This window comes from Arthrobacter sp. 10N418 (assembly GCF_056394725.1).
In genome coordinates this window covers 56,210-113,880 of sequence record NZ_JBFTIK010000007.1, presented here as the reverse complement: position 1 = coordinate 113,880, position 57,671 = coordinate 56,210, and the positions used below count along the sequence as shown (strand labels likewise).

At 64.2% G+C, this 57,671-nt stretch carries 50 protein-coding genes and 3 tRNA genes (2 of these 53 running past the window's edge); 22 read left to right on the top strand and 31 right to left on the bottom strand.

The window, feature by feature from the left end; all coding sequences use genetic code 11:
- Positions 1-665, bottom strand: partial view of a CCA tRNA nucleotidyltransferase gene (locus tag AC1DCZ_RS07655; protein WP_476974049.1) — the 5' portion only. The gene continues 811 nt to the left of window position 1, outside the view; the window shows 665 of its 1,476 coding nt (coding positions 1-665); the start codon lies at positions 663-665; the stop codon falls past the left edge of the window.
- Positions 666-847: 182 nt separating this feature from the next.
- On the opposite strand from AC1DCZ_RS07655, the gene AC1DCZ_RS07650 reads away from it, so the two are divergent.
- From AC1DCZ_RS07650 to trxA, 5 genes are all read left to right on the top strand, one after another.
- Entirely contained in the window at positions 848-1,396 is a 549-nt protein-coding gene (locus AC1DCZ_RS07650) for an NUDIX hydrolase (protein WP_476896873.1), read from the top strand.
- Between the two features lie 79 nt (positions 1,397-1,475).
- Positions 1,476-3,542 (top strand): murein biosynthesis integral membrane protein MurJ, encoded by a 2,067-nt coding sequence (gene murJ / locus AC1DCZ_RS07645; protein ID WP_476974129.1) that lies wholly within the window; start codon positions 1,476-1,478, stop codon positions 3,540-3,542.
- Between the two features lie 172 nt (positions 3,543-3,714).
- Positions 3,715-5,349, top strand: a complete 1,635-nt coding sequence (locus AC1DCZ_RS07640) for an ABC transporter substrate-binding protein (protein WP_476974048.1) — start codon at positions 3,715-3,717, stop codon at positions 5,347-5,349.
- 176 nt (positions 5,350-5,525) lie between these two features.
- A complete protein-coding gene (gene trxB, locus AC1DCZ_RS07635; protein WP_476974047.1) occupies positions 5,526-6,482 on the top strand; it encodes a thioredoxin-disulfide reductase in 957 nt (318 codons plus the stop codon).
- 37 nt (positions 6,483-6,519) lie between these two features.
- Positions 6,520-6,846, top strand: coding sequence for a thioredoxin (trxA, locus tag AC1DCZ_RS07630; protein ID WP_476974046.1), 327 nt, complete (start codon positions 6,520-6,522; stop codon positions 6,844-6,846).
- Between the two features lie 4,713 nt (positions 6,847-11,559).
- Here the strand turns inward: trxA and AC1DCZ_RS07625 are convergent.
- From AC1DCZ_RS07625 to rpmH, 8 genes are all read right to left on the bottom strand, one after another.
- Positions 11,560-12,804: a ParB/RepB/Spo0J family partition protein gene (locus AC1DCZ_RS07625; RefSeq protein WP_476974045.1), complete on the bottom strand. Its 1,245-nt coding sequence runs from the start codon at positions 12,802-12,804 to the stop codon at positions 11,560-11,562.
- Between the two features lie 68 nt (positions 12,805-12,872).
- The gene (locus tag AC1DCZ_RS07620) at positions 12,873-13,940 is read right to left on the bottom strand and encodes a ParA family protein (protein WP_476974044.1); all 1,068 of its coding nucleotides are present in this window, start codon (positions 13,938-13,940) and stop codon (positions 12,873-12,875) included.
- Between the two features lie 86 nt (positions 13,941-14,026).
- On the bottom strand, positions 14,027-14,677 hold the full coding sequence (rsmG, locus tag AC1DCZ_RS07615; RefSeq protein ID WP_476974043.1) for a 16S rRNA (guanine(527)-N(7))-methyltransferase RsmG: 651 nt from the start codon (positions 14,675-14,677) through the stop codon (positions 14,027-14,029).
- Positions 14,678-14,694: 17 nt separating this feature from the next.
- Positions 14,695-15,273 (bottom strand): Jag family protein, encoded by a 579-nt coding sequence (locus AC1DCZ_RS07610; RefSeq protein ID WP_476974042.1) that lies wholly within the window; start codon positions 15,271-15,273, stop codon positions 14,695-14,697.
- On the bottom strand, positions 15,273-16,250 hold the full coding sequence (gene yidC, locus AC1DCZ_RS07605) for a membrane protein insertase YidC (RefSeq protein WP_476895887.1): 978 nt from the start codon (positions 16,248-16,250) through the stop codon (positions 15,273-15,275). The genes AC1DCZ_RS07610 and yidC overlap by 1 nt, the downstream gene beginning before the upstream one ends.
- A 16-nt stretch (positions 16,251-16,266) precedes the next feature.
- Positions 16,267-16,677 carry a membrane protein insertion efficiency factor YidD gene (gene yidD / locus AC1DCZ_RS07600; RefSeq protein WP_476974041.1) on the bottom strand — a complete coding sequence of 137 codons (411 nt, stop codon included), beginning with the start codon at positions 16,675-16,677 and terminating at the stop codon, positions 16,267-16,269.
- On the bottom strand, positions 16,670-17,080 hold the full coding sequence (gene rnpA / locus AC1DCZ_RS07595; protein WP_476974040.1) for a ribonuclease P protein component: 411 nt from the start codon (positions 17,078-17,080) through the stop codon (positions 16,670-16,672). Before rnpA ends, yidD begins: the two co-directional genes overlap by 8 nt.
- A gap of 41 nt (positions 17,081-17,121) precedes the next feature.
- A complete protein-coding gene (gene rpmH / locus AC1DCZ_RS07590; protein ID WP_003800212.1) occupies positions 17,122-17,259 on the bottom strand; it encodes a 50S ribosomal protein L34 in 138 nt (45 codons plus the stop codon).
- Between the two features lie 464 nt (positions 17,260-17,723).
- On the opposite strand from rpmH, the gene dnaA reads away from it, so the two are divergent.
- From dnaA to AC1DCZ_RS07535, 11 genes are all read left to right on the top strand, one after another.
- Positions 17,724-19,145, top strand: coding sequence for a chromosomal replication initiator protein DnaA (gene dnaA, locus AC1DCZ_RS07585; protein ID WP_476895884.1), 1,422 nt, complete (start codon positions 17,724-17,726; stop codon positions 19,143-19,145).
- Between the two features lie 575 nt (positions 19,146-19,720).
- Positions 19,721-20,845: a DNA polymerase III subunit beta gene (dnaN, locus tag AC1DCZ_RS07580; protein ID WP_476895883.1), complete on the top strand. Its 1,125-nt coding sequence runs from the start codon at positions 19,721-19,723 to the stop codon at positions 20,843-20,845.
- A 115-nt stretch (positions 20,846-20,960) separates the two neighbouring features.
- The gene (gene gnd / locus AC1DCZ_RS07575; RefSeq protein WP_476974039.1) at positions 20,961-21,845 is read left to right on the top strand and encodes a phosphogluconate dehydrogenase (NAD(+)-dependent, decarboxylating); all 885 of its coding nucleotides are present in this window, start codon (positions 20,961-20,963) and stop codon (positions 21,843-21,845) included.
- 26 nt (positions 21,846-21,871) lie between these two features.
- The gene (gene recF / locus AC1DCZ_RS07570) at positions 21,872-23,086 is read left to right on the top strand and encodes a DNA replication/repair protein RecF (RefSeq protein WP_476974038.1); all 1,215 of its coding nucleotides are present in this window, start codon (positions 21,872-21,874) and stop codon (positions 23,084-23,086) included.
- Positions 23,083-23,646 (top strand): DciA family protein, encoded by a 564-nt coding sequence (locus AC1DCZ_RS07565; RefSeq protein ID WP_476895880.1) that lies wholly within the window; start codon positions 23,083-23,085, stop codon positions 23,644-23,646. Before recF ends, AC1DCZ_RS07565 begins: the two co-directional genes overlap by 4 nt.
- A 413-nt stretch (positions 23,647-24,059) precedes the next feature.
- Positions 24,060-26,150: a DNA topoisomerase (ATP-hydrolyzing) subunit B gene (gene gyrB, locus AC1DCZ_RS07560; RefSeq protein ID WP_476974037.1), complete on the top strand. Its 2,091-nt coding sequence runs from the start codon at positions 24,060-24,062 to the stop codon at positions 26,148-26,150.
- Positions 26,151-26,209: 59 nt separating this feature from the next.
- Positions 26,210-28,921 (top strand): DNA gyrase subunit A, encoded by a 2,712-nt coding sequence (gene gyrA / locus AC1DCZ_RS07555; RefSeq protein WP_476974036.1) that lies wholly within the window; start codon positions 26,210-26,212, stop codon positions 28,919-28,921.
- Positions 28,918-29,547, top strand: coding sequence for a DUF3566 domain-containing protein (locus AC1DCZ_RS07550; protein WP_476974035.1), 630 nt, complete (start codon positions 28,918-28,920; stop codon positions 29,545-29,547). Before gyrA ends, AC1DCZ_RS07550 begins: the two co-directional genes overlap by 4 nt.
- A 99-nt stretch (positions 29,548-29,646) precedes the next feature.
- A tRNA-Ile gene (locus AC1DCZ_RS07545) sits at positions 29,647-29,720 on the top strand.
- Positions 29,721-29,753: 33 nt separating this feature from the next.
- The gene (locus tag AC1DCZ_RS07540) at positions 29,754-29,909 is read left to right on the top strand and encodes a DLW-39 family protein (protein WP_476974034.1); all 156 of its coding nucleotides are present in this window, start codon (positions 29,754-29,756) and stop codon (positions 29,907-29,909) included.
- A gap of 72 nt (positions 29,910-29,981) precedes the next feature.
- A tRNA-Ala gene (locus AC1DCZ_RS07535) sits at positions 29,982-30,057 on the top strand.
- Positions 30,058-30,137: 80 nt separating this feature from the next.
- Here the strand turns inward: AC1DCZ_RS07535 and AC1DCZ_RS07530 are convergent.
- Positions 30,138-30,506: a cupin domain-containing protein gene (locus AC1DCZ_RS07530; protein ID WP_476974033.1), complete on the bottom strand. Its 369-nt coding sequence runs from the start codon at positions 30,504-30,506 to the stop codon at positions 30,138-30,140.
- A 116-nt stretch (positions 30,507-30,622) separates the two neighbouring features.
- Here AC1DCZ_RS07530 and AC1DCZ_RS07525 point away from each other — a divergent pair, with 116 nt between their 5' ends.
- Positions 30,623-31,537: a DMT family transporter gene (locus AC1DCZ_RS07525; RefSeq protein ID WP_476974032.1), complete on the top strand. Its 915-nt coding sequence runs from the start codon at positions 30,623-30,625 to the stop codon at positions 31,535-31,537.
- 33 nt (positions 31,538-31,570) lie between these two features.
- Here AC1DCZ_RS07525 and AC1DCZ_RS07520 read toward each other — a convergent pair whose 3' ends face one another.
- Complete coding sequence (locus AC1DCZ_RS07520) at positions 31,571-32,446, bottom strand: glycosyltransferase family 2 protein (protein ID WP_476974031.1); 876 nt, start codon at positions 32,444-32,446, stop codon at positions 31,571-31,573.
- 186 nt (positions 32,447-32,632) lie between these two features.
- Complete coding sequence (locus AC1DCZ_RS07515) at positions 32,633-33,625, bottom strand: hypothetical protein (protein WP_476974030.1); 993 nt, start codon at positions 33,623-33,625, stop codon at positions 32,633-32,635.
- Positions 33,626-33,780: 155 nt separating this feature from the next.
- On the opposite strand from AC1DCZ_RS07515, the gene AC1DCZ_RS07510 reads away from it, so the two are divergent.
- The 3 genes from AC1DCZ_RS07510 (at position 33,781) to AC1DCZ_RS07500 (ending at position 35,634) form a co-directional block, all read left to right on the top strand.
- Positions 33,781-34,326, top strand: coding sequence for a peptidylprolyl isomerase (locus AC1DCZ_RS07510; RefSeq protein ID WP_476895871.1), 546 nt, complete (start codon positions 33,781-33,783; stop codon positions 34,324-34,326).
- A 9-nt stretch (positions 34,327-34,335) separates the two neighbouring features.
- On the top strand, positions 34,336-35,211 hold the full coding sequence (locus AC1DCZ_RS07505; RefSeq protein ID WP_476974029.1) for a rhomboid family intramembrane serine protease: 876 nt from the start codon (positions 34,336-34,338) through the stop codon (positions 35,209-35,211).
- 237 nt (positions 35,212-35,448) lie between these two features.
- Positions 35,449-35,634 (top strand): hypothetical protein, encoded by a 186-nt coding sequence (locus tag AC1DCZ_RS07500; RefSeq protein WP_476974028.1) that lies wholly within the window; start codon positions 35,449-35,451, stop codon positions 35,632-35,634.
- Positions 35,635-36,850: 1,216 nt separating this feature from the next.
- On the opposite strand, the gene AC1DCZ_RS07495 is transcribed toward AC1DCZ_RS07500, so the two are convergent.
- Together AC1DCZ_RS07495 and AC1DCZ_RS07490 are read right to left on the bottom strand one after the other, a co-directional pair.
- A complete protein-coding gene (locus AC1DCZ_RS07495; RefSeq protein ID WP_476974027.1) occupies positions 36,851-37,456 on the bottom strand; it encodes a DNA-3-methyladenine glycosylase I in 606 nt (201 codons plus the stop codon).
- Between the two features lie 124 nt (positions 37,457-37,580).
- Positions 37,581-37,835 (bottom strand): cell division protein CrgA, encoded by a 255-nt coding sequence (locus AC1DCZ_RS07490; RefSeq protein WP_476895867.1) that lies wholly within the window; start codon positions 37,833-37,835, stop codon positions 37,581-37,583.
- A gap of 320 nt (positions 37,836-38,155) precedes the next feature.
- Here AC1DCZ_RS07490 and AC1DCZ_RS07485 point away from each other — a divergent pair, with 320 nt between their 5' ends.
- Positions 38,156-38,797: an anthranilate synthase component II gene (locus AC1DCZ_RS07485; RefSeq protein ID WP_476974026.1), complete on the top strand. Its 642-nt coding sequence runs from the start codon at positions 38,156-38,158 to the stop codon at positions 38,795-38,797.
- A 39-nt stretch (positions 38,798-38,836) separates the two neighbouring features.
- On the opposite strand, the gene pknB is transcribed toward AC1DCZ_RS07485, so the two are convergent.
- From pknB to AC1DCZ_RS07450, 7 genes are read right to left on the bottom strand one after another with little or no spacing between them, the layout of a single operon-like run.
- Positions 38,837-40,807 (bottom strand): Stk1 family PASTA domain-containing Ser/Thr kinase, encoded by a 1,971-nt coding sequence (pknB, locus tag AC1DCZ_RS07480; protein ID WP_476974025.1) that lies wholly within the window; start codon positions 40,805-40,807, stop codon positions 38,837-38,839.
- Between the two features lie 6 nt (positions 40,808-40,813).
- Positions 40,814-42,631, bottom strand: coding sequence for a protein kinase domain-containing protein (locus AC1DCZ_RS07475; RefSeq protein ID WP_476974024.1), 1,818 nt, complete (start codon positions 42,629-42,631; stop codon positions 40,814-40,816).
- Positions 42,628-44,082 (bottom strand): peptidoglycan D,D-transpeptidase FtsI family protein, encoded by a 1,455-nt coding sequence (locus AC1DCZ_RS07470; protein ID WP_476974023.1) that lies wholly within the window; start codon positions 44,080-44,082, stop codon positions 42,628-42,630. The genes AC1DCZ_RS07475 and AC1DCZ_RS07470 overlap by 4 nt, the downstream gene beginning before the upstream one ends.
- Positions 44,079-45,530, bottom strand: a complete 1,452-nt coding sequence (locus tag AC1DCZ_RS07465) for an FtsW/RodA/SpoVE family cell cycle protein (RefSeq protein WP_476974022.1) — start codon at positions 45,528-45,530, stop codon at positions 44,079-44,081. Before AC1DCZ_RS07465 ends, AC1DCZ_RS07470 begins: the two co-directional genes overlap by 4 nt.
- The gene (locus AC1DCZ_RS07460; RefSeq protein WP_476974021.1) at positions 45,527-47,257 is read right to left on the bottom strand and encodes a PP2C family protein-serine/threonine phosphatase; all 1,731 of its coding nucleotides are present in this window, start codon (positions 47,255-47,257) and stop codon (positions 45,527-45,529) included. Before AC1DCZ_RS07460 ends, AC1DCZ_RS07465 begins: the two co-directional genes overlap by 4 nt.
- 2 nt (positions 47,258-47,259) lie before the next feature.
- A complete protein-coding gene (locus AC1DCZ_RS07455) occupies positions 47,260-47,742 on the bottom strand; it encodes an FHA domain-containing protein FhaB/FipA (protein WP_476895860.1) in 483 nt (160 codons plus the stop codon).
- Positions 47,739-48,485, bottom strand: coding sequence for an FhaA domain-containing protein (locus tag AC1DCZ_RS07450; protein WP_476895859.1), 747 nt, complete (start codon positions 48,483-48,485; stop codon positions 47,739-47,741). The genes AC1DCZ_RS07455 and AC1DCZ_RS07450 overlap by 4 nt, the downstream gene beginning before the upstream one ends.
- A gap of 384 nt (positions 48,486-48,869) precedes the next feature.
- Here AC1DCZ_RS07450 and AC1DCZ_RS07445 point away from each other — a divergent pair.
- Positions 48,870-48,952: transfer RNA gene (locus AC1DCZ_RS07445), tRNA-Leu, on the top strand.
- Positions 48,953-49,391: 439 nt separating this feature from the next.
- On the opposite strand, the gene AC1DCZ_RS07440 is transcribed toward AC1DCZ_RS07445, so the two are convergent.
- The 10 genes from AC1DCZ_RS07440 to AC1DCZ_RS07395 all read right to left on the bottom strand — a co-directional run.
- A complete protein-coding gene (locus AC1DCZ_RS07440; RefSeq protein ID WP_476974020.1) occupies positions 49,392-50,237 on the bottom strand; it encodes an oxygenase MpaB family protein in 846 nt (281 codons plus the stop codon).
- Positions 50,234-51,193 carry a hypothetical protein gene (locus AC1DCZ_RS07435; protein ID WP_476974019.1) on the bottom strand — a complete coding sequence of 320 codons (960 nt, stop codon included), beginning with the start codon at positions 51,191-51,193 and terminating at the stop codon, positions 50,234-50,236. Before AC1DCZ_RS07435 ends, AC1DCZ_RS07440 begins: the two co-directional genes overlap by 4 nt.
- A complete protein-coding gene (locus AC1DCZ_RS07430; RefSeq protein WP_476974018.1) occupies positions 51,190-51,414 on the bottom strand; it encodes a hypothetical protein in 225 nt (74 codons plus the stop codon). Before AC1DCZ_RS07430 ends, AC1DCZ_RS07435 begins: the two co-directional genes overlap by 4 nt.
- A 354-nt stretch (positions 51,415-51,768) precedes the next feature.
- Positions 51,769-52,770 carry a sugar phosphate isomerase/epimerase family protein gene (locus AC1DCZ_RS07425; RefSeq protein ID WP_476974017.1) on the bottom strand — a complete coding sequence of 334 codons (1,002 nt, stop codon included), beginning with the start codon at positions 52,768-52,770 and terminating at the stop codon, positions 51,769-51,771.
- A 45-nt stretch (positions 52,771-52,815) separates the two neighbouring features.
- On the bottom strand, positions 52,816-53,139 hold the full coding sequence (locus tag AC1DCZ_RS07420; RefSeq protein ID WP_476974016.1) for a putative quinol monooxygenase: 324 nt from the start codon (positions 53,137-53,139) through the stop codon (positions 52,816-52,818).
- Positions 53,140-53,228: 89 nt separating this feature from the next.
- Positions 53,229-54,401, bottom strand: coding sequence for a levoglucosan dehydrogenase (locus AC1DCZ_RS07415; protein WP_476974015.1), 1,173 nt, complete (start codon positions 54,399-54,401; stop codon positions 53,229-53,231).
- Positions 54,402-54,475: 74 nt separating this feature from the next.
- Complete coding sequence (locus AC1DCZ_RS07410; RefSeq protein WP_476974014.1) at positions 54,476-55,294, bottom strand: sugar phosphate isomerase/epimerase family protein; 819 nt, start codon at positions 55,292-55,294, stop codon at positions 54,476-54,478.
- Entirely contained in the window at positions 55,291-56,448 is a 1,158-nt protein-coding gene (locus tag AC1DCZ_RS07405; protein ID WP_476974013.1) for a Gfo/Idh/MocA family protein, read from the bottom strand. Before AC1DCZ_RS07405 ends, AC1DCZ_RS07410 begins: the two co-directional genes overlap by 4 nt.
- Positions 56,449-56,455: 7 nt before the next feature.
- Positions 56,456-57,442, bottom strand: a complete 987-nt coding sequence (locus tag AC1DCZ_RS07400; protein ID WP_476974012.1) for an ABC transporter permease — start codon at positions 57,440-57,442, stop codon at positions 56,456-56,458.
- A gap of 2 nt (positions 57,443-57,444) precedes the next feature.
- A protein-coding gene (locus tag AC1DCZ_RS07395) for a sugar ABC transporter ATP-binding protein (RefSeq protein ID WP_476974011.1) crosses the window boundary here: on the bottom strand, positions 57,445-57,671 show its end. Its footprint extends 1,291 nt past the window's final position; only the last 227 of its 1,518 coding nucleotides appear in the window; its start codon lies off the right edge, out of view; its stop codon occupies positions 57,445-57,447.

Below are 57,671 nucleotides of genomic sequence, written 5' to 3'. Positions count from 1 at the left end.
GCGCAGATGAGCTTGACCAGTTCGTCGCGCACGCGCTCGGCCGAAATGATGGTGATCCGTTCGGCCATCCGGGTCATGGCCTCGCGGACGTCCTCGCGCAGGCTCACGCCCAGCTGGGCCGCGAAACGGGCGGCGCGCATCATGCGCAACGGATCGTCGGAGAAGGACGTTTCCGGCGGTCCCGGAGTGGCGAGGACGGAGGCGTGCAGGTCCCGGACGCCGCCGAAGGGATCTACGAGGTCCAGCATCGGCAGGCGCAGCGCCATGGCGTTGATGGTGAAGTCCCGCCGCAGGAGGTCATCCGTCAGGGAATGCCCGAACGCCACCACGGGTTTGCGGGAGTCGGGATCGTAGGCGTCGGCCCGGTACGTGGTGATCTCGATCTGGAATCCGCCCTTGCGCATCCCAATGGTGCCGAAGGCGCGCCCGATCTCCCAGTAGTTGTCCGCCCACTTCCTGATCAGCGCCACTGTCTGGTCCGGGGTCGCGTCCGTGGTGAAGTCCAGGTCGGGGGACACCCTTCCGAGAAAGAGGTCGCGGACAGGTCCGCCAACGAGGGACAGTTCATGGCCGGCGTCGACGAACCGCTGCCCAAGCTCCAGAACCACCGGGTCCACCTGGAATTCAACGGTGTGGGTGTCAATCTTGTGATGTGCGTGCGCCATAGTTTCTTAAGCTTGTCAGAAAACCGCGCGAGCACCACACCGGATCCGTCGCATAATCCCGGCGTTGGCCCCGGACGGGACCGGGCAAGGACCGCGGCGCCGGCAAACCACTTTCCCGGCCGTCCACTTTGGAGCCATGTTTAGGTCATCATCAGCGGACAAGAGTAGTTAGAGTGGACTTCATGGCCCACCCCGTACCGAGCGCTCCCGGCAGGAGGACAAACGCACCGTTGCCATCGGCAATCGGTGCCAATGTCGCGCCCGTCCAGCACACGGGACAGGCCTCCCTGCCCACCGTGGAGGAAATCTCTGCCGGCGGCGTCGTGGTGGACACGTCCGACGCCGAACTGAGGGTTGCGATTATCGCCCGGCTCAACCGCGGAGGACGCCTCGAATGGTGCCTGCCGAAGGGACATCCGGAAGGCAAGGAAAGCAACGAGGAAGCCGCCGTGCGCGAAATCGCGGAGGAAACGGGCATCGAAGGCAAGATCCTTGCGCCGCTCGGAAGCATTGACTACTGGTTCACTGTCAGCGGACACCGGGTCCACAAGACCGTCCATCACTACCTGTTGCAGGCTACTGGCGGGGAACTCACCATCGAGAACGATCCCGACAAAGAAGCTGTCGACGTTGCCTGGGTCCCCATCCACGAACTGGCCCGCAAGCTCTCCTTCCCGAACGAGCGCCGGATTGCCGATCTCGCCAAGGAAGTCCTCCCGGAAGACCGCTGAGGGAATCCGGGGCACGCGGGCCGCCGCTTCCGGCCACGGGTGGCGCGCAAAGGCACGCCCGGGTGAGACGATGAAGACAATGTCATCCGCCAAACCCACCCCCTCACGCCCCGGTCCCGCCGATTCCCAGGCCGCCCACCCCGGCGAAGCACGCTCCAGCGCCATCATGGCCGCCGGAACCCTGGTTTCGCGTTTCCTGGGGTTCGGCAAAACCTGGATGCTGGGAGCCGCGCTCGGCCTCGGCTCCACCGTCAACGACACGTTCATCAACGCCAACAACCTGCCGAACCTGATCTTCTTGCTGGTCGCGGGCGGTGTCTTCAACGCGGTTTTGGTCCCGCAGATCATCAAGGCCAGCCGGGCGCCTGACAGGGGAGCGGACTACATCAGCAGGCTCCTGACGCTCGCCGTCGTGGTGCTGCTGACGTTGACCCTGCTGGTGACGCTGCTGGCACCGTCCGTCATCGAGCTGACAACGCAGGGCTATTCGCCCCAGCAGAAATCGCTGGCCGTGTCTTTCGCATTCTGGTGCCTTCCGCAGATTTTCTTCTACGGCCTGTATGCCCTGCTGACGCAGGTACTGAACGCCAATGGCGCATTCGGGCCGGCAATGTGGGCTCCGATCCTGAACAACATCGTGGCGATCGCCGGACTCGGCATGTTCATCGGGATCATGGGCGCCAACGTCGCCAACCCGCACACCCTGGACAACTGGGGATCCTTCCAGACGATTTTGGTGGCCGGGTTCTCCACGATCGGCGTGATCGCCCAGACGGCCATCCTGCTGGTCCCGGTGTTCCGGCTCAGGCTCGGCCTCCGGCCCCGCTTCGGATGGCGGGGCGTCGGGCTGGGCCAGGCCGCAAGACTGAGCGCCTGGACCCTGGCTACCGCCGCCGTCGGGCAGCTCGCATTCCTGTATGTCATGCGCATTGCCACCATCCCCGGTGCCGAGCGGCTGCGCCTGGAACACGCCGGTGACCCGGCCGCGGCCACCCTGCCAGGAAACGCCGTGCTGGAAGTGGCCAGCCAGCTCTATCTGCTGCCGCATTCCATCATTGCGCTGTCCCTGGCCACCGTGCTCTTCAACCGGATGACCCGCGCCTCGCAGGATGGAAACCGGGCCGAGCTGCGGAACGCACTCTCCCACGGACTGCGGACCATGGCCGTCGCCACGGTATTCGGGGCGCTGGCGCTGTTTGCCCTAGCCGGCCCGCTGGGCATGTTCTTCTCCGGCGGGAAGCCGCAGGACGGCGTCATGCTGGCCCAGACGCTGACCATCCTGGCACTCAGCACGCCCTTCATGAGCGCCAACTTCATGATGTCCCGGGTGTTCTACGCCAACGAAGACGCACGCACGCCGTTCTTCATCCAGCTGGTCCTCGCCCTGGTCAACGTCGTGTCCGCTTTCTCCATCCAGTTCCTGCCGTTTGACCAGATCATCTTCGCCATCGCCATCCTCTACACCGGCGGCAACATCCTCTCCGTCATCGTCAGCGCGTTATTCCTGCGCCGGCTCCTCGGACACCTGGACGGGCCGCGGATCGCCAACTCCTATATCCGCATGGGCTATGCGGCACTCGGCTCCGCCATCGCCGGCGCGCTGGGCCTGTGGCTGCTGGGCAGCTACAGCCCGGACGGGTTCGCCTGGAGCAGCCGCATTGCAGCGCTGGTGACGATCGCCGTCGTCGGACCGGTGATGCTGGCCGTCTACCTCGTCCTGCTCAAGGCCTTCCAGGTCACCGAACTCCGGGATCTGCTGCAGCCGCTGCTGGGCCGGCTCCGGCGGGGGCCGTCCCCGGAACCCGGCGGCCAGGCCCGCACCGAACCCGGCACGGACGGCGCCACTCCTGCACGGACGGCCCCCGAACGGGCCACCGTCTCCGTCGATACGGGCCTGATTCCGAGGATCTCCGGTGAATTCGATGCGGCATCCTTCCGCGCCGGGCCTGACATCAGGGACGAAGACGCAGCTTCCTTCGGCCGGCCCGCGGGACCGGAGGGCGGCTATCTCCCCGCGGAAGACCTTCCCAGCACCGCGCAAGGGGGCTTGGGCCGGGGCGACGTTCCGCTCCCGGGGCGCAGGACCTATCAGGGCCCGGTGGGTCACAATCCGTATTTTCCGTTTGGACGGAAGAAGAAAAAATGATCTTCGACCGCTTTCGAACAGCCGGGCCTCCACGGCGCGGACAGCGCATCGGCTAGGATCGAAGACTAACAAGGTGAGTTGCAGGCCAGCGGCCAACCGGCTTAACGGGGGGCTGATCGTCACTCATAAAGTGACCAGCGTCGGTAATTGCCGGACAGCTTAGGAGGAGCCCGTGTCCCACCCGATCGATGTCGGATCAGTACTCGGTGGCCGTTACAAGGTCACTGCTACAGTGCTGACCTCGCATGACCAGGATCTGGTGCTGGACGGGATGGACCAGGTCTTGAACCGTCCCGTGAGCATCCTTGTCGCGGGACCGGGTAACGCTGATCAAGTGGCGCAAAGTGCGCGCGAGGTGGCCACAGGCGAGCGGCCCGGCAGCGTCCAGATCCTGGATCTTGGCGTCAGCGAATCCACGACATACCTGATCACCAACCACACTTCAGCGGCTGACCTACTGGATCTGGTGGTGTCGTCCAACCCTCCTTACGTTGAGCCCTTCTTCACTGACACGCTCGGCAGCGAAATCTTCGGGCAGGCCCGGTCCAACGAACCCGAAACCTACGACGGGCTATACGACGACGAGGAAGTCGACGCCGGGTACATCGACTACGGTCAGGGCCAGCCGGCCGCAGCCCAGCAGCCGGGTTCCCCTGCTGCATCTCCGGTAAGCCGCCCGGCAAATGCGCCGTCGCGGCCGACGGCGTCGCCCTCTCCCGGTGCGGGCGCAGCTGCGGCTGCAGCAGGACTTGCCGGCGGCGCCGCGGCGGCCAGCGCAGCAAAGTCCCCCCAGACCGCGCCGCAGGAGGCGACACCGCACACGACGGCGCCCCAACCCGTCCAGAACGCTGCTGCCCGCAGGCCGGCCGAGCCGACCGCCGCCCAGCCGACCGCCGCCCAGCCGGTGGCCGCCGCCGAGTCACCCAAAGTGTCTCTGTGGTCCGACGACGACTACACTGGCGGCGACCAGCGGACGGCCGGTCAGCCCACGCGGGATAAGCCCGGCGCCGGGCAGGGCCGCGCAAGTGCCTCCGCCGGCATGGCCGCAGGAGGCCTGGGGGCGGCAGACCGTGCTCCCGGCAACTTCCCGGCGTCTGCCAGGGACACTGCCGAGGACGACGAATATTACGGCGACGATGACGACGAGCCCCGTCGCGAACCGCGGTCCATGCGCTGGCTAGTCGGCGGGCTTCTCGCCGCTGTCCTCGTTGTGGGGCTGATCTTTGCTGTAACCAACCTCGGAAGCCTCTTCAAAAGCAGCCCGCAGCCCAATGCTGTGGCAACATCCCCGTCCAGCGCACCCGAGCCGTCGGCGGCGTCCGGTGCGCCTTCAGCAAGCGCCAGCAACGCACCCGTAGCGGGCCCTCCTGCCATCGAGGGAGTAACCCGGCTTGGCAACTTCGATTTTGCCGCCACCTACGACGGTGATCTGGTCAAGACCTTCGACGGAAACGGTGCCAGCTTCTGGTCGGACATGGAGTTCGCCACGGACAACTGGGGCGGTCTCGCCACGGAAGTGCCTTTGGTGGTCAAGCTGAAGGGTCCCTCCAAGATCTCCTCCGTCACGCTGAGCCAGCTTGGGGCGTCCGGCGGCAGCATCAGCGTCTTCACCAACGACAGCCCGTCCCTGGATGGGGCCAAGCAGGTCGGCAGCAACAGCTTCACCTCCCCGGACCTGACGATGCCACTGCAGGAGCCTGTTACGGCGCAGTACGTAATTGTGTCCATCAAGTCACTTCCGAAGCTGGCCGCCCCGAAGACCCGCTACGGTTATGGGCTCCGCCTGGCCGAGATCAAGGTGCAGTAGGGCTGCGCATCTGAGACACGGCAGCCACCTGTCTTCGCGGGTTAGCCGGTAACCTAGGTGATGGTGTCCTTCTGTGATGCCCGGCTGGGCCGGAATATTCAGCACCATGTAGTAGTTGTGCCATGTGGCCGGCCACCCAGGCGGGCGCAGCGACAAAGGAAGAGGTTCACCGTTCAGTGAGCAACGCAGAAAACACCGCGTCCGAAGTACGTGATGTCATCATCGTCGGCTCCGGCCCTGCGGGTTACACCGCCGCGGTGTACACGGCGCGAGCCAACCTCAAGCCCCTGATGCTCGCAGGATCGGTTACGGCCGGCGGCGAACTGATGAACACGACAGACGTCGAGAACTACCCGGGATTTCCGGAAGGCATCATGGGCCCGGACCTGATGGAGAACTTCGAGAAGCAGGCTGCCCGTTTCGGCACTGAAATCCAGTTCGAGGACGTTACCGAACTGGACCTCGACGGTGACATCAAAACCGTGACCATAGGAACAGGGGAGACCTTCCAGGCCCGCGCCATCATCCTGTCCACGGGTTCGGCGTACCGTGAGCTTGGCCTGCCGAACGAAAAGCGGCTCTCGGGCCACGGTGTGAGCTGGTGTGCAACCTGCGATGGTTTCTTTTTCAAGGGCCAGGACATCGCCGTGATTGGCGGCGGAGACTCGGCCATGGAAGAGGCCCTGTTCCTCACAAAGTTCGCCAAGTCCGTCACCGTAGTGCACCGCCGCGACACGCTCCGGGCCTCCAAAATCATGGCCGACCGCGCACTGGCGCACGAGAAGATCAGCTTCGTGTGGAACACCGGCGTCGAGGACGTCCTTGGCGGGGACAAAGTTACGGGCCTTCGCCTGAAGCACCTCGTGGACGGTACGGAAACAGAACTGGCTGTCTCCGGCGTGTTCGTAGCGATCGGCAACGATCCCCGCACCGATCTCGTCAAGGACAAGCTGGAGCTGACCCCGGAGGGAACTATCGCCGTCGACGGCCGAACCTCGAAGACCAGCGTCAGGGGCGTGTTCGCCGCGGGTGACGTCATGGACCCGACCTACCGACAGGCAATCACAGCCTCGGGTTCCGGTTGTGTAGCCGCCCTCGACGTCGAGCACTACCTCGCAGACTTCCACGCCTAAACGGCGCGCAGCAACCAACCGGAGAGAGAGCAAGGTTATGAGCAACGCAAAAGACGTAACAGACGCAAGCTTCAGCACCGACGTACTGGCCGCCGACAAGCCGGTCATCGTGGACTTCTGGGCCGAATGGTGTGGTCCCTGCCGCAAGCTTGGCCCCATCCTCGACGAGATTTCTGTCGAGTACAGTGACAAGGTCAACGTGGTCAAGGTCAACGTGGACGACAACCCGGGCATTGCCGCGGAATACGGCATCACGTCCATCCCTGCCGTCTATCTGTTCCAGGGCGGCGAAGTGAAGAGCACTGTAATCGGCGCCCGCCCAAAGCAGTTCTTCGAAAAGGAATTCGCGGACGTTTTGTCCTAGTCTCCACTGGCCGTACATGCCGCACGGCCTGAGTGTGTCGGTGGCCCCCGCTTCTTGGATGCGGGGGCCACTTCCATTTGGCGACTTTGTCAGCCTCGGCTCGGCTCGGGGCGGCGGCAGTCTGCCCGACAGAGCATGGAGCCGGAGTCGAAGTCGCCGTATTCCCGCGATAACGGTTTAGTTACTATTGCCTTGTGTGGCAGAAGTCCGGACCCGAGATGGGCCCTTTCGCTGTACCTGGCCCATTGACGGGGAACAACCCCGACATGCCTGGCCGGTAGTGGACCGGCGCTGCGGCTGAGTGCCGAACCAGATCCTTCAGTGTTTCACGTGAAACATTGGCCGTCACGGGCTCCGGCCACTGGATATAGGGGACCGCGCCCCTTATCCGGTCATCATGCAAGCGGAACACAACTGCGGGGATCCGCATCCCGGCGGATCCGTTTCTTCTGTGTGCAAGATGGAAACGCGGCTTTGGGCGCTGCTGACGCCTACGGGGATTTCGTCCGGGACGCAGCGCATTTCCGGCGAAAGGTACCGGGCGGTTCCGGATGCCCCTGTCAGAAGTCGGGAGACGAGGCGACGGGATATCTCAACGGCCCGTCCGAGCACCTTCCAACCGGCCTATGTGGGCGCATATGTCGCGGGAAGGCCCAGGCTTACTAGACTAAGCAACCGCGGGCGGCGCCGGGGGACCGATACCCACTGCTGATTGTTAGGGCTCGTGAATGTTTCACGTGAAACGCGATGCTCCGAGTCCGTCAGGACATTTGTCGGTCCGGTGCCATCTGCCGCCCGTACGCTATCACCTCTGGCGGGACGATGCGGGCAAGCTGCCCGAACCTCAGCAGACTGTGCTTTGGAAGCAGATGGCCAATGCTAATGACCATGTCTACTGAAAGTTTCACGTGAAACACTATGCTCGAGGACGGTCTCTGCGGTCCGCCGACTCGGCACACGAGAGAGCTTGACCGGGATGTTCTCTGGACCCGCACCGCGAGCCGTTCGCCACTGCAGGCTCCCCGACGTTTCACGTGGCACATTGCGGCCGAGTATCTGATCGGCTTCTCGCGCCCACCCGATTCCTGTTCGTTTGGGGTACCCCGGAACGAACCGCTAACCCTTTGGACTGCTTATGGGCGAGCAATTGATACTCAACTCTTAGATAATGACCCCTGCGCCACTAGCTGCCCCGTCGCCGGCCCCCCGGGAACGCCCTCAGTGGGCCGCTTCCTGCCAAGCGGTAGAGCGGCCGAGAGGTACGGCACGCGCGTCGGCCTCCTCCGAAGTAGGCGACGCTGAGCCCACCCACGCCCGCCCCCACACCTGCGACGTGACGAGCATTGGTGCTGAAGCCAAGCGCCTCCGGTGGTTCGCCGCTGCACGAGCCGTGCATCGCCCGCTGCAGCGGCCGGCTCCGGCCCCCGCTGCGTCCGGACCCACGCTTCCTGCGTGACTCGAGAGCGTAAATTGCCCTCCGGTGCTCAACTGCCCTGGAACAGGCAGTTCCCTTGCTGCAGCTTTCACATCAGGGACGAAAACTCTAGGACATGGAAATTGGCTCGACGTGGCCGCACAGCCCAGTCGATCTCCGACACACCCAATGATGGCTCCAGGTTAGGGATCGAACCCCCGACACCATGCTTTCCGACTCACGGCCCTCGGGCCTCCACGCGGAATGCTTTGGCAAAGTGCCGACCGCAAGACCGCTATGCGTGCAGTCCGCGCCTCAGCAACCAACCCTACGGATCTCAGATGACCCGGTACCAGGGCGTTACTTGCTCCTGAATCCCTTCTAGGCGCCGCACCCGCCGGCGGCGGTAGGTCCGCGCCTTGCTTTCCCGCGCCGGAACCGATGTGCCCTCCAGCTCCGTAGGGGCGTCGTGCAGCGTGTTCGCAGCTCCAGCATGCCCTGTCCAAAGCACACAACACATCCCTGTCTACGCGGGGGCCGCTGCGTTTTCCACAGAACTTATTCACATCGTTATCCACAGGGTTAGAGACATTGTTCGCAGCCCTGGTCCCCGGGCAAACTCCGCCCATTCCTCCGCTCAGAGCTCACCTCAGCCGAGCTGCCGAAGTCCGGATGATTAGAGGCTCCCGCGGACAGCTGATAGGGAACCGGTACTCGCAACGGAATGCACGCAAAATATCTCCCTGCCAGCACGGAAATTAACCGGACTACGTGGATTTTCGTGGCACGTAAGAAAGCGGAAGAAGCGGCTCCAAACCGTCCACGCACATGTTTCACGTGAAACGTCCCGGGCCTGCCTGTGACCTGCCTGCTGTGAGGCCGAAGGCGAAATGAACCCGACAGTCAGTCTCCGTCAAATATACAAAGGACCGCGCCTGGTAATCCACAAAGTTATCCACAGCGATATCCACCGTCGTATCCACCGCGTGATCGGGGTGTGGACTTGAGAGACGACCGTGCGAGGAACTGGCCGTGTCAGTCCGTCCCGTCTCCGATAATGCCTGCGGCGATGGACCGTCCCCTCAGACAGGGACCGGGCGTGGAACGGTCGCGTCGTGCACCTGTCATCCGCGATTTGTCGACCTCCACCGGCCGCCGACATGGCATCGCAGGAGGCTGCATAGCTGCAATCTGGCTTTCCGCTGGCTGGCTTCGGGGGAGCGTCGCGCGGAAGAGTGGTCTAAATCCGATGCGTCGCCTGAACAAGCAGGTCCGCCGACCCGGCAATTGACGGCAACGGCGCGCCCGGACCAGGCCATGCGGGCGGGCGGGGGCGGGCGGGCGGGCGGGCGAACCTGGTCCCCTAATCCATACGGACTCACACGGGACGCACAGTTATCCCCGGGCGCTCTCCACAACCAACGCTTGCCGGGATTTCCCCACAGGGCTGCACATACGCCAGCAGTCAGGGAGGCGGAGCAACTCCGCCCAGCCACTACCAGATGGTTGGCGCGGGCTGAGGATCGCTTCCCTCCGACGAATGAAGCGTCCATTTCTGCGGCTGGGTGTTAGCGGCCAGTAGGGATTGCCCACAGCCGGCCAGTTCGGTGCCCGGTGGTGGCCAGAAGGTTTGCGCAGTCGTGGCAATCGAAGATGCCCCCAGACGGCCGGCCGAAACACAGTCGAATGAGCGTCGGAAACGCCCGAAGCCACTCGGCGCCGCCACCATCGTCCGACGACCCCGGGCGAATTCGTAAGGTCTGGAGAGCGCCACGGCCTTGGCCCATCCCGTCCACTACGCGGCTCCACGGGCCCGTTGTCATCTCGGTCGGTACGCCACGGCCCCGCAGGGACGCTTGAAGACCTGCGGTAACCCCACAAGTCCCTCTATGGCCGAGCGGCAGATAGTGGCGCCCGGCTCAAGGGTGTTTTGCCCACAGGCGGCCAACACGACGGTCTATTGGTGGCCACCGGCGGACAATCGAGACGGCCAGCAACGGGCAGGCCCCTGGCTACCTGTCAGCATTTCCTAATGTCCGCGGACAGTTGGGGGCGCGCGCCGTAAACCTTCGCGAAGATCAGCCCTTCAAGCGAACCCGGTCGCTGGGCAGTCTCACCGGCTGGGCATGACGTGGTTCAACGTCCACGGGGCATCGCTGCAGACAACCCCGACAGGCCAACGCGCGCGGTCTCACGAGCATCTCCGAACCAGGAGAGGGGCTTGGCGGTGGGCGCCCTATGCGCCCTCTGGGGGCGACGCAAAAGCCGGGTGCAGCGCTTGGGGCCCTGAGGCGGGAGATGGCCCCTTCACGCTCCGAGTGTGCCCCTGGGGCCGCCTGTGGGCGCATCAACATCCTGCCCCAGCTTGCGTTAGAGCATCCAAAGCCCATCGTGAGTAGGTCGGAGATTTTCACCATGAAAAATCAGACACTCGAGCGGCCGGATGTGCCCGCATGTCCGCAAGCGGCGTCCGAACCAATGCTGGTTCTGATTCGCTGTTTCACGTGAAACAGCGGACACGTTTCGATGGGGAGCTGTCTTCCTCTGGGCGGCCCGGCAACCAACCGACGTTACCGCTACCCAAAACGATCATGGAATCTTGCAACCAGCCCCTGTTGCCGACCCCACCGGGTATTGGCGCTGGCCAACCCGCGGGTTTAGATCAGGAAACGACCAACCCGGCCCTGAGCAGGCGTTTGCCGCTGGCGCTCCAGCGGCATGGACGTCAGTGGGAGCACCAACGCCGGTCCTGACGCCACGCACCAGGGGGCGCTGCTACGGCGGCCGGAAGCCACCCTCTGCGGCATCGAAGCACGTCATCAAACGGCGGGGAGACGACATGCAACGAATGCACGAGCCTCCTATCAGTCGCGGCGCGGCTCCCGCAGCAACGGCGCGGCAGTATCTTCAGCTCCGATAGGGACGGTTCCATTCATGAGGGGCGGTCAAGGTGACATTCCCGGCTCTTGCGGCTCCGTTCGGAACACCGCCAAATGACGAACGCCAGGAGCCGGAGCCTCTCCAGTAGGACTTCCCGGACACTTCGAGCGGTACTCCAGTCCCATGCACGGAACATCACCGAAGTACACTGGCCAGTCCGGGATCCGTGCACCATTGACGGCCTCTCACTCCCTCGACGCTGCCTGGAACGAGCGGATGGCCGCCCAGGACGCATCAGCAGTTCTTTCGCCGCTCGGAAAGGGTCCGGGGTGCCCTTCCGGTGAAGTGGCCCCACATACGCCAGCAGGGCCTGTTTCACGTGAAACAGGCCCTGCTGGAGAGTCGGTGGGAACGGCGGATTACCCCGCCGTGCCGGGAGTCAGGACGTCCATGATCCGGTTGAGGTCCTCCACGCTGGCGAATTCAATGCTGACCCGTCCCTTTCGGGCACCGAGCGAAATTTTCACGTTGGTGTCCAGTCGGTCGGACAGCGATGAAGCCAGGTAATCGAGGCGCTCATGGCGTGCCCCGGGTCGAGGGATATTGTTCTTCGCCGGCGATGCGGGATTCTGGTAGAGCGTCACCGCTTCCTCCGTCGCGCGTACTGACATGCCTTCGGCGACGATCTTCTGGGCCAGCCGCTCCATGGCGGCGGCATCGGGAAGTGCCAGAAGCGCACGCGCGTGACCGGCGGAAATCACGCTGGCTGCCACACGTCGCTGGACCAGCGGCGGAAGCTTGAGCAGCCGCAGCGTGTTCGATACCTGGGGACGGGAGCGGCCGATGCGGTCAGCCAGCTGTTCGTGCGTCGTGCCGAAATCCTCAAGCAGCTGCTGATATGCCGCCGCCTCTTCGAGCGGGTTGAGCTGGCTGCGGTGCAGGTTCTCCAGCAGGGCATCGCGCAGGAGGTCGTCATCCGTGGTGTCGCGCACGATTGCAGGGATGGTTTCCAGCCCCGCGGCCTGCACTGCACGCCATCGGCGTTCACCCATAACGAGCTCATAGGGTTCGACACCTTTTTCGGTGGATGTCCTCACCACAATTGGCTGCAGGACCCCGATTTCACGCACGGAGTGAACCAGCTCCGCCATGTCGTCCTCATCGAACACGGAGCGTGGCTGCTTGCGGTTGGGGTGAATGTCCGTGACGGGTATTTCGGCGAAGCGGACACCAGGGACTTCAACGAGCTCTACGTCGGGGCGGCCGCCGGACTCACGGACAGGATCCGCCGTCGCAGTGTTGCCGGATACCGCTGCCGCACCCGGATTGGCCGGTACTGGCTCCGCAGAGGGGGACTTCCGGCCAGGCGCCTTCTTCTTGACAGCCGAAGCTGCCGACGGAACAGCAACCTCAGCGCGAGGGCCGGCAGCTGCAGGCAAGCCCGCTTCTACGGCTTCTGCGGCAGTCATCTTGGCTGCCGTCGGCTGCGGCGCTGCAGCATCGTGCCCGGGGGCGTCGGCGTCGGAAGTCCTCTTCCGGGCTTCGGGAAAAAAGAGATCCACGGGCCGGGACGGCGCGGAGCCGCTTCCAGAGGCGTTAGCCGAGGCGGAACTTGGAATGAGTGCGCCAAGTCCACGGCCGAGGCCGCGTCGCTTATCGCTCATGGATAAATCCCTCCAGTGGAAGAGCCCGGAGTCACCTGGCTCTGTCTAGTGCAACTTTTGAAAAGATTCTACCGTTCAGCGATTTCCGCTGCGGCTTCCAGATAGGACAGGGCACCACTGGAGGAAGGATCGTACGTCATCACGGTCTGCTGGTAGCTGGGGGCCTCGGAAATGCGCACCGAGCGCGGGACTACAGCACCCAGAACCTGCTCCGGGAAGTGTTCGCGGACCTCCGCCGCCACCTGGGCGGCAAGGTTCGTGCGTCCGTCGTACATGGTAAGAAGTATCGTCGAAACAACCAGATCCGCATTCAAGTGCTTCTGGATCATCTCGATGTTCTTCAGGAGTTGGCTCAGGCCCTCCAGCGCATAGTACTCGCACTGGATGGGGATAAGCACCTCATTGGCCGCGCAGAAGGCATTGACCGTCAGGAGGCCCAAGCTCGGTGGGCAGTCGATGAAGATGTAGTCGAGCCGTTCCTCGCCGTTTTTGGCTCGTTCCTTGCAGTAGACATCGATAGCCCGCCGCAGCCGCTGCTCGCGTGCAACCAGGCTGACCAGCTCAATTTCCGCACCAGCGAGGTGGATGGTGGCCGGGGCGCAGATCAACTTGGCGATGTCGGGGCAAGGGGCCACAACATCCTGCAGGGGGACGTCATTGATCAGGACGTCGTAGATGCTGTCAACATCGGCATGGTGCTCGATGCCGAGCGCCGTGGAAGCATTTCCCTGTGGGTCGATGTCGATGACCAGTACGTTGAGTCCCGCAGCGGCCAGGGCGGCGGCTATGTTGACCGTAGTGGTGGTCTTGCCAACGCCGCCCTTCTGGTTTGAAACGGTGAAGATCCGTGTCTTCTCCGGTTTGGGCAGTTCCCGGCCAAAGAGGCGTTCGCGGCGCTTGTTTTCGTGAGCCAGCTCCCGCGCAATGGGGCTGGAGTCATCAATGGAGTCCAGCACGTTCCCGCTGCGGGAAACCGATGTTTCACGTGAAACACCCGCCATTCCACTGGTCTTCGCAACCGAAGCCGTGCGATTTCCGGAGTAGTCATGAGCGACTGCGGGCGCGCTGAACGCCCGTGCGGACCCCAGGGACACAAACGGGGGAATCCGTTGTGTGGAGGCTTCGCTACTGGTCACTGTGACACACTCACTCTCATTCGGCTTTGCTGCCGGTTACTAGCCTAACCTCTTCCCCTTGGACTCCGAGGGCACCGGGCCCGGTGCTAGGCAATCTTTTGAGGCTTATTCACTACGATTCGGACAACAGTCGTGGGTTCTTCGAGCAGGTCAGCACCCACCAGGACCACGGAGGTTTCAACGCCGCCCAGCTTCCGGATGACCTTTGCTGCCTTCTCTATTTCTTCGCCGGCACTGCGCCCCTTGATGGCCACCACTTCACCCTTGCCGGCAAGCAGCGGAATGGTCAGGCCGGCAAGGTTGGACAGGGCAGAGACGGCACGGGCGGTAACGACGTCCGCGTCCACCATGCCCACGGCAAGTTCGGCGCGGGTGCGCATGATCGTAACGTTGTCCAGGCCGAGGTCGTCCACGACCTCCTGCAACCAGATAACCCGGCGTTCCAGCGGCTCAATCAGCGTCAGTTCCAGATCCGGCCGGGCAATGGCGAGGCAAAGCCCGGGCAGGCCGGCACCACTTCCGACGTCGGCAACGTGGCTCCCCGGGGCAATCTGGCTCTCGATGACAGCGCAATTCAGCACGTGCCGGCTCCACAGCCGCGGGATCTCGCGCGGACCGATCAGTCCCCGTTCAGTACCGGAAGTGGCCAGATGCTCGACATAGCGTTTCGCCAGCTCCAAGCGGTCGCCGAAGATCGACTGTGCTGCCTGCAGCTCGGCTGCCGTAATTTCAACCATCACACTCATCAACGGATTCAGTCCGCAGAAACAACGATGTGCCGGTCGGCACCTACACCCTCGGACTCACTCACGAGCCCCAGGTCGGCGACGGCATCGTGCACAATCTTCCGTTCGTAGGCGCTCATCGGGGCCAGCGCCACAGCGTTGCCGGACTCCTTGACGGACGCGACGGCGTCTTCCGCGATCTTCTGCAGGTCGCCGGACCGTTCGGCACGGTAGCCGTTGATGTCCAGCACCAGGCGGGAACGGCTTTCCGTCGCTGACAGGACTGCCAGCCGCGTCAGCTCCTGAAGGGCTTCCAGAACCTCTCCATCGCGGCCCACCAGGTTCTCCAGGCCGGTCGATTCTTCTTCAGAAACGATGGAAATGTAGGTCCGCCCGTTGCGTACCTCAATGTCGATGTCCCCGTCGATGTCCGCAATGTCCAGCAGTTCTTCGAGGTAATCCGCGGCGACGTCGCCTTCTTCTTCGAGGCGGCTTGCGGAAACGCCCTTGGCGGGGCGGCCTTCCGAGTCCTGGACCGCATCTTGAGCGTCGTCCTGGTCCTCGGCCAACTCGGCAGAAATAGCGTGTTCAGTGCTCTCGGCGGACATTACTTCCTCTTCCTGTTTTTACGTTGCGGCTGGACGCGCTGGCTCTTGGCCTCCGCGGCGGCGACGGCAGCAGCTTCGGCTGCCTCTGCGTCCGCTTTCCTCGCGCCGACGAGGGGCAGCGCCGGCAGGCCGCGGGCGGCCCTGCGCTCGGCCAAGGCCTTGGCTGCGGGCGAACCCGGCGTCGGCATACGGCGGATCACAAAGAACTGCTGTCCCATGGTCCACAGGTTGGTGGTGGTCCAGTAGATCAGGACACCGATGGGGAAGTTGATGCCGCCCACGCCGAAGACGATCGGCAGGATGTAAAGCATCATTTTCTGCTGGCGCATGAACGGGCTCGCCATGGCCTCTTCGGACATGTTCTTGGCCATGATCTGCTTCTGCGTAATGAACTGTGACGCCGTCATGGCCAGGATCATTGCGATCGAAAGGATCCACACCGCAACCTCGCCGCCTGCGGTGCTGCCGTGCAGCAGCGATGCGGAGAGCGGGGCGCCAAAAATGCTCGACTCGTCGAACTGCTTGACCTGGTCGATGTTCATCGCACCGATGCCCGTGCCGCCAGCCTTGGCGGAGCTGATACCGGAGAGCACCTGGAACAGGGCGAAGAAGAACGGCATCTGGATCAGCATCGGAAGGCACGCCGAGAACGGGTTGGTGCCGTGCTTCTTGTACAGGGCCATCTGCTCCTGCGCCATGGCCTGGCGTGAGAGCTGATCGGTCTTGCCCTTGTATTTGTCCTGCATCTTCTTCAGGTCAGGCTGCAGCAGCTGCATGCCGCGCTGGGCCTTGATCTGCTTGACGAAGACGGGAATGAGGGCGGCGCGGATGACCAGCACCAGCCCGATGATGGAAAGCGTCCAGGTCCAGCCGTTGGCTGCCGGCAGGCCCATGAAGCTCAGCCCATCATGGAAGCCGATCATGATGGCGGAAACAAGCCACTTGAACGGGGCCAGAATTGTTCCAAAGATGTCCATACGTTATCCCTATTCGTCAGGCCGCAGAGCGGCCTTCTCCATCAGTCTGAGCAGCCAGATACTTGTCCGGATTGTTCAGCACAACAATTGTGGGGGTGCGGCCTTCCGGCCACTCGCAGTGGCCAGCGGGGACGTGGTCCACACCGCCGGCGTTCCAGGGATGGCAGCGCAACAGGCGCCTGAGAGCGAACCAGGTTCCTTTGACGGCACCATGAACGGTGATCGCCTCGAGGGCGTAAGCCGAGCAGCTCGGGAAGAAACGGCATACCTGGCCGTACAGCGGCGAGACCACCTTGCGGTAGGCCATCAGCAACAGGATGAGGATATTACGGGGCAGATTCCAGACTGCATCACCAAGCCAACGAAGGGCCGGCACCAAGGCGGCTGTCTTCAGAGGAGGGACGACGGCGGCAGTTAGGTTACGCACGCGGGGTCCCTTCCTGTGTTGTCCCGTAAGAACCTGATGAAGCAGCCTCTGGAAGGCGGTTGCCCAGCCGTTTCATGGTGGTGTCCAACGCGGCGTCATAGTCGGCGAGCAGTTGGCCCCAGCTGGCCCCCGCCGCGGCGGGCAGTGCCCGGACCACGATGGCGAACCCGCTGCCGTATTGCTGCAACGACAAAGCGCCGGCTTCTCTCAGTCTCCTCTTAACGAGGTTCCTGACAACAGCGTTCCCGACACTCTTGGAAACGATGAATCCGATCCGGCTTGGTTCATCGGCAGCCAGGGCTGCCGCATATAACACTACGTTCCGGCGTCCATTGCGGACACCGGAACGTACAGTTGTTGAAAAATCGGTTGATGTCCGCAGACGGTTCCTGGTGGCTAGCACCGTTAAACTCGCACAGGGATGTGGACCGACGAGCCAGTTATTTAGGCCGACAGTTCGGTGCGGCCCTTGCCACGACGGGCTGCCAGGATGGCACGGCCGGCACGGGTACGCATACGAAGGCGGAAGCCATGCTTCTTGGCTCGACGGCGGTTATTCGGCTGAAAAGTCCGCTTGCTCACGTTAGTTACTCCAGTGGATCAAAGGTGCGCCCACCCGATCAAGGGGAAGAACTGGCCGACGCTAAGTTTTGTATGTGCCGCTTCCCTCGTAACTCGCTCGGCGCGGGGCGTCGGGAAAGCATCAGATGAGGCGAAAAGCGTACACATGGGACTTCACAACGTTAGGGCTTGCCGGGCTCCCGAGTCAAACCGGGGGTCGGTGCGCAACCTTTCCCCAGCTGTGGCTAACTGCCGCCGCAGCCTGTGGATGAAGCCCGTCACAGGCATCGTTTGAGAACCACAACGGTGTAATTATCCACAGGACTCAACCCAGCTATCTTCTGGCGTTTTCATCCCCTACAGTGGCTCAGTAGCCCATTATCCACGGACTGTGCATAACCCTGTGGATTAAGCCGGGGCCAGCGCACTGGCCCGGACTCTGTGGCTGCACGTAATGCAAGCAAGCAAGTTTGAGGAACTGATTGATGACAGTAGACGAAGCCAACCAAGCCAACACTGTCGGAAGTTCCTGGCGGCGGGTCGTGAGCCTGCTGGAGAACGACCACCGTGTCTCACCCCGGCAGCGCGGCTTCGTCATCCTCGCCCAGGCACAGGGCCTCATCGGCTCCACCCTCCTGGTTGCCGTGCCGAACGAGCTCACCCGTGAAGTCCTGCAGACCCAGGTCAAAGAGGCCCTCGACGACGCCCTCCGGAATGTCTTCTCCGACGAAATCCGCTGTGCCATCGACGTGGACACCGACCTGGTGCCCCTGCACACGGAGCCGGAACCCGCCGTCGAATTGGCCCTGGCTGCCGACCCGACTGTCGAGCTGAAGCCGCAGCCGATGCTGCCGAGCACTTCACACGAGTTCGGCCGCCTCAACCCGAAGTACGTCTTCGACACTTTCGTGATCGGATCCTCCAACCGGTTCGCCCACGCGGCAGCTGTGGCCGTGGCCGAGGCACCGGCGAAGGCCTACAACCCGCTGTTCATCTACGGTGATTCAGGGCTGGGAAAAACACACCTGCTGCACGCGATCGGACATTATGCCCGCAGGCTCTACAGCGGAATCCGGGTCCGGTACGTCAACTCCGAGGAATTCACCAACGACTTCATCAACTCCATCCGCGACGATGAAGGCACGAGCTTCAAGACCACGTACCGCAACGTCGACGTCCTGCTGATCGATGACATCCAGTTCCTCGCCGGCAAGGACCGGACGCTGGAGGAGTTCTTCCACACGTTCAACGCCCTGCATAACAACAACAAACAGGTTGTCATCACCTCCGACCAGCCGCCCAAGCTGCTCGCAGGATTCGAGGACCGCATGAAGTCCCGCTTCGAGTGGGGCCTGCTGACCGATATCCAGCCACCCGAGCTTGAGACCCGGATCGCGATCCTCCGGAAGAAGGCCCTCAGCGAAGGCCTCTCCGCACCGGACGATGCCCTGGAGTACATCGCGTCCAAGATCTCAAGCAACATCCGCGAACTTGAGGGTGCCCTCATCCGCGTCACCGCGTTCGCCAGCCTGAACCGCCAACCGGTGGACGTGGCACTGGCCGAAATGGTGCTCAAGGACCTCATCACCGACGACGGGGCCCAGGAAATCACGTCCGGGCAGATCCTGACCCAGACCGCCGACTACTTCAAGCTCAGCATGGAAGAGCTCTGCAGCAAGTCCCGCACAAGGACGCTCGTCACCGCACGGCAGATCGCGATGTACCTGTGCCGCGAACTCACGGACATGTCCCTGCCGAAGATCGGGCAGGAGCTGGGCGGCCGCGACCACACCACCGTCATCCACGCCGACCGCAAGATCCGCGAACTGATGGCCGAACGACGGGTCATCTACAACCAGGTGACCGAGCTGACCAACCGGATCAAGCAGCAGCAGCGCAATTCCTGAGCCGCTTCGCCGGGTACTCCCTACCTTATTAACAGGCGCCTGTGGACAACCCTGTGGATAGTTAAGGGGACAACCGCGGTTAATGGGCTTAAAACCCTTAAGGCATCTGTGGATCGGCGCATCGGCCAAAAATGTTATCCCCATCCACAGCCTGTTTAAAACCTGCGCCGCCCACAGTCCATGAACAGGGCTTAACCCCGGAATCACACCGCGAAACAGAGTTATCCACAGTTTCCACAGCAGTTATTAACACTACTAATCCCAAGAAAATGAAATTCCCTCAAACAACAGTTTCCTGTCCGACCCCCGCACACCGCCCAGGCCCGTTCCGGACCGGCGGCGGGGACCTGGGCCTGAACAACACAGATGTAACCCGGGGATGGGAGAAACGCTCGGCTTGGGGCTAAGCTGTCTGCAGTGCGTCCGTCCCGGACAACTTTTGTGGTTCCCAGCAGGGCCGCGAAGCCCGGGAAGACAGCACTTCCCCTGTGACGGAGCTCGGCAACGCTACCCAGGTCCGCAGGAGTTCAGCGATTTTTGGCAATGACAGCAGCAATGAAAGGCGGCACCCTTCCGTGAAGTTCAGAGTCGAACGGGACGTCCTGGCAGAAGCCGTGACTTGGACCGCCCGGTCGTTGTCTCCGCGGCCGCCAGTTCCCGTACTCTCAGGTCTGCTCCTCAAGGCCGAAGCCGGTACCGTGAGCCTCTCGAGCTTCGACTACGAGACCTCGGCACGCCTCGAAATCGCCGCGGACATCACCACCGAAGGCACCATCCTGGTTTCCGGCCGGCTGCTCGCTGACATCTGCCGCAGCCTGCCATCCGCCCCTGTCGAGGTCGAGACCGATGGCAACAAGGTCACGCTGACCTGCCGTAGGAGCAGCTTCCACCTGGCCACCATGCCGGAAGCCGAATACCCGCCCTTGCCGGCTCTTCCACCGATCAGCGGCACCGTCGCGGGCGATTCCTTTGCCCAGGCCGTGTCCCAGGTGATCATCGCGGCCAGCAAGGACGACACGCTGCCGATCCTTACCGGCGTCCGGATGGAGATCGAGGACGATCTCATCACTCTCCTGGCTACGGACCGTTACCGGCTGGCCATGCGTGAGCTCCCGTGGAAACCGGTCACCCCCGGCATTTCCACGAGCGCCCTCGTCAAGGCGAAAACCCTCAATGAAGTAGCGAAGACGCTCGGCAGCAGCGGCGACATCAACCTCGCCCTCGCCGACGACGACAGCAGGCTCATCGGGTTTGAGAGCGGCGGCCGCACTACGACCTCGCTCCTGGTGGATGGGGACTACCCCAAGATCCGCTCGCTCTTCCCGGATTCGACCCCCATCCACGCCACCGTGCAGACCCAGGAGCTGGTCGAAGCGGTGCGCCGTGTCTCGCTCGTTGCCGAACGCAACACTCCCGTCCGCCTCGCCTTCACGCAGGGGCAACTGCACCTGGATGCAGGCACCGGCGAGGACGCGCAGGCCTCGGAGGAACTGGAAGCCCAGCTCACCGGTGATGACATCACGGTCGCCTTCAACCCGCATTACCTTGTCGAAGGTCTCGGCGTCATCGAAACCAAGTTTGTGCGGTTCTCGTTCACAACGGCGCCCAAGCCGGCCATGATCACCGCCCAGCACGATGCCGACGGCGAAGACCAGGGCGATTACCGCTACCTGGTCATGCCGGTCCGTCTGCCCAACTAGTCCTCAGCCGGCGTCGTCCTGATCGGTCAGGACGAGAGCACCCCCGCCCGGTCAGCAGACGACTGCTCCCGAAGATTCCACCCACACCCGCCCAGCGCAGAAAAGAGTTTCTACCGTGCACATCGGACTGATCGGCCTCGGAAAAATGGGCTTCAACATGCGCGAACGCATGCGAAAGGGCGGAATCGAGGTCACGGGCTTCGACCGCAACCCCGACGTCACCGATGTTGCAAGCGTGGATGACCTCATCGCGGCCGTTCCGGCGCCGCGGATCATCTGGGTCATGGTTCCATCCGGGGACATCACCAATGCCGTCATCACCGAACTCGGCAACAAGCTTGACGCCGGCGACCTCGTGATCGACGGCGGCAACTCGCGGTTCACCGAGGACCAGAAGCACGGCGCGGCCTTGGCCGAAAAGGGAATCCGCTTTGCCGACTGCGGCGTGTCCGGCGGCGTCTGGGGTCTGGAGAACGGCTACGGCCTGATGGCAGGCGGTGATGCTGCGGACATCGAACGCGCCCTTCCGGTCTTCGACGCGCTGCGTCCGGAAGGCGACCGCGCGGACAGCTTCGTCCACGTGGGCGGAGTCGGCGCGGGTCACTACGCCAAGATGGTCCACAACGGGATTGAATACGGGCTGATGCAGGCCTACGCGGAAGGCTATGAACTCCTGGCGGCGAAGGACATCGTCACCGATCTTCCGGGGACATTCCGGGCGTGGCAGAAAGGCACTGTCGTCCGCTCCTGGCTGCTGGACCTCATGGTCAAGGCTCTCGACGAAGACCCAGGGCTGGAGTCCATCGACGATTACGTCGAGGACTCCGGCGAAGGCCGGTGGACCGTCGAGGAAGCCATCGCCAATGCCGTGCCCGCACCGGCCATCACCGCCGCACTGTTTGCGCGGTTCTCTTCCCGGGAGGACAACTCGCCGGCGATGAAGATGGTTTCCGCCCTGCGCCACCAGTTCGGCGGCCATGCGACCCGGCCGGCCAAATAGTCCTGCCCTGAATTCCTGAACCCGGCGTGTACCTAGAACAACTTTCGCTGACCGATTTCCGCAGTTACGCCCAGGTGGATCTGAGCCTGGAGCCCGGAATCACGGTCCTGGTGGGATCCAACGGCATCGGCAAGACCAACTTGATGGAGGCCATCGGGTACCTGGCGACGCTCAGCTCGCACCGGGTCAGCACGGATGCACCGCTACTGCGCTTCGGTACGGACCGGGCCATGATCCGCGCCAAGCTGGTCCGCGGCGAGCAGTCCACCGTGCTCGAACTGGAAATCAACGCCCGCCGGGCCAACCGGGCGCGGATCAACCGCAGCAATCCGGTCCGGGCCCGCGACATCCTTGGAATCTGCCAGACCGTGCTCTTCGCGCCGGAGGATCTGGCGCTGGTCAAAGGCGACCCATCCAACCGCCGTCGTTTCCTCGACGAACTTTTGGTCAGCCTCATTCCGCGGCACGCCGCCACCCGGAGCGACTATGACCGTGTCCTGAAACAACGCAATGCGCTGCTCAAGTCGGCCCGGGCCGGAAAATTCACCACCGGGCATGAGGCCACACTGGATGTCTGGGACCAACACATGGCCCGGGCCGGCGCGGAACTGCTCTACGCGCGGCTGGAACTCCTTGAACTGCTGCGCCCCCACCTGAAAAGCGCCTATGCGCAACTGACCGACGGGTCCAAAGAAGCCGGCGCCATCTACCGTTCGACGTTGCAGGACGTGATGGACGACGACGGCGCCGCACCACAGCCCGCGTTTGCTGCGGACGACGGGGTTGCGGCAGTGCCGGCGGAGGATCTTCGGCTGCTAACCGTCGACGAGCTCACGGAGCGGTACATCCAGGCGTTTGCCGCGTCGCGGCGCAAGGAACTGGAGCGGGGGATTTCCCTGGTGGGGCCGCACCGTGACGAACTCGAGCTGGTGCTGGGAACGGCACCGGCGAAAGGCTACGCCTCGCACGGCGAAACCTGGTCCATGTGCCTGTCGCTGCGCCTGGCCTCGTACTACGTCATGCTGGACGACGCGCGGACCGGCGGCTCCGCCCCGATCCTGATCCTGGATGATGTTTTTGCCGAGCTGGATGTCCAGCGGCGGCGTAAACTTGCGGCAATAGTATCCGGTGCCGAACAGGTGCTGGTGACCGCCGCCGTCGAGGATGATATCCCCGCGGAACTTGCCGGACGGCGCGTGAAGGTCATCCCGGGAGGAATCGAAGAGCGGGAAAATCGATGAATAAGGATACCGACGGCGGCCTGCAGCCGGGCCGCGACCCCGATGATATCGATGCTGCCCAGGCTGCACTGAACAGGATGCGCGATGCGGCAGCCGCCCGCGGGGAAATCCGGCGGAAGGCACCTCCCCGGCCGGGTGCCGCCGCCCAGAAACCGGGCCGAGGCGTCACCGGCACGCGCGGATTCCGGCAGTTTCATTCCACGGGGCGGGACCCACTGGGGCTGGGCAAGGTGGTGGGGAGGCTCGTCGCGGAACGCGGCTGGAGCTCGCCCGTGGCCGTCGGTTCCGTGATGGCACAGTGGGCCACCCTGGTGGGCCCGGAAATTTCCGCGCACTGCACCCCCGAGAGCTTCGAGAACACCACTCTCCACGTCCGCTGTGATTCCACAGCCTGGGCCACGCAGTTGCGTCTGCTCAGCATCAGCCTCCTGGAGAAGTTCCGCACGGAGCTCGGCGACGGCGTCGTCACCAGCATCCAGGTGCTCGGACCGGCGGCGCCGAGCTGGCGCAAGGGCCTCCGAACTGTCAACGGCCGCGGTCCCAGGGACACCTACGGCTAGATCCCGAAAGGCCTCGAGGCTGCCGGATCTGAAGCACTCCTTGCAAAACTCTTGATAAATCCGCAAACGCCGTGTAGGGCGCTTCAACGCCCCCGAGCCGTATAGGCACCCTAGGGCGGGACCCCTAAAGCCTTGCAGGGGGAGCCAAAGGCCTCTCAGCGGCACTTTCCCGGCCGTTTAGGGCCCCAGAATGCGGGGTTATGCCCTACAGCACGGTAGAATCGTGGTAGATAACTGGGCGCCGGTGAAACGTTGACTGAGTCCGTTTCCGACGCAAAACCAGCGTGCGGTAGACGGCTCCTCGAGTCAGCGGACCAGCCGGTGACTTCAGTGACGTGCCTGTTGGCTTGAGCCCTTCCCTGGGAAGGGGCATCGGCCGGCCTTCAACGAACATAGAGGAGTCGAAAGCGCCTGTGGCTAACGACAATGCAGATATTCCGGCAGTGGAACCAGTAACGGGGGATGCCCTCACGTCTGACGCGCCGCCGGAGGCCGATACGCGACATGGCTACGGCGCCAGCGACATCACCGTGCTTGAGGGGTTGGAAGCTGTCCGGAAACGGCCGGGGATGTACATAGGTTCCACCGGACCCCGCGGCCTGCACCACCTGGTCTATGAGGTGGTGGACAACTCGGTCGATGAGGCGCTGGCCGGCTACTGCACCCACATCGAGATCGTTTTGCAGGCTGACGGCGGCGTCAAGGTGGTCGACAACGGCCGCGGCATCCCCGTCGATATGCACCCGACGGAGCACAAGCCCACCGTGGAGGTCGTCATGACCATCCTGCACGCGGGCGGAAAGTTCGGCGGCGGCGGATACGCCGTTTCCGGCGGCCTGCACGGCGTCGGCATTTCGGTGGTCAACGCGCTCTCCAGCCGGGTCGACACCGAAGTCCGCCGGCAAGGCCACGTCTGGCGGATGTCCTTCGCCGACGGCGGCAAGCCGCAGGGCGGCCTCGTCAAGGGCGGGGAAACCTCCGATACCGGCACCACGCAGACGTTCTACCCCGATGCCAGCATCTTTGAATCCACCGAATTCGACTTCGAGACGCTCCGCGCCCGGTTCCAGCAGATGGCATTCCTGAACAAGGGACTGCGCATCACCTTGACCGATGAGCGCCGCGCCGCTGACGAACCGGCCGAAGACGGCGACCTGGATCTGGACACGGTCCCCACCGAGGGCGAAGTTCCCGCCGAATTCCACACGGTTGTCTACCAGTACGACGACGGTCTGCTGGACTACGTGAAGCACCTGAACTCCGGCAAGAAGGTCGACGTGGTCCACGAGGACGTCATCGCCTTCGAAACCGAGGACAAGGAACGGCACATCGCCCTTGAAATGGCGATGCAGTGGACCAACGCGTACTCCGAGAGCGTCCACACGTACGCGAACACCATCAACACCCACGAGGGCGGAACCCATGAAGAGGGTTTCCGTGCCGCGATGACCTCGCTCATCAACCGCTACGCGCGGGAGAAGAGCATCATCAAGGAAAAAGACGACAACCTCACCGGCGACGACATCCGCGAAGGCCTGACAGCCGTCATCTCCGTCAAGCTTGCCGAGCCGCAGTTTGAGGGCCAGACCAAGACGAAGCTCGGCAACTCCGAGGTCAAGGGCTTCGTGCAGCGCGTGGTCACCGACGGCCTCGGTGACTGGCTTGAACGCAACCCCGGCCCCGCCCGGGACGTGATCCGGAAGGCCATTTCGGCGGCCCAAGCCCGGATGGCCGCACGGAAGGCACGTGACAACGCCCGCCGCAAGAGCCCGCTGGAGTCCTTCGGCATGCCCGGTAAGCTCTCCGACTGCTCCTCCAAGGACCCGGCCAGGTGCGAGGTGTACCTCGTGGAGGGCGACTCCGCAGGTGGTTCGGCCAAGCGCGGCCGGAACCCGGAAACCCAGGCCATTCTGCCGCTGCGCGGCAAGATCCTGAACGTGGAGCGCGCCCGGCTTGACAAGGCTTTGGGGAACGCCGAGGTCCAGTCCATGATCACGGCCTTCGGTACGGGCATCGGCGAGGACTTCGACCTGAGCAAGCTGCGGTACCACAAGATCGTGCTCATGGCCGATGCCGACGTCGACGGCCAGCACATCACGACGCTGCTGATGACACTGCTGTTCCGCTACATGCGGCCGCTGATCGAGAACGGCTACGTGTACCTGGCCCAGCCACCGCTTTACAGGATCAAGTGGTCCAACGCCCCGCACGACTACGTCTACAGCGACCGCGAACGGGACGCCCTCCTCGTTTCCGGGCAGGCCGCCGGCCGCCGCATCCCCAAGGACAACGGCATCCAGCGGTACAAGGGCCTCGGCGAAATGGATTACACCGAACTGTGGGACACCACGATGGACCCGGACCATCGCACACTGCTCCAGGTCACCATGGATGATGCCTTGGCCGCGGACCAGACCTTCTCCACCCTCATGGGTGAGGACGTCGAATCCCGCCGGAACTTCATTCAGCAGAACGCCAAGGACGTTCGGTTCCTGGATATTTAGCGGCAACCGCCTCGATATATTCTAGAACCGATATATACCTGAAACGGAAAATATAGATTATGAGTGACGAAACACCCGAGGTTCCGGCCGCATCCACCGGTGCCGCCGAGCCCGTGCTCGAAGGCAACGTCCTGGTGGACCGTATCGAACAGGTGGACCTGCAGACGGAAATGCAGCGCTCCTACCTCGACTACGCCATGGCCGTCATAGTCGGCCGCGCCCTCCCGGATGTCCGGGACGGGCTCAAACCCGTCCACCGCCGGGTGCTCTACGCGATGTTCGATGGCGGCTACCGCCCCGACCGCTCCTTCAACAAGTGCGCGCGTGTTGTCGGCGAGGTCATGGGCCAGTACCACCCGCACGGCGACACGGCCATCTACGACGCACTGGTCAGGCTCATCCAGGACTGGACGATGCGCTACCCGCTGGCGCTCGGCCAGGGCAACTTCGGCTCCCCTGGCAACGACGGCGCGGCCGCACCCCGGTACACCGAAACCAAAATGGCCCCGCTGGCCATGGAGATGGTCCGGGACATCGACGAGGAAACCGTCGACTTCCAGGACAACTACGACGGCAAGAACCAGGAACCGACCATCCTGCCGGCACGGTTCCCGAACCTGCTGGTCAACGGCTCCTCCGGCATCGCCGTCGGCATGGCCACGAACATCCCGCCGCACAACCTCCGCGAAGTCGCCGACGGCGTGCAGTGGTACCTGGCCAACCCGACCGCCAGCCGCGAGGAACTGCTCGAAGAGCTGATCCTGCGCATCAAGGGCCCCGACTTCCCGACCGGCGCCACGATTCTGGGCCACAAGGGCATCGAGGACGCCTACCGCACGGGCCGCGGATCCATCACGATGCGCGCAGTCGTCAACGTCGAAGAACTCCAGGGCCGCACCTGCCTGGTGGTCACCGAACTGCCGTACCAGGCCAACCCGGACAACCTGGCGATCAAGATCGCCGAACTCGTCAAGGACGGAAAAATTTCCGGGATCGCCGACCTCCGCGACGAGACCTCCGGCCGCACCGGCCAGCGCCTGGTGATCGTCCTCAAGCGCGACGCCGTTGCCAAGGTGGTGCTGAATAACCTTTACAAGCACACCCAGCTCCAGGACAACTTCGCCGCCAACATGCTGGCGATTGTCGACGGCGTGCCCCGCACCCTGAGCCTGGATGCCTTCATCCGCCACTGGGTCACCCACCAGATGGACGTCATTGCACGGCGCACCCGCTACCGCCTGCGCAAGGCCGAGGAAGAGGCGCACATCCTGCGCGCTCTCCTCAAGGCGCTGGATGCGCTCGACGAAGTCATCGCCCTAATCCGCGCCTCGACCACCACTGAGGCCGCCCGCGACGGCCTGATGCAGCTGCTGGACATTGATGAGCTTCAAGCCCGGGCCATCCTCGACATGCAGCTGCGCCGGCTCGCGGCACTGGAACGCCAGAAAATCCAGGACCGCCACTCCGAGCTGGAGGCCCTGATCGCCGAGTACAACTCGATCCTGGCCTCAGAGGAGCGCCAGCGAGAGATCATCAGCACGGAACTGGCCGAAATCGTGGCCAAGCATGGAGATGACCGCCGCACGAAGATCCTTATGGGCTTTGATGGCGACATGTCGATGGAAGACCTCATCCCCGAAGAGGAGATGGTGGTCACCATTACGCGCGGCGGCTACGTCAAGCGCACCCGCAGCGACAACTACCGCTCCCAGCAGCGCGGCGGCAAGGGCATCAAGGGCGCCCAGCTACGCGGGGACGACGTCGTTGAGCACTTCTTCGTCACGACGACGCACCACTGGCTGCTCTTCTTCACCAACCTGGGACGCGTGTACCGGGCGAAGGCTTACGAACTCGCGGAAGCGGGACGTGATGCGAAGGGCCAGCACGTGGCGAACCTGCTGGCGTTCCAGCCGGACGAGCACATCGCCCAGGTGCTGGACTTGAGGGACTACCAGCACTCGCCGTACCTGGTCCTTGCCACCAAACGGGGCCTCGTCAAAAAGACCCGACTGGAGGACTACGACACCAACCGGTCTGCCGGCGTCATCGCGATCAACCTGCGGGAAGGCGACGAACTCGTCTCCGCGCAGCTGGTCTCCGAAACCGATGACCTCATGCTGGTGTCCCGCATGGGCCAGTCGATCCGCTTCACGGCAACGGATGAAGCCTTGCGCCCCATGGGCCGCGCCACGTCCGGGGTCACCGGCATGAAGTTCCGCGATGATGACGAACTGTTGGCGGCCGACGTCGTCAAGGACGGCTCGTTCGTCTTCATCGTCACCGAAGGCGGCTTTGCCAAACGGACCGCGGTGGAGGAATACCGGCTCCAAGGCCGGGGTGGCCTCGGCATCAAGGTCGGCAAGTACCAGGAGGAGCGCGGCCATCTCGTCGGCGCCCTGATCGTCCAGGAGGAAGACGAAGTCCTGGTGGTCATGGAAGGTGGCAAAGTGGTCCGCTCCTCGGTCACTGGTGTCCCGGCCAAGGGCCGCGACACCATGGGCGTCATCTTTGCCAAGCCGGACAAGAACGACCGCATCATCGCCGTCGCCCGCAACAGCGAACGCGGGCTGGAAGGCGACGAGCCGATCGAAGGTGAAGACGCAGGTGAGGCCGCAGAAAGTCGGGCAACCTTGCCGGATGACGTAACGTTGGCTGCAGATACCGGATCACACGAGGGGTCCGCAGAGACAGAATCAGTACCGGCCCCGGAGTCAGATGCATCATCGGGAAACGCCGAGCTGGACGAAGACAACACCGGAGGTAACGAGTGAGTAATTCCGACTCATATCCCAAGCCGAGCAGCGGCGTTCCCGGCGGCGTGCGGCAGCCCGCGTCCGCACCGCGGGTGAGCGCCCCGTCGCGTCCGCAGCAGCGCCCCGGCGCCGCCACGGGTTCAACACAGCGTCCGCCGGCACCCGGGCAGCGTCCTGTGCAGGGCCAGCGTCCCGCCGCCCCGGGCCAGCGCCCGGAAGGAGCGGGCCAGCGTCCCGGCCAGGGAACTGCAGGCCTGATTAAGCCCGCCCCGAAGGCAAAAGTCCGCCGCGCCCGGCTTCTGGTGAGCAAGGTGGACCCCTGGTCCGTATTGAAGATGGCATTCCTGCTGTCGGTCGCCCTGGGCATCGTGACCGTAGTGGCCGCAATCGTGCTCTGGACCGTCCTGGACCTGACCGGCATTTTCGACCAGGTGGACAGCCTGCTCGGGACTCTGGCGGGCTCGGAGGGCGGCGGTTTCGAGCTCAAGAAGGTCGCCTCCCTGGGGCAGGTGGCTTCGTTCGCCACGATCATCGCCGTGATCAACGTGGTGCTCCTGACGGCACTTTCCATGCTGTCGGCGGTGCTGTACAACATTGCAGCGACGCTGGTGGGTGGCATCGGCGTCACGCTCACGGACGACTAAGAAAACCCGTTTTTCCCCGGAATTCCGCGGAAGAATGCCTCGATTTGAGATCGGGCCGGGATGTGCTGTACAGTCATATCTCGGCCCGATGAGGCATCGGGGCGTATAGCTCAGGCGGTTAGAGCGCTTCGCTGATAACGAAGAGGTCCCAGGTTCAAGTCCTGGTACGCCCACGGAACCTGTAACAGGTTTCTTGAAGAGGTTTGGTGAAGGTTCGGAGTGTTCTGAACCGGAACGGGGTGCGCGTGAAGAAATTGCTGGTTGTTGCAGCTACGATCGCAAGCGTCCTCCTCTATAAGAAAGTACAGGAATCCGTTGCCCGGAAAACAGTCTGGAGCGAGTCGACCGATACGGTTGATTAGCCCGGATTCCCGGTTCCGACGCTGGAAATCAGCTCGCTGGAACTAGGGTATGATTGACGGGTTGCTTCCTATGGGGGCATGGCGCAATTGGTAGCGCACCTGCTTTGCAAGCAGGGGGTTCGGGGTTCGAGTCCCCGTGCCTCCACCATAGGAAAGGCCCCGGACAGCGGAAACGCGGTCCGGGGCCTTTTGCTTTGTCGAAAAGCGGGGCAGCCGAGGGGTGCCGCCTCATTCCTTGGGTTTGGCGTAGTCTGCCATCCCTTGCCAGTCGATAAACACGTAGGGTTCGTCTCCAATCACCCAGGCGTCGTGACCAGGCGGAATGACGCCGAAGTCCCCGGGACCGTACTCAATCTCCTCGCCGTCGTCCATGACGACCTTGAGGCGGCCCGAGACTGTGTAGCCCACGTGGGCAGCCATGCAGCTGTCCGTCTGGACAATCGGTTTGACGTGCTGGGACCACTTCCAACCCGGCAGGAACGTCGCACGTCCCACGGCGCCGGCGTCAAGATTGACGAGCTGCAGCTGGCCGGTCGAGTCCTTGAAAGGGCGCGTTTCCTCTGGACTATCGAAACTCTTGCGGATCATTGAAGCCATGATGGCCTCCTTCTTCTCTGATGGCGAGACCGCGATTAAAGACTTGCACCACGGTGTGTCGGGGTCAAGGACCGGTGGAAGCACTCGCCCTGCCCCGGCCCCACTACTGTTGGAGCGTGAACTTCTTCCTTGCCGCCCTTGGGGTGCTGGGCGTGGCTTCCTCGGGTCCACTCATCGCAGCCACGCTCGGTGCCACGTCTGTCAGTGCCCTCGCCATCGCTTTCTGGCGCAACGCCATCGGAGCCGCCGTCATGGCCGGCCCCGTCCTGGTCCGGCAGCCCCGTCAGTTCGGCAGGATCACCGCACGCGAGTTCCGCTGGTCCTTGGCTGCCGCGGTCGCCCTGGCGCTTCACTTCGCTTGCTTCATCACCTCGCTGCAGCTGACGTCGGTCGCGGCCGCGACGGCCCTTGTCTGCCTGCAGTCCGGTTGGATCGCGATCTTCCAGCTGTTCCGCGGGGTCAGGCACCGCTGGGGGGTCCTGGCCGGACTCGGCATCGCCTTTGGCGGCGTCGTGGCGATCACCGGCTTCGACATGGGCACCTCTCCGGGAGCGCTCCTGGGCGACCTCCTGGCAGTGGCTGGCGGTGCCCTGGCCGGTATTTATACGCTTGCCGGAGGCAAGGCGCGCCAGACGATGGGGACAGGCGTCTACACGACACTGTGCTACGGCATGTGTGCTGCCGTCGTCGCGGTCTTGGCGCTGTTCTCGCAGCAACCCCTCGCAGGCTTCGAAACCGCAGGCTGGCTCGGCATCCTGGCCATTACCGTCTGCGCCCAGCTGGTGGGGCATACAGCCTTCAACCATCTGCTGGCGACGATGAGTCCGCTGCTTGTGTCCATGATCATCCTGCTCGAGATCCCAGGCGCAGCATTGCTGGCCGCGGCGTTCCTGGCCGAAAAGCTGCCCGCCGGGACCTACGGGGGCCTGTCAATGATCCTGGTGGGGCTCGCCGTCGTCGTCCTGGGCCAGCGGAGCTCTCGATCCGTCCGGCGGAACGCCGCCCGGCTGGCGGAACTGGGCACCGACTAGAACGCGCCCAAACGCGTCCTCGGCGGGAGGCGGCTACTGGCCCCCGCGGCGGGCGGGCTGGGCGGTGTTGACGGTGTGGATGGCGCGCAGCAGCTTCGCCGGGAAGTACACCGAGAAGAAGACCACCATGGGCGCCTTCAGCGCCATCTTTTTGACGTTGTGCGCCTTGTACGTGCGGTCGAACCGGGTCACGTAGTAGCGGTAGTCCCGCGGCGAGTCTTCGAGCCGCCGGGCGGACATGCCCGAGACCATCTGGGGCCAGTACTGGATACGGAGTTCGTGGTCGGCCAGGTGCAGGGAGAGGTCGATGTCTTCGTGCATCTCGTCCCTCTCATCCCGGCAGGTCTCCGCCCGGATGATCTCCCACGCGGAGCGCCGCAGCGCCATATTGGAACCGAAGAGAAAGTGGTACTGGTGCTTGGCAAGCTTGAGCATCAGCTGACGCATCTTGTCATCGGCTTTGAGCCCGAACCGGCGCATGGGCATGTCGTAATAAACAACCGGGCCGGTGGCCGCGTGCACGGCGTCGTCTGCGAACGCTTTCTGGACCTGTTCAACCCAGTCCGGCTCCAGCACGGAGTCGGCATCGATCCGGCCCAGGACGTCGCCCGTGGCGTGGTTCAATCCAAAGTTCCGGGTGGGAATGAGCCCCTGGTCCCCGTCCTGGCTGAGCAGGATGATCGGGCTCTCCGGGTACTCCAGCTGCATCTGCTGCACGATGCCGGCGGTGCGGTCGGTAGACAGGTTGTCCACCACGATGATTTCGTGGGCCGGGACGGACTGGTAGACGGCAGCGATCAGACACTGCCGGATGACGCTTTCCTCGTTGTACGCCGGAATGACAATAGATACAGCCGGCGGCAACGCAGCGACGTGCAGGGCATCCTCGGGGTATCTATCGGGTGACATCACGACAAATTTAGCATCTACCGGTCGTTCCCCCGGTTGCCGGGCACAGTCCGGCCCTGGACACGGCGGGGAAGAAGCACCCGGGGAAGTGAATACGCCAGGCGAAACGAAGGAAGGGACCCCGCCCTTGGCGGAATCCCTCCCTTCACCGGCTAACTGACGCAGCCGGGACCCATCCGTCTGTAACTACTCGCCGGCCTTGTCCTGGCCCGTCTTGTCGCCGTTGTTGTTCATGCTCGCGGCAATGTTGCGAACGGCAGTTTTCGCGTCTATGGCTGCCTTGGCGGAATCCTCGGCGGCGTCCTCGGCAAGGTTCTTGGTTGCATCGGCAGTGTTCCCTGCTGCATCCGAGACGGAGCTGGCAGCATCTGCGGAAGCGCCGGCTGCGGTGTCCGCGGCGGCGACTGCCGCCGAACCGGCCTTGTCGGCAGCGTCGCTGATGGAATCCTTGGCTTCATTGACGGTGGAGGCCGGCACGGGGGCAGGGGTTACCGGCGTCGGCGTCTTCCAGGGATCCTCAACCGGCTTGGAGGCCTTCCAAGCCGCAACACCGGCGGCGAACGCTGCGGCGATGACACCGAAGATCAGCAAACCGCGGTGCTTGGGCTTCTGCGTCCTGGACAGCTCACCGCTGACGGCCTTCCCGGCCTCGTTGGCTGCAGCCTTGAAATGGTGGCCCGCGCTCTGCGCCTGCTCCTGGATATTGTGCACAACACCAGAGTCAACGAGCTTTTGGGCTACGGCGTCCACATGGGCCGGAGCGCTTTCCAGCGTCCGGTGCACTGCCTCGGATGCCTGGCCGATCTGGTCCGAAAGCCGCGGGAGGTACTCGACGACGACCCTGTCACGCGCCTGGGCGATCACCGGAGTCGCTTTGTCCAGGGCCTCGTGGAGGCGGGGTGTGGCGCCTTCGACGGCGTCATGGATCTTCGGCGCCAGCTGGGCCAGGCCGTCCTGGAGCCGCGGGGTAACGGTGGCGACGCCGTCGGCCAGGTTGTGGGCTGCCGACTTGAGCCCCTCCTGGATCTTGGGAGATGCGCTGTCCAGACCCTGCTGCAGGCGCGGAACGGCCCAGTTCACTGCTGCTTCAACCCGCGGGGCTGCCCAGTCCTTGGCGTTCTCTACCCCGGTGCTGACTGACTGCTCCAGCTCACGGGCAATACGATCCGTTTTCTTCACAACTACCTCCCGATTAATGTGACGATTCTGCTGTTAGCCTACGTGTCCAGAACCGCACCGGCTATTCTTCAGGCCGATTTCCGGCGGATTTCACCCAGCGCGGAACTGACTGCGCGGCCCTGTACGCAGCGGCCCGCCGTGGAAGAATAGGCCCTATGACTGCCATCGCAACCGCAAAAGCAACCATCCACACAAGCCTCGGCGACATCGCCGTCAACCTCTTCGGCAACCACGCGCCCAAGACCGTCAAGAATTTCGTCGGCCTGGCCACTGGCGAGCAGGCCTGGACCCACCCCGAAACCGGTGAGGACAAGACCGGGACGCCGCTGTACGACGGCACCATCTTCCACCGGATCATCAAAGACTTCATGATCCAGGCCGGCGACCCGCTGGGCCGCGGCGTTGGCGGACCGGGCTACAAGTTCGACGACGAAATCCACCCGGAGCTGACCTTCAACGAGCCCTACAAGCTGGCGATGGCTAACGCCGGTATCCAGATGGGCCGCGGCACGAACGGCTCCCAGTTCTTCATCACCACCATCCCTACCGGCTGGCTGCAGGGCAAGCACAGCATCTTCGGCGAGGTGGCTGATGAGGAGTCCAAGAAGGTTGTCGACGCGATCGAGGGAGTCCGTACGGGAATGGGCGACCGTCCCGTCGAGGATGTCGTCATCAACAGCATTGACGTAGAACAGCTCTAGCCCGAGCGCATGAGCTACGGAATTCCGGCGGCCGAGCCGTCCGCGCAGATTCCGGTGTGCCCCCGGCACCCGGACCGTCCCGCCTATGTGCGCTGCCAGCGGTGCGGGCGCCCTGCGTGCCCCGACTGCCAGCGGGCGGCCGCCGTCGGATTCCAATGTGTTGACTGTGTCAACGAAACCCGGAACGCGGCCCCGCAGGCCCGGACGGTCTACGGCGGCGCCGTGGCCACCGGCAAGCCGCTGGCCACGCTTCTGCTCATCGGGCTATGCGCCGTTGTCTACGTGCTGCAGTGGCTGATACCGGGGCAAGCAGTTGAGGAAAACCTCGCCTTCGCGTCCGTGTACGCCGCTCCCCAGTTCGGGTCATTCGAACCCTGGCGGATGTTGACCTCTGCATTCGTCCATTCGCAGGGCTTCATCCTCCACATTGTTCTCAACATGTACATGCTGTGGATCTTCGGCCAGGCCCTCGAACCCGCACTGGGTCGCATCCGCTTCCTCTCCGTGTACATCCTGTCCGCAATTGGCGGCTCCGTGGGCTTCCTCTTGCTGACGCCGGTCCTCCCGCCGACCGGCGTGGAAGGCGCCTCCGGCGCCATCTTTGGCCTTTTTGGGGCCATGCTCGTGATCCAAAGCCGTCGCGGCGGGGACACGAGGCAATTGTGGCTGTTGATTGTCATCAACGGCGCCATCGGTTTCCTCGTCCCCCAGATTGCCTGGCAGGCCCACCTCGGCGGACTGGTCACAGGAGCCCTTTGCGCCGCGGTCATTGCCTACTCCCCGCGAGGCCGCAGTCAAGGGTTGCTGCAGGCGGCCGGCTTGGTGCTGGTACTCGCCCTTCTGGTCGCCGTCTCAGTTTTCCGAATCGCCGGCGTCAGCGCCTAGGACGCGGCTGTTCCGCTGGACCCCGTTCCCGCCCCTTTGGCTGACAGCCGATCCCTCCCCCTTGTGCAAGGGCGTACGTCATGCAAGAGTGCACGAATGGTGGCGGCGGTTGCACCGAAATCCCGTCCGGAGGCTCAGGCACACGTAATGCGAACCTCGTCATCCTCCCAAATGAATTAATCCGATGCTGAGGTCGCGCGCACACTCAGCACAATTCAAGTTCGTGCGTCTCGCCAAATGACCGCCACCGAGTTTCAGATTCGCGTGGCCGAGGTCCTCAACCTTTTTGACATCGAAGCAGTGGGCGACGAAACGGGCGTGTATTACGGGGACGAGGGCGTTGAGCTGGAAGATCAGCCTCTACTCGCGGCCATTCGCGTACTCATTGGAAGGCGATTCGGCATCCCGGAGGCTCTACAGTAGCCCGACAGCAGGGGTCCTGGCGGTCGATGATGCCGAACCAGACTTCGGCGAGCTCCCGGTCGGGCTGGCGCAGGAAGGACAGGAACTCGTCCCGGCGGTGCCGCGGCGGCGTAGCCGTCGGTGCACCGCTCGATCTGGGGCGGCTGCGTGGCAGCATCGAGGCGGTGCAGTCCAGGGCCTGGATCTGGGACTTCTCGTCCACGCGGCCTTTCTCGTCGTATGGAGGCGCTTGTCCGAAGCACCAGCGAAGGAGAATGATGCCCGGGCCTGGGTTTTCAGGATCACGCGCAACCTCATGCTGAACACCCCACGCAGCGCCCGCGTCCCCGCACGCCGCGTCCTGTTCCGGTGCACGCGTCCAATATCCCGTCGGCAGCCCTGAGATGCTGGTTTTCCACAGGGGTTATCCACACTGTTGGTAACTTACATAGCTGTAGTTCACGGTGCCTATCCCGATCTGACGGCCACTGCTGGCGATTTCTGGGGAAGTGCCGCGCGCGGGGGCGGAGATCTCCACATCTGTGGATAACTTCTGTGGGTTGCCCTGTGGTTAAGTGGACAACTTCGGCCGCGGCCCCGGTCCGCCCCCGGGTTACGGTGACAAGCCGCGCAGCTCCCTGCATGCTGCCCGCAGCAACCGGTAGCAAGCCGTCACGGCACCCCCAGGAGGCCACAGCCAAACGTCCTGGGTCGTGGTGCCGATGCCGACCCAAGTAAGAGCTTTATGTCTGATTTCAAGAAGATTTCAACAGGGTTATTCACATTGTTAATAACTTGATGCTCTGAGCATTTCCGGCCGAAACTCCGGCTTCACGCGCCCAAAGCCGTTTAATCTCATGCGACGTATCCAGTTATCCCCATCTGTGGATAACTTGTGGGTACTGCGATGTTGTTAAGTGGATAACTTTTCGGCGGGACCGTCGCGGACGCAATGGTGTGCGCAGTCGTGGGCACAGTGCTGCGTGGCGGGATCCTGCCAATGTTTACGGCGACGTTAAAACTTATCCACAGCCAATCCACACTGTTAATAACCGACGGTCCCGTGACCAGGGCCGCCGTCAGAGGGCAAATCGCGCTCCGGGGCCGCAGGCCGGGCGGGATGGGATCCCCTGGACCCTATCTGTGGAAAGTTATCAACAATTGTGGATAACCCTTACCACAGTTGTGCACAAGTGTGGACAGCGATCCGGGCTTCCCTATCCCGACTGAGGCGGGGTCAGCGCGCCCAGACGCCCGAAGTGCCGCGCCGGTGGCTGTCCAGTAGATGGGTATCAACCATTCCGACTGCCTCCATGAGGGCGAACATCGTGGTGGGGCCGACAAATGCGAACCCCTTCTTCCGCAGCCCCTTGGAGAGGGCCACTGACTCTGCCGACGTTGTGGGGATCTCGTCCAGGGACACAGGCTCGGGGGTGGCCGCCGGCTGGAACCCCCAGACGAAGTCCACCAGGCCGCCGTCGTCCCTCAGGGCGAGGGTAGCCCGGGCGTTGGTGATGGCCGCGTGGATTTTGAGCCGGTTCCGCACAATGCCGGCATCCAGCATCAAGCGGTCAACATCGGCCTCGGTGAATGCCGCGACGGTTTCCGGATGGAAGTCGTGGAAGGCTGCCCGGAAGGCGGGGCGTTTGCGGAGAATGGTGGCCCAGGACAGCCCTGCCTGGAAGGCCTCGAGGCTGATTCGCTCGTACAGGCCCTGCTCGTCCCGGACCGGCAGTCCCCACTCGTTGTCGTAATAATCACGCAGCATCGGATCCACTGCCGCCCACGAAGGCCGCGTCAGACCGTCCTCGCCGATGATGGAGCCGTTCGTGCCGGGAGTCATGCTGGTCCTTCTCTGCTGTGGATCCGGCTGGATCGGCCGAAGCCTGCGCATCCTTCGAGGCGACCATCAACGTCAGTGGGCCGCAAGCGTTGTGACCGCATCCGGCCGGTCAGGAACGTTCTGGTCAGGAACGCCAGCGGGTGGTCATCAGAAAGCCGACAATGGCGATGCCGAATCCGGCCACGATGTTCCCCGATGCCCATTCCTGGACGGGGAAGGCTCCCTGGCTGATGTAAAACGTAATGATCCACAGCAGGCCAATGATCATCAGGCCGAACATGACCGGTTTGAACCACACGGGGTTGGGCTTGTAGGCCTGCGCCGCAGGGGTCTGCGGCGCCACACGTGCGGTCCTCTTACGCGGCTTTGACTCGGGCACTGGTCCTCCTTGGCGGGGTGGAACAAGAGCGGAGACCAGGCTTGATATCCTGCAGGAGGCAAAGTGCCGGCGGTCAACGCGTTCTTGGTCAAGTTTGAAAATCGTAATCGCAGCAATTCTAACTGTAGTTCCGGCCCCACGGGTGTCGCCGCGGGCATCCAGGAGGAGAACCCGCGTTGGAATTCGATGCCCGCGGGTGAGGATTGCTGCGGCGCTGGTGCTTGTTGCCGGCCTGCTGGTATTGATGGTTCAGATCCCTTTCCCTGAATGGCGCATTTCACCCAGTTCACTGATTCGACGATTGGTTCAGCAAGGCACCCATGAGCACAACCAAGATTCTGGTCGTAGACAACTACGACAGCTTTGTTTACACCCTGGTGGGCTACCTCCAGGAACTCGGCGCGGAGACCACCGTGGTCCGAAATGACGACGTCACCCTCGCGGAAGCCATCGAGATGGCCGAGGCGCGCGACGGCGTACTCATCTCACCGGGGCCGGGAAACCCCGCAGGGGCCGGAGTCTGCATTGAGCTGATCAAGTGGTGTGGCGGGCACGGCAAGCCCATGCTCGGGGTGTGCCTGGGTCACCAGGCGCTGGCGGAGGCTTACGGCGGTATAGTGACCCACGCCCCGGAACTCATGCATGGCAAGACATCCCTCGTCGAGCACCACGGGACCAGCGTGTTTGCCGGGCTGCCCTCGCCCATTACGGCGACCCGCTACCACTCGCTTGCCGCCGTCCGCGAAAGCATCCCGGACGTCCTGGAGATCACCGCAGAGACAAGCACCGGCGTCGTGATGGGCTTGCAGCACCGCACCGCCCCCTTGTGCGGCGTCCAGTTCCACCCGGAGTCGGTGCTGACCGAGGGCGGTTACCAGATGCTGGGCAACTGGCTGGAATCGTTGGGCATGGCGGGCGCCGCCGAGCGGGCCGCGGGACTAAGCCCGCTCATCCGGCACTGACGTTCTTCGGCGCAGGTTACGAGAACCAGCGCACGGGACCTAACCCAGGAGGCTCAAGCCCTCTGTCTTCGCCGTCGGTGTCGGTGTCGGCGTCGGGGTAGGCGCCGGTGCCGGGGGTGGGGGCGGAGCCTTCGCCACGGTCACGGCGATGGTCTTGCCCTGTTCGACCGTTGCGTCCGCGGCGTCGCTCTGTGCGGTCACCTTGCCCGGCACCACCTGGGAATTTTCGACTTCCGTGACGCTCATCGCCAGCCCCGCAGCCTTCAGGGCGGCCTCCGCCTCGGTCCGCGGCAGTCCGATCAGCTGGGGAACGGCCACCTTGCCGGTGGATACGACCAATTCAACCGTGCTGCCCGCGGCCACATTCTGCCCGGGCGCAGGATTCGTGGTGATGACGATGCCGGCCGGCACGGCAGGGCTGTTGCTCATGGTGGTTGTCGGAGCTCCGGTCAGGCCTTTCTGGCGCAGCACATCCCGGGCGGCCGCCTCGGTTCGGCCGGGCAGATCGGCAGGAATGGTGATGACGCTTGGACCCTCGGATATGTTGAGCGTGACGTCCGCATTGCGTTCCAGGGAGCTCCCCGCAGCAGGGACAGTGCCGATGGCGCTGCCCTTGGCAATGGCGTCATTCTGGAGCCTGTTGAGCTGCGGTTTGAGCCCGGCGTTGTAGAGCTTCTGAAGTGCCTCGGATTCGGTAAGCGAGGTCACCGTTGGAACCAGGATCCTGGCGACCGGCGGCGGCTGCTGGTTCATCAGGTTGTACAGCCACAGGCCGCCTCCGACGAGGACCAGCACGGTGAGGACCATAAGGGTCGCAATCCATGTTCGGCGCCGGGACTTCTGATAGGGGGTCTGTTCGCGCTCGGCGGGCAGGACCAGCGGAAGGCTGCCGGTGTCCGCCCGCCCATAGAGTTCGGTGTCGTGCGCCTTCAGTGGTTGGTCGTCTCCCGCTGTGTCACCGGCAGGCCGGAGACGGCCGCCCGGTACGTCGTCCAGGAACTTGGCCCCGGTCAGCGAGAAAGCAGCCGCGGGCGCTGCACCGTCGGGACGGGGAACGCTGTTGGTGGGGTCCGTGGGTGCCTCGCTCGACGCGGGCGGCGCCACTGCGACGCCGCTGCGCGCGGCCCGCAAGGCGCGCCGGAATGCTGCGGCGTCCTGGAAACGGTCGGCCCGGTTCTTCTGTAATGCCTTCATGAGCACACTGTCCAGCGCCTCGGAGACTTCGGGGTTCAGGCTGCTGGCCAGTTCGGGGATCTCGCGGACATGCTGGTAGGCCACGGACACCGGGCTGTCGCCGATGAACGGCGGGCGGCCGGCCAGCATCTCGTACAGCAGGCATCCGGCTGAATAGAGGTCGCTGCGGGCGTCCACGGTTTCGCCCCGGGCCTGTTCAGGCGAGAGGTACTGGGCAGTGCCCACGACTGCTTGTGTCTGCGTCATGGTCGCGGAGGAGTCCGCCATGGCGCGGGCAATCCCGAAGTCCATCACCTTGACGCTGTTGGACTCGGGGCAGAACATCACGTTGGCCGGCTTGATATCCCGGTGGACGATCCCGGCCTTGTGGCTGTAGTCGAGGGCCGAGAGCACGCCGAGGGTGAAGTCGACGGCCTGGTCGATCGTGACCTCCTTCGCCCTGATGAGGTCCCGGATGGTCTTGCCGGAAACGAACTCCATCACAATGTAGGGCACCCGGACAGTGTCGTCGTGGTCGCCGGGAACCGCATGGTCCCCGGTGTCGTAGACGGCCACGATCGAGGGGTGGTTCAGCGCTGCTACGGCCTGGGCCTCGCGCTTGAACCGGGCCTGGAACTGCGGATCCCGGGCCAGGTCCGGGCGCAGCAGTTTGACTGCCACGGTCCGTCCCAGCCGCGCGTCAACGCCGCGGAACACATCCGCCATTCCGCCGCGGCCAATCAGTTCACCCAGCTCATAACGCCCGCTGAGGACGCGCTGGGTGTTCACGGGGAGGCGGTCCTCCCGGTGCGATGGTGTGCGGGGCGTGTTGGACATGGCTGGCTACGGTGTCGGCTTCGTGAGCGTCGGCAAAGGCGTGGCCGCGGCCGGGGCCTTGGCCAGATGGTAGGTCACCACGGAACCGGTGGCTACTTTTTGGCCCGACGCAGGATCCGAGCTGACAAACGTTCCCGGATCCTCTTTCTTATTGCTTGGGTCGACGTCGGCGCCCTTGACCCAGCGGAGCCCGGCATTCTGGATGGCTTGCTGTGCCGCGGCCTCCGTGGCGCCCGACGGGATCGCGGGGACCGTGACCATCTCGGGTCCCTTGGAGTAGAACACCTTGATGCTCGAGCCGGGCTGGACAGGACCGGTCGGATTGATGTCGATGACTGTTCCCGGCGGGGCACTGTTGAAGGCCTCGGCGCCGTCGACCTGCAATCCCTTTGCCGTCAGCTCGTTCCGGACATCGTTGTAGGGCCGGCCCAGATAGGCGTCCGGGAACACATTGATGGCGGCCGGGGTGGACTGCGTGGGTGTCGCGGAGCTGACGGTGGGGCTGGGGGTCGTCGCCGTGGGCGTCGCCGACGGCGTGGCGCTGCTGGGCTTCGCGCTGCTGGGGGCGGCAGTGCTGGCCACCGGCTGCGAGGGAAAGAGCATGCCCGCCTGTGTAAGGGCAATACCCACGATGGCGAAGAGCACCAGCAGGATCAAAGCAATGAGCGGCCAGGTCCACGGGCTGCGGCCGCGGCGCTGCGGCTCATCAACGGGTTCGTCGTAGTCCTCGTCCTCCTGCACCCAGTTCCGCTCAGCGGCCAGGGCATCGGCGCGGGAAAGGGCGCTGCGCGCGCCGTACCCGCTGGCCGCGGCCGCACCGGCCGCCAGGCCTGCCGCGGCTCCTGCGCCGGCGGCACCGACAACAGGCAGAGCCGATGTAGCCGACGTCGAGCGGTCCCCGATGACACCAGTGGCCGCCGTCGGGATGTCCACGGGGGCGGTGATGGGACCCGTGGTTGCCTCGAAGAGGAGCATCCCGGGCACGGCGGCGTGCGCGGCGCCGATGTCACCGTTGCGGATGGCTTCGGCTGCTTCTGAGAGCTTGACGGCGTTGGCGGGCCGGCTCTTGGGATCCTTGGCCAGCATGGACATCAGCAGGGCACGGACGGGCTTGGGCAGGGTTTCGGGCAGCGGCGGCGGCGCATCGTTGACCTGGGCCAGCGCGATCGCGATCTGGGACTCTCCGGAGAAAGGGCGGTGCCCGGTGAGGCATTCGTAGCCGATCACGCCGAGCGAATAGATATCCGACGCTCCAGTGGCTGTCTGGCCGGTGGCCTGCTCCGGAGCCAGGTACTGGGCGGTGCCCATCACCTGCCCGGTCTGCGTCAGCGGAACCTGGTCCGCGAGGCGGGCGATGCCGAAGTCGGTGACCTTGACCCGTCCGTCCGGAGTGATGAGCAGGTTGCCCGGCTTGATGTCGCGGTGCACGAGACCCTGGGCGTGCGCGATGGCCAAGGCGCGCGCGGTCTGCGCGATCATCGAGAGGGTCCGATCCGGTGAGAGCACCTGCTCACGTTCGATGATGCTGCTCAGTGGCTGGCCCGGGACAAGTTCCATGACGAGGTAGGCGGAGCCCTCTTCCTCGCCGTAGTCGAACACATTGGCGATTCCCACATGGTTCAGGAGCGCGGTGTGGCGTGCCTCGGCCCGGAAGCGCTGAAGGAAGCCCGGATCGCCGGTGTATTCCTCCTTGAGGACCTTGATGGCGACGATGCGGCCAAGGACCAGGTCTTTGGCTTTCCAGACTTCTCCCATACCGCCGATCGCAATGCGCGTGGTCAGCTGGAACCTGCCGCCGAGGGTGATTCCTGATGAAGGCCTCACTTATTCAACACCGCCTCAAAAATCTTCTTCGCGTTCGGACTGGTTAGCTTTGCGCCGGTGGTGATGTCCACGCCTTGCATGACGATGGTGACAGCCACTTGCGGGTCGTTCGCCGGGGCAAATCCGGTAAACCATGAGTTGTTCAGGCCGGTACCCAGCTCCGCGGTGCCGGTCTTGCCTGCCACCTGCACGCCAGGCACGGCGGCGCCACGGGCGATGCCGTCGCTGACGACGCTGGTCATCCACTCCGTGATCTGGCGGGAGATCTCGGGCGTAGTGGAGGTCCGCAGCGGCTGGGGTTTGGGCTCGTCGATCACGCGCAGGTCCGGGGAACGGACGGCCTTGATCAGGTTCGGCTGCATCTGGACGCCGCCATTGGCGATCGCCGCGGTCATCATGTTGATTTCGAGCGGAGTAGCCCGGACGTCACGCTGGCCGATGGCTGACTGCGCCAGGCCGGCCTGGTCCAGGTTCTTGGGGAAGATGCTCTGGGCGGAGTCCAGCTTCAGCTGGTCGCCCCAGTCCTGGCCGAAGCCGAATTTCTGCGCCTGGTCCGCGATGGCTTTCTCGCCCAGATCCAGTGCGATACTCGCGAACGGAGTATTGCAGGACTGCTGGAGGGCGAAAGCGAAGCTCGCAGTGGTGCGGGTATAGCAATTGCCCCCGGCGTAGTTCGGCAGCTTGTACTGGATGCCCGGGAAAGGCATTTCCGCCGGGTTCGGCAGTTCGCTGTCCTTGTTGTACTTGCCCGAGTTGAGGGCCGCCGCCGTATCAACGAGCTTGAACACCGATCCGGGCGCCAGGAGCGCACCCGTGGGGCCGCTGACGTTCTGGTTCAGGTTGATTCCCGGGACCTTGTTCAGGGCGGCGTAGTTGGCCTGCTCGGCATCGGCATCCTGCGTTGCGATTTGGTTCGGATCGTAGGAGGGCTTGGAGACCATGGCCAGAACGGCCCCGGTCTTGGGGTTGGTCACCACGATAGAGCCCCGCTGGCCGTCCGGGATGAGGTCATAGGCGAGCTTCTGGATCTTCGGATCCAGGGTCAGCTCCACCGATGCGCCCTTTGGCTGGTTGCCGAGGAAGAGCTGGCCGACCCGGTCCAGGAACAGCTGGTCCGAGCTGCCGGCGAGCTGCCCGTCCATGGCCTTCTCAAGCCCGCTCAGACCGTAGCTCCTCGAGAAGTAGCCGGTGATTCCGGCGTACAGCTCCGGCTGCGTGTAGGTCCGCTGGAATTTGCAGCTCTCGTTGCCGGCGACCGATTGCGCGATCGGGCTGCCGCCGACGATGATGGCGCCGCGGTCGTTGCAGTAGTTCTGCAGGAGGGCGCGCTTGTTCCATGCATTGGCCTTGAGCTCGTCGGCTCCCACCACCTGGACGTAGCTGAGGGCGCCGAAGATCAGCGCGAACATCGCGATCGCGGCAATCCAGGAATTCCGGATGGCTTGGTTCACAGGTGTTTCACCGCCTCAGTGGGTGCGTCTGGTCTGGTCCGGGCGCCGGAGGCCGCTTCCGGCATCGAAGGCATGGCGGGGGCGCCCCTAGTAGCGTCTGGAGCCTCGCCGGGAGCCATCGGCGTGGTGTCCACCGGGCTCCGAGCGGTGTGCGAAATCATCAGCAGCAGGCCGACGATAATCCAGTTCGCCAGCAAGGAGGAACCGCCGGCGGCCAGGAACGGGGTGGTGAGGCCGGTGAGCGGAATGAGCCGGGTGACGCCACCGATCACTACGAAGCACTGCAATGCGATGGCGAAGGACAGGCCGGTCGCCAGCAGTTTTCCGAAGGCGTCCCGGGTGCCGAGCGCGGCGCGGAAGCCGCGCGTGAACAGCAGCAGGTACATCAGGACGATGGCAAAGACACCGATCAGCCCGAGTTCCTCGCCAAAGGAGGCGATGATCATGTCGCTGTTGGCAAAGGGGACGAGGTTGGGGCGCCCCTGGCCAAGACCCGTGCCAACAAGGCCGCCATTGGCCATGCCGAACAGGCCCTCCACGATCTGGAGGCTGCCGCCGAACTCCCGGCCATAGACCTCGGGCGTGAAGGCATTGATCCAGCCGTCGATCCGCAGGGCCACGTGGGAGAACACCTTGGAGGCGACGAAGCCCCCGCCGGCCATGAGGACCACTCCGATGACCACCCAGCTGATACGGCTCGTGGCGACGTAGATCATGACCAGGAACAGGCCGAAGAACAGAATCGACGTACCGAGGTCGCGCTGGAAGACCAGCACGCCGATGCTGACCAGCCAGGCGGTGATCATCGGGCCCATGTCCTTGAACCGGGGGAATTGCAACGGCCCGACCTTGCGTCCGGCCAGCAGGATGAGGTCCCGGTTCGAGGACAGATAGCCGGCAAAGAAGACGGCCAGCGTGATCTTGGCGACCTCGCCCGGCTGGAAGGTCATGGAGCCGATCTTGATCCAGACGCTGGCGCCCAGGACCTCGCCGGCGGAAATCCCCGGCACGAGCGGCAGGACCAGCAGGACGGCGCTGACCGCCAGTGAAATGTAGGTGAAGCGGCGCAGGATCCGATGATCCTTCAGGAACCAGATGACCGCGATGGCGACAGCCATGGCCACCACCGTCCAGCGCAGCTGGTTGTTGCCGGTGTCTTCCCCGACATGGTCCAGGCGGTGGATCATGGCGAGGCCGAGACCGTTGATGGCCACGACGATCGGAAGTATTACCGGATCGGCATATTTAGCGCGGATGCGAAGAACCACGTGGAATGCCAGGGCTGCAAAGGCCAGCAGGCTGGACTGGAACCAGAAGTCGGTGTCGAAGGCCTTTTCCCGGTCCACGCCGACCAGAGCCTGGGCGCCGATCCCGACGGCGAGGGCCAGGACCAGCAGGACCAGCTCAACGTTCCGCCGGGGCTTGGGAACCGTGTCGATGTGTGTCATTTGGCCCCCTGGCAATTCTGCGGCGTCGCCGTGGCGGAGGCAGTCGGTTGCGGCGTTCCGGAGGCGCCGGCGGTGGGTCCGGCAGCGGTCGCGGTGGGGGAGGGAGTAAGGCATTCATCCGCGGGGGCCGTGGTGCCGGTCCGCTCGAGGTTCTTCACTATCCTCTGGGCGTCATAGAGATCGCGGGCGGGCACAGTCTCGCGTACGCGCTGTTGGGAAAATTCAGGCAGATCTGACATCCGGATATCGGTCACCGCTTCGAGCGTGGAAAGTTGGATGGGGCCCAAACGCTGGGAAACCCCGTTGAAGATGGCCACATGCTGATCCTGTTCGCCGATGTAATACCGGGTCTGGGTCCACGCGTAGCCAAGCCACAGGCCAACACCCAGAAGGGCCACGATGGCGGCTGCGATGGACACTGTCAGCCAGCGGCGGGAGCGGGTGGCAGGCTTGTAGTCCTCCCCCTCTTCGCGCGCTTGGTCCGACTTGTGCGTCAGGACCGTCGCGGCCCTGCGTGCGACGGTCCGTCCCGCAATGGACGGGATGGAGCCGGATTCCGCGGCTGCGGCGGCGGCTCCCACGAGCTCATGGGGGCGGGTGGAGAGCTCTTCGCGCAAGACTTCGGCGGACAGGTGTTCGCCCAGGTGCGGATCCGTCGCCGGCTCGGGTTCCTTTGTGTCCGTGTCTTTGTCCGAACCCTTTTCTGAGTCCGTAACGGCAGCAGTGTCTGAGTCCGGAGCTGTGCCTGCGGCACCGGCCTTCGCTGCGGTCTCACGCCCGCCGGCCTTCCCGCCGTCGGGCGTCTCTTTCGACCCAGGCTCGCCCGTCCCGGCGCCGTAGGTGCTCCCGGTTCCCGGCACCGCGGCGGCGCCCGCCACTGCGGCGGACGGAGGGAGGGCTGCGCGTGCCGGGACGATGTCGACGGCGGCGGTCCGCACGTCGTCGAGCGTCCGCTCGGCGATATCAACGAGGACAACCGTCACGTTGTCCGGCGCGCCGGCCTCGAGCGTGAGGTCCACCAGGAGTTCAGCGCATTCGCGCAGATCCTTTGTCTCCCGGACGGTGCGCTCCACCACGTGGCCGGCGACGTAGTTAAGGCCATCCGAGCAGAGCAGCCAGCGCTCACCCGGCTGGACGTCGAGCGTGTCCAGGTCAAGTTCGGGGCTCGCGTCGACATCGCCCAGGACGCGCATGAGGACGTTCTTGTGCGGATGCGTTTCCGCCTCTTCGGGGCGCAGCCGGCCTTCATCGATGAGCCGCTGGACGAAGGTGTGGTCGACGCTGACCTGTTCGAACTCGCCCTTCCGCAGGCGGTAGGCGCGGGAGTCGCCGATATGGGCGAAGTGGAGTTTGCCTTCCGCCAGCAGCAGGGCCGTGACTGTGGTGCCCATCCCGGCAAGCTTAGGGTTGATGTGGACGAGCTCGGACAGCAGCGAGTTGGCAGTCTGGATCTCATCGGCGAGGACCGTGCCGGCGTCGCCGTCGTAGGTGTCGTGATCCAGGTGGATCATGTCCAGCACTGTGGCGGCGGAGGCGACATCGCCGCCCGCATGCCCGCCCATGCCGTCGGCGACGACTGCGAGGTGGCGCCCAACGTAGGCGGAGTCGTCGTTCTTCGCGCGCACACGGCCGACGTCGGAACGTGCAGCGTAGCGCATGATGAGCGGCCGCTTGGGAACAGTTGCCTTATCTACTGCCTGGCCTGCGGAACGGTCCGGAGCAGCCATGGCTATGGCCTCAATTCGATGACCGTCTTGCCGATTCTCACGGGGACACCCAGTTCCACCGGTAGGGCCCGGGTCAGCTGCTGGTCTGCAAGATACGTGCCGTTGGTGGATCCGAGATCCTCGATGAACCAGCGGCTGCCCTGCGGAAACAGGCGGGCGTGCCGGCCGGAGGCGTAGTCGTCCTCGAGGACGAGCGTGGCTTCCTGCGCACGTCCGAGCAGGATGGGGCTTGCGGCCAGGGCGATCGTGGTGCCCCTGAGCGGTCCCTCGGTCACGACCAGCTGCCGGGCCTGCTGCCTGACGGGAGCCGGTGCCGGCTCGGCCAGGGCGGGATTCTTGCGCACCTGGCGTGCCGTCGGGGCTCCGGCCGCTGCCTTGCGTCCGATCATGAGGTCGCGGCGCATGGCGGAGACGATACTGAAAATCAGCACCCAGAGAAGGATCAGGAACCCGAAGCGCAGGGCGGTGATGGTGAGTTCGCTCATGCGCGGCCGCCTGGGTTGGCGGGCAGAAGTCGGAAGATGATTTTCGTCCGTCCCATCGTGATGGTGGAGCCGTCGGTGAGTTCCGAACTGCCCACGATCTTGTGGCCGTTGACATAGCTGCCGTTGGTGGACCCGAGATCAACGGCCTCGGCTGTGCCGGATCCGGACCGGATCTCCAGATGGCGCCGCGAAACTCCGGTGTCGTCAATGAGGATGTCCGCCTCGGAGGATCGTCCGAGGACGATCGACGGGGCGTTCAACGAGTAACGCTGGCCTTCAATGTCCAGTACGGGCTGAAGTCGCGCGGGCTGGCGTGTCGGGGCCGCCGGCAGATTGCCGTAAGGGGTCGGGGCGGGGGCCGAGGGTGCGGAGGCCTTCTCGGTCCGTGACGCGATCTCGAAGTCCCCGGCGCGGCGTTCTTCGGCGCGCCGGAAGCTGATGCGGACCGGCCCCTGGAGGGTGTAGCCCTGGCTGCGCACGTGGTTGATGACGACGTCGCAAAGTTCTTCCGCGAGGGGTGTGCCCCATTCCTGGGCGCGCTGGAAGTCCTCATCACTGAGAAGGACGTCAAAAACGTTAGGGGCCAGGGTGCGTCCAGCGGCGATCGTGATGGCCTTGTTGTCCACCTCGCCGCGAAGGCGGCTGGCGATCTCGACGGGCTCAACCTGGGCGCGAGAACCGGTGGAGAAGACTCCACGGACGGCCTTTTCGATGCCGCGCTCGACTTTGTCCAGCAATCCCATGGTCCTTCTCCTTTCCTGATGGCTGCGGGGCACTGTTCGTTCCGGAACTCGGTTTTCAACACCTGCGGGCGCCTGTTCCCAAAGGGCGCTCCTACATCAGATACTACTGGGCATGGCTGGGAATGGCCTCAATGGGCGCCCGCGCTCCGTCGACGGAAGCCGCCGTGGACCGGCCCTGACGTGGGGTGACACCCGCCCGGAGCCGTCACCGCGGCCTCCCGGGAGGGTTCGGGCGGGCAAGCGTGCGACGTGCGAAAAAGGACGATATGCCGGGCCCGGCTGCCCGATTGGTGTTTTCCCGCAGTTGTCCGTTATGCTTGATCTCGCTGCTTTTACGAGGTTGGCGGTCCGGAAAACGGGCCCTTTCCGAGTGGAGGAAGTTGCGCGCGAGTGGCGGAACGGCAGACGCGCTGGCTTCAGGTGCCAGTGTCCGAAAGGGCGTGGGGGTTCAAATCCCCCCTCGCGCACGCAATGCAAAGAACCCCGGGAAATCAATGATTCCCCGGGGTTCTTTCGTGTGTCGGCCCGCGCGGACGGATTCGCCTGGGGAAGGAAAGCAGGTCTCCGGTGGCCGGGGTTATCGCGTACTGTCCGCGCACGGCCCTGTTCCGCACATCGCTACTTGCGCAACAGGCACGAATGTGGCGGATTGCGGTTTCACGGAGGCTCGTCGGCAATGTGCCATCCGGGCAGAAAGAAGCACGGCAGTCTTTGGGGGAAAGACTGCCGTGCGACCGATCAAGTGTAACGGAAACCGTGCAAGGGAAGATGCCTGGGTGAAGCCAAGGGAGGGGACGCGGCCGGAGCGGGAGGCCGCGGCGAACTGGCCGCCGTCGGCGATGCCTGAGGGCTTGTGGGCGGGGATGAACGTCATGCCCGCCTGTGTCCGGCGGACCGCCGCCTGCGTCAGGAAGCCGCGGGCCCGATCATGTCCAGGGTGTACCCGTTGGGGTAGGCGGACATGCGCCCGCCCGGGGTGAACGACGGGTTCGTCGGCAGCGGACTCATCCGGGCACGGAGGGCACGGACCCGCAGCACGGTCCGGTACGCGGCCCGTAGCACTGCCGGTGCCGGCTTCAGGCCCAGGGCGACGGCGACCTCGGGTTTGTCCATCATCAGGGCCAGCACGACGCCGGTGAACGGGCGAAGCCGCGGGTGGAGCCGGACCTTCAGGGCATCCACGGTGGCGGAGAGCAGCTCGGCGCCTTCCGGGCTGGGGCCCATGTGGCGGGCTTCGTAGTTGTCCAGGAACGCGTTCGCCTCGGCCAGAGTCGCTGGCGCCGCGTCCAGACCCATCCGGCGGCCCAGTTCGGCGTAGAACGCGACGGCGGCCCGCTCCTCCAGGGGAGTGGTTTTCCGCCAGCCGTACTGGGCGATCCAGCGCAGCGGCAGCACCAGCAGCGTCATGAGCACGTACAGGAAGTCCTCCCCGGTGCCCGGGACGCCCGCGTGGACCCGGCGCAGCAGGTTCACCATGGCTTGTCCGCGGTCACTGTCAAACCCGTTGGCGATGATCTCGTGGATGACGATGCCGGTGTCGTAGGAGCGTTTCATCGGTCGGGCCCGCAGTTCGCCGCGGGCTGCCAGGGTCCGCGCGATCGAAGGAATGGCGAAGTTCCGGTAGTAAGAGACGAAGAACCCGGCGTGGATTTCCTTCTGGAAGTCGTAGAGCACCATGGTCCGGTAGATGCCATACAGGTCCTCGCCGCAGGGGAGGGACCGCCGGGTCTTATGCGCCAGCAGGCCGCTCACTGGGTGCGTTCCAGACCGAAGTCGGATTCGACCAGGAGCAGGTAGTCGCGGTCTTCCGCTGCCAGGCCAGAGCGGCCGCCCGCGGCGAGTTCGGCGTCCCAGATTTCCACGATCATCCGATGCAGGCGTTCTTCGGGGAGTGCGTCGGCGTCGGCTTCCAGCATCCGGTCCGTCGGCCGGTCTGCCAGTGCCCGTTCGCGGATTTGCGCCACCTTGGCGATGGTGCGAAGCAGCCGGGCTGCCGCCCGGCGCTCGGTGATGCGGCCGGCGACGGGCGGGATCGTCAGCCCGACACCGACCAGGGTAATGGCGACCATTTCGAACGGGTGGACGGGAATGGCCTGCGCCCAGGGCAGCGACAGGTCCGGGAAGGCGGCCTCGAGCTCCCCAGTGACCATGTCCGCCATGACAGCGACGGCCACAAGGCAGCCGAGGCCCACCATGGAAAAGCCCACGCGGAATGACTGCCGCATTTGGGGCACATACCGGAAGCAAGTCCAGGCAATTTGGCCGCACGACCAGGCGATGAAGAAGATCATCATCAGCGAGAACAAGGAGGTGGCGATGGGGTGGCGGTGGTCGCCGGCCCAAGCGGTGGTGGACGTGGAAATGCCGGCGAGGAAAAAGAAGATTGCCTGCAAAGCCAGGGTTAAGGTCAGGGGCAGGGCGCGCACCCAGCCGGGGCGTCTGTCCGTGTCGGGGGACACGGCGCGCAGGACGGCGGCGCGCAGGTACCAGAGGCCGACAATCATGAAGGAGTTCAGTGCAAGCTTGACCATGTTCACCCCGCCCAGGACCGGGTCGAGGGCGAGATACAGGGACGGGTCCAGAAGCAGGGAGGACGCGCCGGCGAACACGGCGGCCATGAAGACGGTGTCCCGGCCTTTCCGGACCAGTGCGGGGATCCGGGCTGCGGCAAGGAGCAGCAGGGCTCCGGCCATGATGAGCTGCATCATCCGAACACAGCCCCGAAGTTACCGGGCTGGGCGTTGTGGCGGAAACCGGAGTTGCGGATTCGCATGGCGAGCCGGTCGGCGAGGATTTCGGCGGTGACTTCGAATTCGTCCATGAAGTCGGTGCGTTTCAAGGCGGTGAGGACCCGGTCCGGGTCAAGGTCCGGGAAGAAGACTTTCACGTAGTCGTGGCTGACCGTCTCCTGCTCGTGGCGGAGGATCATGTGGGGGTGGCTTGTGAAAAAGTGAAATATCCGACGCTAAGGTTGCATCGTCATTCGCGTCGAGATCACGGTCGGAACCTGCTTTCCCGTGGCCACAATACCGATGGGCAGGGTGCTCTTGGCTGCGAAGTCGCAGACGAGCCAAATCAATTCTGCCGGCATTTACGCCCTCGAACCATTCACTCCCAGGACCATCACCAATGAGGCACACCTGCGCCGCGATCAGCCTGTTCCTCAGCGTCGGCGAGGGAGACCAGTCGTTGCGACGCAGGTCTTCGCGCTCCTTAGGAGAGCGTCTTCCAGCGGCCAGGCTGTGTCCGTTGCCCGTAATGCGCGGTGGCCCGTGCGGACTGGTCAGCGCTTGGTGTTGAAGGCGGCGTCGAAGGAGGTGTTCGAGGCAGGGAAGTCGAATTTTTTGAGCGCTGCGAGGGCTTCGGGGGCGCCGTGGAGGCGGTCCATCCCGGCGTCCTCCCATTCGACGGAGATGGGCCCGGTGTAGCCGATGGCGGTGAGGGCGCGGAAGGATGATTCCCAGGGCACGTCGCCGCGGCCTGCGGAGACGAAGTCCCAGCCACGGCGGGGGTCGCCCCAGGCCAGATGTGAGCCCAGGACGGTGTTCCGGCCGGTGGGGCGCAGCTTCGTGTCCTTGCAGTCCACGTGGTAGATCCGGTCCCTGAAATCCCAGATGAAGGAGACCGGGTCAATGCCCTGCCACATGAAGTGGGACGGGTCCCAGTTCAGGCCGAACGCGGGGCGGTGCCGGATCGCTTCGAGGGTCCGGACGGTGGTCCAGTAGTCGTAGGCGATTTCGGAGGGGTGGACCTCGTGGGCGAAACGGACCCCGCATTCGTCGAAGACGTCCAGGATGGGGTTCCAGCGGTCGGCGAAGTCCTGGTACCCGGCCTCGATCACCTTTTCCGGGACAGGCGGGAACATCGCGACGTACTGCCAGATGGAGGATCCGGTGAACCCGACCACGGTGTCCACGCCGAGGGCCTTGGCGAGCCGGGCGGTGTGCTTCATTTCCTCGGCGGCGCGGGTGCGGACGCCTTCGGGGTCCCCGTCACCCCAGACCCTGGCTCCGACGATGGCCTCGTGGCGGAAGTCTATGGGATCGTCGCAGACGGCCTGGCCCTTGAGGTGGTTGGAGATGGCCCAGACCTTCAGGTTGTACTTTTCCAGCACGGCGAGCTTGGACGCGACATAGCCGGGCTCGTCCCAGCGCCAGGCGTCCAGGTGGTCGCCGGAGACGGCGATTTCCAGGCCGTCGTAGCCCCAGCCGGAGGCCAGCTTGGCGACTTCCTCGAAGGGCAGGTCGGCCCACTGGCCGGTGAACAGGGTATACGGGCGGGGCATCTCAGGTTCCTTCAAGCGTTTGCTGTCGTGAGTTGGGGGCTGCATTCAGCCGATGCTGCGGAGCCGGTGGACGACCATGGGCTCGGCGAGCAATGGATCGGCCAAGGCCAGGAAATCTGTCACATGGGACTGCCGATTGTGATCTGCGAGCGAATCGTCGTCTTCCCACTGCTCGTAGAGAAAGAACCTGGCTGGTTCGGCCAGATCGCCCAAGACGTCGTAGACGACGCAGCCGGGGTCGCGGCGGCTGGCTGCCTGCAGGTCGGTGAGCGCGTTCTCCAGGTCGTGGATTGAGCCCGGCTTTGCAACGAAGGTGGGAATGAGGGAAACCCTGTGGTCTTGCGCCGAGGGGTCTGTGTTGTCGGGCATCGGTCGGCTTTCGTGTCGGAGAGGTGGTGACGCGGGGTCGGGAGGACCGGGCCGCCGGCAGCGGACCGGTCCTCCCGGCACGGGTTCGCTTATGCGTCGATGAGCGGGACGTCGACCCAGGTGTCTTTTTCGGCTGATTCGATGATGGCGTCATCGATCAGGGCCGTCTGGTAACCGTCGGCGAAGTTCGGGCTTACGCTGCCGCCTTCGGCGATGGCTTTGAAGAAGTCGTGGGCTTCGATGATCTTGGTTTCGCCGTAGCCGATTCCCAGGGCGGGGATGGGCCAGAGCGCCTCGCCGTAGGGGTGGTTGGGTCCGGTGTAGACGGTGCGGAAGCCGCGCCGGTCGGCCTGGTCGTTGGCGAAGGACACTTGAAGTTCATCGCGTCGTTCGTAATTGAAGACGATGCTGCCTTCGGTCCCGTGGATTTCGAAGGTGATGAAGTTGTTGCGTCCGTGGGCGTTGCGGGTCGCTTCGATCGACCCGACTGCTCCGTTGGCGAAGCGGATCATGGTCATCACTTCGTCGTCGACGTCAACCGCTCCCTTGGGTCCTTCTCCGGTGCGGGCTTTGCCGAGGGAATCGGCGCCGCCGCTCTGAAGGGGACGTTCGGGGATCCAGGTCGACATCAGTGCGTTTACCTGGCTGAATTCGCCAACGAGGTAGCGGGCCATGTCGATTACGTGGGTTGCTATGTCACCGAGGGCGCCGGAGCCGGCGATGGATTTCTGGAACCGCCAGGACAGCGGGGAGTTCGGGTCGGCGCTCCAGTCCTGCAGGTACGTGCCGCGGAAGTTGGTGATGCGGCCGATAGCGCCTTCCTCTATGTATTTCTTGGCCAGGGCCACGGCAGGGGTGCGCCGGTAGTTGAACGCGACCATGTGCACGATGTCGGTGTTCTTCACCGCGTCGTACATGGCCTTGGACTCTTCGCCCGTTCGGGCCAGCGGCTTTTCGCAGATGATGTGCTTGCCGGCCTGGGCGGCGGCGATGGCGATCTCGGCGTGGAGGTGGTTGGGTGTGGCGATGTCCACGACGTCGATGGTTGGGTCATCGATGATGCTTCGCCAGTCCGACGTGGACTTTTCGAATCCGAAGCGGCGGGCGGCTTCGCTGGCGAGTTCTTCGGTTGCTTCCGCGATCACGGCGCGTACCGGTACTGCGGGGGCCGGCCAGAAGAACATGGGCATCGCTGCGTAGGCCAAGGAGTGGGCCTTGCCCATGAATCCGCCGCCGATGAGGCCGACATTGAGGTTTTTCACGTGGATTTTTCCCTTCGTAATTGCTGAATTATTTTCCAGTTGCGCTCAAACGGGCCGTTTGCTCCCCGTCCGGGTCAGGAGAGGATGGTGTCGAGGTATTTCTTGCTGATCTCCGCTGCCGCGCGGGGGTCGCCGTCGTAGGAATCAAGTTCGACCATCAGCCAGCTGTCGTAGCCGCTTTCCTTGATGGCCGCGATGATGTCGGGGAAGTCCAGGTCGCCTTCGCCCAGAGGAAGGAACTGGAACGGGTCCTTCCGGAAGTCCTTGAGATGGACGTGACGGATGCGGTCAGAATATTTGCGGATCTCCGCTGCCGGGTCGCAGCCGCCCGCGGCCAGGTGCGCGGTGTCGGGGCAGAAACCGATCCGGCTCAAACCCATCAGGCGCTCCAGCTCGTCGGGGCTTTCCACGATCGTGGTCAGATGGGGATGGTAGCTGGCGGAGAGTCCGAAGCTTTCGGCAATGTCGCTCACGCGGTCCAGAGCGGTCCCCAGACGTACGTAGTCTTCATCGGTCGTGCCGGCTGCCCGTCGTGCGCCGCCTCCGACGACAAGGCGTTCTGCGCCGAAGGTCGCTGCGAGTTCGGCGGCGCGGTGGATGCGGTGAAGCTCATCGGGCAGGATGTCGGCGTAGATAAAGTTCGCCCCCGTGTAGACACTGACCAGCGAAAGCCCTGAGCCTTCGAGGATGCCGCGGAGTTCGTCGGGGTTGTCTGCATATTCGACAAGGTTTCCGTCAAACATTTCGGTGCCTTCGTACCCCGCGGCAGCAATATCCTGGACGGCTTTGTCCATGGGTCCGTTGGTCCGGTAAAAGAGGTCTTTGACGCTGGTGACGCCCCCGGCGTCGCCGACGACGCCGCCCCAGGTGATCGAACAGTATCCAAGTTTCATTGTTCCTGCCTTTCAAGTGAAGATGAAAATGATCCGGTTGCAACAGTGTTCCGGTCCCCGTCTGGCACGTCGACCCAGTCTCCGCGGGAGGCGGATGCCAGGACAGCGTCAGTGATCCGGGCCGCGCGCAGGCCGTCGCTGAAAGTCGGCAGACCGTCGGGGGTCCGGCCTTCAACGGCTGAGTAGACGTCCGCGATGAGGGCGTTGAAGCTGTCCTGGTAGCCCTGCGGGTGTCCGGCAGGGAGCCGGGCATATCGCCTACCTGCGTCAGTAGACAGGGTGTCCGGTCCGCTGGGAATTAGGGTGCTCGACCGGGTTCCGCCGACCCACAGGGTATCGGGTTGCTCCTGGTTGAAACTGAAAGATGCTTCGGTTCCGTCGAAGGAGAACCACAGGCGGTTCTTCCTTCCAGGGGTGACCTGGCTGACGACCAGGGAACCCGTTGCTCCCAGGTCCGTCTCGAACAGCACGCTCGCACCGTCTTCCGTGCCCACTGCCGACAATCCTCCGGCGTCTTCGCGTTGTTCGAAGGCGCGCGCGGTCTTCGCGACGAGCCTGGTGATCCGGTGACCGGTGGTGAATTCCATGAGATCGCACCAGTGGACTCCGATGTCGCCGAAGGCCCGGGAGGATCCGCCCTGTCCGGGATCAACGCGCCAGTTATTGGTGTCCGCCCCGGCCAGCCAATCCTGCAGGTATGACCCGTGCAGGAGCCATAACCGGCCGGCCTCCCCTGCTGCCAGGCGTGCCCGGGTTTCGCGGACCGCCGGGTAGAAGCGGTAAACGAAGGGAACGGCTGTGACCGTCCCGGCGCGCTCGGCCAGCTCGCTCAGCTCAATGGCGTCCTGCAACGTCGTGGCCAGAGGCTTTTCGCAGATGACGGCTTTTCCGGCGGCGATGGCCTTCCGCGCCAGGTCAGCGTGGGTGGCGTTCGGGGTACAGATATGCACCACATCCACGTCGTCGCTGGCGATCAACTCTTCCGGCGACTCGGCCGCGTATCCCGCGCCCAGACTCCGGGCGGCTGCGTGGGCCGTGTCCGGGTTGCGGCCTGCCACGACGCTGACAACCCCTCCGGAAGCCCGGACTGAGTGCGCGTGGACCGAGCCCATGAAACCGGTTCCGATGATTCCGGAGCGAAGGTTTGTGCTCATGCCGGGTCTACTTCTTGCGGGCAAGGGCGACGGCGAGGATGATGATGCAGCCGCGGACGACCTGTTGCTGGCTGCTGTCCAGGCCGGCCAGGATCAGGCCGTTGTTGATCAGCCCGATCAGCAGCGCTCCGAACAGCGTGCCGACGACGGTGCCGCTGCCGCCAAAGAGGCTGGTTCCGCCGAGGATCACGGCGGCGATGGCCGAGAGTTCGTCGCCTGTTCCCCATTGGAAGCGGCCGGACTGCAGGCGCCCTGCGTAGAGCATGCCGGCGATGCTGGCGACGACACCGGAGATGAGCAGGACCTGGAACTTGATGCGCTTGGTGTTGATTCCGGTGAAATCGGCCGCGGTGCGGTTTCCTCCGGTGGCCAGGACCTGGCGGCCGAATTTGGTGCGCGCAAGGACGACCGCTCCGACGGCGACGAACACTGCTGACCAGAGGACGAGCCCGGGAACGGGGCCGAAGTTTCCGGAACCGAAAATGAGGTTGAAGGTGTCATCGAGGATGGGCTGGGGCGCTGAAGCGGTGATCCACTGCGCGGCTCCGACCGCAATGCCCAGCATGCCCAGGGTGACCAGGAATGAGGGAATACCCAGCAGACTCACCAGCGAACCGTTGATTGCGCCGACGACCACGCCGACGGCCAGCCCGGCCAGGATGCCCGGAAGGATACCCCAGTGGGAGATCGCCATGGCTGTGCAAACGCTGGACAGGCCGGCCACTGAACCGACGCTCAAGTCAATCTCGGCGCACGAGATGACGTAGGTCATGCCGACCGCGATGACGGTGATGGTGGCCGTCTGCCGGAAGATATTCAGGATGTTGTTGGCGGAGAGGAATCCCTGGTCCCTCAAAAGGATCGCGAAGAAAATGAAGACGACGACGAAACCGATGTAGATGACGTACCGCCGCCAGTCGAGTTCCTTCAGTACGGTGCCGATGTTGCGGGGAGCCGTCGCTTCGCGGGCTCCGATCGCGCTTGCCTTGTTCATTCTCAGACTCCCTGGACTGCGAGTTGTAGCGATTCCTCGTCAGCGATCTCGCTGCGAGGCAGGTCACGGATGACGGAACCTTCCCTGAGGATGAGCACGCGGTCGCTGACCGCAAGCAGCTCGGGATATTCCGAAGAAATAACGATGACGGCCTTTCCCTCATTGGCCAGTTCCCGGATCATGTCCAGAATTTCGCTCTTGGTGCCGATGTCCACCCCGGCCGTCGGTT

Coding starts and splice junctions, on each gene's coding strand:
- AC1DCZ_RS07650 (WP_476896873.1), top strand. CDS start 848: ATGGCCCACCCCGTACCGAGCGCTCCCGGCAGGAGGACAAACGCACCG.
- murJ (WP_476974129.1), top strand. CDS start 1,476: ATGTCATCCGCCAAACCCACCCCCTCACGCCCCGGTCCCGCCGATTCC.
- trxA (WP_476974046.1), top strand. CDS start 6,520: ATGAGCAACGCAAAAGACGTAACAGACGCAAGCTTCAGCACCGACGTA.
- AC1DCZ_RS07625 (WP_476974045.1), bottom strand. CDS start 12,804: ATGAGCGATAAGCGACGCGGCCTCGGCCGTGGACTTGGCGCACTCATT.
- rsmG (WP_476974043.1), bottom strand. CDS start 14,677: ATGGTTGAAATTACGGCAGCCGAGCTGCAGGCAGCACAGTCGATCTTC.
- AC1DCZ_RS07610 (WP_476974042.1), bottom strand. CDS start 15,273: ATGTCCGCCGAGAGCACTGAACACGCTATTTCTGCCGAGTTGGCCGAG.
- yidC (WP_476895887.1), bottom strand. CDS start 16,250: ATGGACATCTTTGGAACAATTCTGGCCCCGTTCAAGTGGCTTGTTTCC.
- dnaA (WP_476895884.1), top strand. CDS start 17,724: ATGACAGTAGACGAAGCCAACCAAGCCAACACTGTCGGAAGTTCCTGG.
- AC1DCZ_RS07565 (WP_476895880.1), top strand. CDS start 23,083: ATGAATAAGGATACCGACGGCGGCCTGCAGCCGGGCCGCGACCCCGAT.
- gyrA (WP_476974036.1), top strand. CDS start 26,210: ATGAGTGACGAAACACCCGAGGTTCCGGCCGCATCCACCGGTGCCGCC.
- AC1DCZ_RS07530 (WP_476974033.1), bottom strand. CDS start 30,506: ATGGCTTCAATGATCCGCAAGAGTTTCGATAGTCCAGAGGAAACGCGC.
- AC1DCZ_RS07520 (WP_476974031.1), bottom strand. CDS start 32,446: ATGTCACCCGATAGATACCCCGAGGATGCCCTGCACGTCGCTGCGTTG.
- AC1DCZ_RS07510 (WP_476895871.1), top strand. CDS start 33,781: ATGACTGCCATCGCAACCGCAAAAGCAACCATCCACACAAGCCTCGGC.
- AC1DCZ_RS07505 (WP_476974029.1), top strand. CDS start 34,336: ATGAGCTACGGAATTCCGGCGGCCGAGCCGTCCGCGCAGATTCCGGTG.
- AC1DCZ_RS07500 (WP_476974028.1), top strand. CDS start 35,449: ATGACCGCCACCGAGTTTCAGATTCGCGTGGCCGAGGTCCTCAACCTT.
- AC1DCZ_RS07495 (WP_476974027.1), bottom strand. CDS start 37,456: ATGACTCCCGGCACGAACGGCTCCATCATCGGCGAGGACGGTCTGACG.
- AC1DCZ_RS07485 (WP_476974026.1), top strand. CDS start 38,156: ATGAGCACAACCAAGATTCTGGTCGTAGACAACTACGACAGCTTTGTT.
- pknB (WP_476974025.1), bottom strand. CDS start 40,807: ATGTCCAACACGCCCCGCACACCATCGCACCGGGAGGACCGCCTCCCC.
- AC1DCZ_RS07465 (WP_476974022.1), bottom strand. CDS start 45,530: ATGACACACATCGACACGGTTCCCAAGCCCCGGCGGAACGTTGAGCTG.
- AC1DCZ_RS07460 (WP_476974021.1), bottom strand. CDS start 47,257: ATGGCTGCTCCGGACCGTTCCGCAGGCCAGGCAGTAGATAAGGCAACT.
- AC1DCZ_RS07455 (WP_476895860.1), bottom strand. CDS start 47,742: ATGAGCGAACTCACCATCACCGCCCTGCGCTTCGGGTTCCTGATCCTT.
- AC1DCZ_RS07450 (WP_476895859.1), bottom strand. CDS start 48,485: ATGGGATTGCTGGACAAAGTCGAGCGCGGCATCGAAAAGGCCGTCCGT.
- AC1DCZ_RS07435 (WP_476974019.1), bottom strand. CDS start 51,193: ATGATGCAGCTCATCATGGCCGGAGCCCTGCTGCTCCTTGCCGCAGCC.
- AC1DCZ_RS07430 (WP_476974018.1), bottom strand. CDS start 51,414: ATGATCCTCCGCCACGAGCAGGAGACGGTCAGCCACGACTACGTGAAA.
- AC1DCZ_RS07425 (WP_476974017.1), bottom strand. CDS start 52,770: ATGCCCCGCCCGTATACCCTGTTCACCGGCCAGTGGGCCGACCTGCCC.
- AC1DCZ_RS07420 (WP_476974016.1), bottom strand. CDS start 53,139: ATGCCCGACAACACAGACCCCTCGGCGCAAGACCACAGGGTTTCCCTC.
- AC1DCZ_RS07410 (WP_476974014.1), bottom strand. CDS start 55,294: ATGAAACTTGGATACTGTTCGATCACCTGGGGCGGCGTCGTCGGCGAC.
- AC1DCZ_RS07405 (WP_476974013.1), bottom strand. CDS start 56,448: ATGAGCACAAACCTTCGCTCCGGAATCATCGGAACCGGTTTCATGGGC.
- AC1DCZ_RS07400 (WP_476974012.1), bottom strand. CDS start 57,442: ATGAACAAGGCAAGCGCGATCGGAGCCCGCGAAGCGACGGCTCCCCGC.